Below are 57,671 nucleotides of genomic sequence, written 5' to 3'. Positions count from 1 at the left end.
GGGTATGCGTGTTCATGAGGTCCTCCATGTTTAATAGGTTGTATTAAACATGAAAGAAGTGGCTTATTTAGGGGAGAAAAAGGGCAATGTGATGAACAATTATGGCAAAAAAATGTAAAGGTATCGTTGCCGGCTTTTGTAGAGAGGCGCTTGTTTTATTTGATTAAAAATTTGCGCTGAGGCAGTTATCTACCTCAGCTTAACGTATTGGTGATTAGAATAAGTAGGTGACACTTGCGCGTATTGTTCGTGGTTCTATTGGATGAAAATGAACATCTTCTTCGCCTGTCTCGCTTTCTCCGGGTAAACGACTTTCATATAAATAATCAATATCATGATCATTACTGTCGAATAGATTTAATACTGAGACATTGAATTTCCAATCGGATAATAAGTATTGCGCATTCATATTCACAACACTGAATGTGTCTGATTGGTTGTGGTTGAAACTATCAAGTGTACGTTTACCAAAGTGTCTTAAACGCACGCTTGTGTTGAAGCTGTCATTGATGTGCCAACTTATACCTACACTTGCAACAAAAGGGAGTGAACCGTCAATGTAATTTCCTTCGCCAACGTCGTCTTCGGTAAAGCGTGATTTTGTCCATGCAAGTTCAACATCAGCGACAATTTCTGACGAAAGCCAATATAGCCCAGAAAATTCAGCACCATAACGCTTAGAAGCACGACTAGCTTCTGTATTACCGGCATCGCCAACAAACACTAGTTCAGAATCATTCTCTAACCACCAAAGTGAAAGAGAGGCGTTGTAGTTTTCATATTCTGCCACTCTTACTCCTACTTCTGCGCCTTGACCTTGCACCAGTAAATCTACGGTTTCTGCCGCTTCATTCGTTACAGGGTCAATACTTATTGTTGCCCCGCGAGCATCATTAGAGTGAAATGATTGTCCCCAGTTAGCGTAGGTTTGCCATTGTTCGTTAAATTGGTAACTCAGACCCGCTTTGAAATTGGTAATGCTGTCGCTGTTATCGCCACTATTTATCGTTAAGTCGCTGTTTACGTCTACATTCATGTAATCATGACGCACGCCTGCATTAACTGACAAGTTGTCGTTGATATCAGCATTGACTTGATAAAAGCCACTAACGGAATATTGTTCGACGGAATCAGTTCGTACAGTGGATAACCTTTTTCTGGCATTGGTTTTGTAAAGACCGACTTCGTTAATGTCATCAAATCTTACATCAAGACCTACACTATGGTGTATGTGAGTATTACCTTGTTGCTGATTAAAGAGTTTGACTACACTAGCACCAAATATTTTTCTATCGTCAACTTGCTCAAATTGGTCGCCATTGTTTTGATCGTCTAGAAAATACGTAAAATTGGAATAGAGGTTTAATGAGCTTTCAATAGCATATGCAGAAAGAGCCCATTGCTGGTTACGCCAATTCATTGAGAAACTATAGCGATCAGACTCACCACCTAAAGTATCGTCAATTGAGCCTAACTCATCAATTAACTGATTTTTGACAGCTCGAGTGGGGATTTGATCCGCAGCATTCCAGCTATTTTGGTAACCTAAAAATGTCAGGCTTAACGTACCATCAAGTATGTTTTGATGGTAACGAAGCATGACATTCTTTTTATTTATGTTTTCATCGATATCAGTCCAAGGGCCATCATACTGTTGCCATTCTGCACCAATAGCAAGGTTACCGTCGGTTGTTTTGATGTTTTGACCAATAACGCCTCGACGGTAGCTATCTTGGCCTAATTCTACTGTAACGAATGGGTTAATAAAGTCAGACTTTAACGCGAAATATGCTGATCCTGCGGTAGAAAAGTCGCCTTGTGCTGTTTGATATGGTCCTTTTTGGTAATGAATACTTTCAATGAATTCAGGGGTGATAAAATTTAAATCCGCATAACCTTGGCCATGACCATGTGTGCGCATATTAATGGGCATACCATCAATATAGGTACTGAAATCGGTACCGTGATCAAGGTTAAAACCTCGTAAGAAGTATTGATTGGCTTTACCAGAACCACTATGTTGAGTAACAACCATGCCGGGTACAAATTCTAATATTTCACCTGAGCGTAAAATAGGACGCCGTTCAATATCACCATAGCCAACCAAACCTTCTGAAGCTGACATGGTTTCGCCAATTAAGTTGGCTCGCTTACCCAAGACCACAAAGTGTTCGAGCCCTGAAACGTCTGCTAACACGTGAGTTGAAAGTGCCATTATAGAAATAGCAGAGAGTTGTTTTTTCATTTGAGATTACCGTGCAAAAAAAGGAGAATAGGAGACTGAAATGTTAGTGTGATAACATATCAAAACCCCACTAAGAAATTAACTCTTTGACGACAAGCCGTATGGTTTTTGTGTTATTTAGCAGGTCAACGCATAAAATGATTACTGACAGCTGTATATATGACTGTAAAGGAGAGGGCTTAAGTTACTTAGCCAAACAAAATCGCTTTCGTATGGTTGTGCCGCACCTCTCGTTGTTTAAACTGCCTCTTAAGGATAATATCATGAGGCCTTTTGTTGGTGTATTAGCGCCCCTAGACGGAGTTTCTCAGAACATTATTCAAATTGACCAACCTGATAACTACCAACATCTGCACCAAATGCTAAGGTAATTCTATTCCAGTTATTGATACTGCAGACCACAATACAGAGATCAACGATGGTTTTATCGTCAAAATTATTTCGCATCGTTTCAAGTAATGTTGAGCAATGTTCGTGAGAGTCTATTGTTGTTATTGCTTCACTCCACGCTAAGGCTGCACGCTCTTTTGCGGTGTAAAACGGTGAGTCTTTCCACGCAGTCAAACCAAAAATACGTTGTTCACTTTCTCCGTTAGCTCGTGCATCTTTAGTGTGCATATCAATACAGTAAGCACAGCGATTAAGTTGAGATACACGTATTTTTATTAGCTCTATCACTGTCTTACTAATATGCGGACTGGCATCTTTTGACGTTAAATATTGCTCTAGCCCAAGTTGTGCGGCTATTGCTTTTGGCGCGATTTGATAATAATGTAATTGTACTGGCATTGCCTTTTCCTTTATGTTGTAAAGATGAAAATCATAAGGCATGCGTGAGAATTAAGATTGTAAATTTTCGACATGTTTAGCAGTTTGTCGTTGAATTTGTGTCAATGTTTATCTTTGTTATACTGCTATGACTTAATTCACTTCACCTAATGTTATGACAACATTTAACAGGTCTCATTTTCAACGTTTTGCACCAACCTCTCAGTTAGCAAATTTAGTGCAATGCTATTGGCATGTAACATATGGGGAAGGGCAGTTAGCTATTGCCGATGAATATATGCACCCAGAAGGTGGCAGTGGTATTATTTTTAATTGTGCCGATCCAATCAAGATTGGCAATTTTTTGTTAAAGCAAGGCTGTACTATTGTTGGTCCTAACCGTAAATCTGTGCATTTTACCGGGCTGGGTAGAGTAGAAGCATTTGGTATTCGTTTTCACCCTGGAGCCGGACATCAGTTCTTTGGTTTACCGTTGACGGAGATTGAAAATACAACAATTGTACCTGATGATATTTCATTAACGAGATTATGTGATCACTTAATGAATGAGCTTATGATGAGTGCTTCGGTTGAGCAATGGATCACTGCTATTGAATATCATTTGTTTTCTCACCTTCTAACCATACAAAAACAAAATAAGTCATTGTCAGGTAAATTAGATAATCGGTTAGCGTTTGCGATAAACTGGATTGATGTGAATAATGGCTTGAAACCCATTTCTGCCTTAAATGATGAATTATGTTTAGGTCAACGTCAGCTTGATCGATTGTTTAAACAACACATGGGATTGGCGCCAAAGCAGTATAGCCGGCTTAGACAAAATCATTACGCGAGATATTTATTAAAAACGCAGCTGTTTGATCTGAGCCTTACTGATATTGGGTACTTGGCAGGATTCTATGATCAAGCACACTTTAATCATCAATTTAGAGAGGTTATTGGCATAACCCCTGGTCAATACAGAGATAAAATAATTGCTAAAAGCCGTCTTTACGCGACTAGAGCGTGTTGATCTTTCATGTTTACTTTTGCCGCAATTTGTTTGGTATTTATACAAGGCAACACTTTCGCTGTGTAGTTATTCTACTCCAGTCAAGCGTTAACACAATAGAAATGCCAAACAGATACAGCCCGAAGGGTTCAACTAAACACCTCCTGCTCTTTGTTACTTGAATTAACCATAGAATGACTATGCAATAATCCAAGTGCCGCGATCAGAAGGCGTTTAATTTGAACAAAACTTAAACAGCAAAGATCAACACGCTCTAATATCAATTGAAATAAATAATGGGTTACTTAGCGAGAGTTAATAGGGTTAGAAGCAAGGCATTGATTGCAAAGAATGGTCGCTCAGGAGAACGTGCTCCTGCGTTCTCTAATAAGCTAGATTACTGTAGCGTTCTTGTTAAAATCAATAACACAGCCTATTAGCCTTTTAAACTCGCCCTTGGGAACTCAGTTCCCTGATAATTTCTCTAAATAATCAAACCATAGAGTGACTGTGTTTACATTATTTAGCGTGTTTTAAGCGTGCTAATGAAGTGCTAAGTTGATCAAATCTTTAATTCAATTGGTATAATTATTGATGATGTAAGAAATCAATGAAATAAAAATGACTCAAGTGTTAGAAGATTACGCTATTTACTGTATTCAAATACTCAGGGCTGCTACGCTAATGTAGTACTTGTGTAGTTGCTGAACGTTTAAAAGTAATCATTCTAATCTTTTTAGGAGTGTTAATGTTGTTAAAATACCGTGCTGCCATCGTTGCTGTTGCTACATTATTTCTGTGTATATTGATTGTGTTTTTTTATTATAGCCAACAAAAAGATGAGCCATTACCGCCGATGACGGTAAAAGAAAAAAAAGCGAGATTTATTGCTCTCATTTTGCCTGCTGTTGATACCGTTTACGCTAAGCTACAGATGCGCTATGAAGATATTAAAACGATGATTGATAATGGGCAAAGTCATGATCGCATCGAAAAGCTCAAAGAAGAATACAAGGTTACTTCCGATGAAGCATTACTTACCGCGTTAAAGCCGCATCCAAAAAGTATTGCCATTGCGCAGGCGGCAATGGAAAGTTCATGGGCTACCTCCCGTTTTTTTCGCAAAGCGAACAATGTATTTGGAGTATGGTCGTTTAATGAAGACGAACCTCGTATAGCTGCATTGCAAAAACGCGGAGATAAAACCATCTGGGTAAAGAAATATTCAACCATTGAAGAGGCCGTTTTTGATTATTATCGCACGCTTGGCAGAGGTCGTGCATTTAGTGAATTTAGACAGTTAAATGCGACTACCGATGATCCACTTGCCTTAGTGACTAAGTTAGATCAATATTCAGAAAAAGGCAGCGAATATGGTGAAGAACTCGCCGACATTATTGAATATAATAACTTTGATCGTTTCGATGAACATTAATGATGATTTACTGTTGATCATATTTTAGCTGTTTTGGCTTTAACACTATAGGCAGCGAGCTAAGCTTCCACTATTTCTTTATCGCAACACACCGTGTCAATGAAGCCCACGTTGATAACAATTTCTCGTGAAAATGATCTTTAAACAGTTTTACCGCGTATGTTGGGTATAACTTGTTGTATAAGCTGAAAATGAAAAATAACGTTTTAACGATATTCTATGATGGCTATTGTCCGCTTTGCTGCGCTGAAATGAACCAATTAAAGCAATGTGATAAAAACAATGTGATTGAGTTAGTGAATTTACGCCATGACAACTTTTCATTAAATTACCCGCACATTAACACAAAGGTTGCTTTACGGGTTTTACACGGTGAATACCAAGGTAAAGTTTTGCAGGCATTAGACGTAACTTATCAAGCATGGAGGATGGTTGGAAAAGGGATTTATGTTGCACCACTTAAGTTCCCAGCGATAAAACAAATCGCTAATGTTAGTTATTTGGTTATAGCAAAATATCGACAACCTATCTCTTCATTTCTGCATCGTTACTTAGGAATAGGAAAAGCACATTGTGAAAATGGAACCTGTTACCCCACAAGCCGTATTAATTGTTGGCGCGAATAGTGAAATTGCTAAAGCAATAGCAAAGCTGTATATAAAGCAATCACCGCACCAGTTGATATTGATATCGAGAAATTTACAGTACTATCAAAGCGACCTTTATTATGATGCTAAATTAATTGAAGTAGAACAGTATAGAGAGAGTGATATACAAGCTGTAGTGGCGACACTAGGAAATTATGCGATCAAGCGTATATTTATTTGTCATGGCTTTTTACACAACGATCAATACACACCTGAAAAAAGGCTTGAAGATTTTTCATCTGAAAGCTTTGCCCAAGTGAGCTTAGTCAATACAATTACGCCCATGTTATGGCTTAAACATTTAACCGTTATTCTCAGCGGAAACATAGACTGTAAAATTGTTTTTTTTAGTGCTAGGGTAGGTAGTATAGGTGATAATAAACGAGGTGGTTGGTATAGCTATCGCAGCGCTAAAGCCGCGCTAAATATGCTTTTAAAATCAGCAGCGATCGAGTTAAAACGCCGAGCAAAAAATATAAAAATTATAGCCTTTCACCCTGGAACAACCGATTCTCCTTTGTCTAAACCTTTTCAAAAAAATGTGCCAAAAGGGAAGTTGTTTACGAGTATGTTTGTCGCACAACAATTGCTAACCATTATTGATGACTTAGCAATTGATGGCGAGTTAAGTTATCTGGATTGGCAAGGTGAGACTATTATCTGGTAGCTTATTGTTTGTGAATAACTGTTTAGTTAGTGATTGTAGTCTGATAATCGCCAACTCACTATTTCCAACCAATTTTCCATTGCGAGCTGTCTTTTAGTTCACGCCAATCAATCATATATTCATTGTGATTAATCACTGCTTGTATCACGCATTCAACCACGCGTTGATCTTCATCAAAACTGATGCTGACTACGCTAAAGTGTTTCTCTTTATTGTTAATATGTGTTTTAGTCCACTTGCTATGCAGTAACGATTTCGGTGCAATTTTATTCATGGGCGTCTAACTCGTAACGTTCGATTATACGATGAAATTTTTCGAGGGTTTGTTTGTCTTGATAATCAAAATTAAATCGATTGTGAAAGTATATGGTCATGACTAAATCTTTGTAACCCAAAAAACATGTATAGCCGTCAAGATCATGCCATGCGGATAAATTTTCAAGCCAATACTTGCCATCTTTATGCTCACCATGACTAATAATGTGATTAAAAACAAGTAGGTGTTTATTTAGTTTCATAGAGCCTCGTATTTACGTGCATAGAAGTAAAGCGTTAACGTTGTTTTATCATCAAACAACGTTAAAGGTAAGCCGTTTGATTAATGATAATTTATACCTGTTGAATAATACGGTTTTATACTCTTTTTGGATTATTAAAAAGAAAGTATTTATTTTTTTAAGGTTAACGATGTGTTTACTTACCACCAGAGGGCAGTAAATCGAGGAAAGGTTAGGGGAAGCCCCCTAACCTAAAAGAGATATCTAGGGTTTTAAAGTGTACTTAGCGGCTTTATCTTTAGCTGGAATGCTATTGATAATGAATTCTCGTACATCTTGATTTGATTGTTTTAAATCCTCATAACGTAGGTACATCATATGACCACTGCGATATCCTTTAAAAGACAGTCTATCTTTCATCTGACCGCTAGGGTCTAGCTGCCACATGGTGTACTTTGCGTCAAAATAATTTGTTGCGCCATCATAATAGCCTGATTGCACCATAACGTTTAAGTATGGATTTTGAGCCATTGCTTGACGTAAATTTTCACCGGAATTGTTGTTTGTTCTATCCCATGGGTGTACGTCGCCAAACATCGCGTATTTTAAATCTGTTTTATAGCCTAGCTCTTCTCGCAAATAATAATTTATTGCTGGCGTAAAGCTGTGTAACCATGAGGTTAATTCAGCACTATAGTCGGGGCGACTACCGCTGGCTTTTTTATCAATACCCAAGTAGCGTGAGTCTAAACGGCCAATCGTTTGCTTTTTATCTCGTAATAATGCTTTCCAGAAATAAGATGGGTTGATGTCCATATTATTATTAAGCACTTCTTCTACCGTTAAGCCTGAATATTTGGCAACTTGTTGCGCGATGTTTTGTTTCTCATTTGCGTCGATAAAGCCACCTTTGGCGAGTGCTGGAATATAATGGTTAATGGTAAATTGTTCAACTTCTGGCAAAAGTTCAAGTAAGTCTTTTTGTTGTAGCTCATTTGGTAATGCTTTGTGATACCAAGCAGCAGCGGCAAAGTATGGTAATCGATTTGCTGCTTTAACGGGACCGTCACGCTTGATACCAATGCCAGTCGGAGACACTAGAATTACGCCATTTAAATACATCCATTGGCGATTTTGTAATTCAAGCGCTAAACCTGAAACTCGGGTTGTACCGTAACTTTCACCAATGAGATATTTAGGTGAGCGCCAACGATTATTGCGACTAACAAACGTTTCAACCCATTGTGCTAAATATTTAATGTCTGCATTGACGCCAAAAAAAATTGATTTTTGTTTGTCGCGACTAGGTAACTTACCTTCATCGTTTGGTAAAACGCGAGAGAAGCCTGTATTTACAGGGTTAACAAACACAATATCCGCAACATCGAGTACCGAATAAGGGTTAGTTTTAACACCATAAGGCTGCAACGGATAACCTTCGTTATCAACATTTAATACTTTTGGGCCAGTATAAGCGACATGCATCCACACAGAAGCTGAGCCAGGGCCACCATTAAAAGAAATTAATAATGGGCGTGATGCCTGATCTTTTATATCACTGCGTTGATAGTAAGTATAAAACAGACTAGCCGTTGGATTGCCGTCTTTATCCCACACAGGCTGAGTGCCTGTTGTTGCAGTATAAGCGACTTTCTTACCGTTAATCTTTGTGCTGTGCTTGGTGACAACTACGTTGTCAGCCTCAAGTTGATTTTTTGAGGTGTTTTTTGCTTGTACAGGTTGTACTAAAAATAGTATCAACGATAAAACAGTTAATAAACGAACGTTCACAATGTGTCCTTATTGTTTTGATATGATATCAGCATACACAATCACTCATTTTTAACTATATTAATTAGTCAAATTGCGCAGTAATTGAGGCGAATAACAGAATGGCCATATGCTATTGTATGTATTGATCATTTATTCGTTAAGTAAGGCTTTAGCTTATCAATGGTAAGATGTTAATCTAGTAGGAACATCACTGGTACAATTGCCCTATGCGTAAAACAGATAAAAAAATTGAAAACCAACTTCGTATCGGTTTAACCGATGTTTGTAATAAAGCGTTAATAGATATTCATGGTTTTATGTGGTTAACGCATACCGTGAACTATGCTAATTTTCCACACAGCTTACAGATTGTTTGTGTGTTTGATACCAATGATAACTTGCAGAGTTATCAAGGTTCAGCGCAAAGTAAGTCACTAGAATCGCGTATTGAGATTGAGCTTATTAATCTTGGTATTAAGGTAAAAAACATCACTAAACATATATCATTCGATACAGAACAATCGTGTGAAGCTCAACATGGCGGCAATTGGGCGATTAGGTTAGCAAAACAATAACAAGTTAGGTGAGTTGATAATGAAGGAAGGCTAATGATGGAACAAAAGGTAAAAGATAAATTTGATTGGTACCCTGACGATATTTATACATTACTTATTGAAGTTCGCACAATGATTTTACAATTGGCATCAACGTTAGATTTAGAGGAAGTGACCGAGTCACTTAAATGGGGAGAGCCTAGTTATTCAGTGAAGTCAGGTAGCCCAATTCGAATGGATTGGAAAGAAAAAATACCAGAAAATTATTTCCTTTTTTTTAATTGCAATACTACATTAGTTGCAACTTTTCGTGAGCTATATCCTGATGAACTTGAGTTTCAAGGTAACCGGGCGATTGTTCTAAGTCGTTCATCACCTTTACCTAAAAACGTTATTTCTCATTGTCTTACATTAGCTTTAACTTATCAGCAGATAAAGCACCTTCCGTTATTGGGTCAATAGTAATTTTTACCTTTTAGTTAGCGTTAAGCGCGTTTTCCATACGTGACTAGCGCTGCACCGCCCAATACTAATAGTGAGGCGATAAACAGTTTTATCGTAATAGCGTCATTAACAAAAATAACGCCACCGATAGCTGCAACAATAGGCACAAGCAGTTGTACCACACCCGCTTGAATAGAAGTAAAGGAAGGTAATATGTTATACCAAAGTGCATAACCTATTGCTGAGGTAACAGCCCCCGAAATAATGGCTAAAATAATACCTTGAAAACTTAATGAAACTTCGGTGGTGATCAGGAACATAGAAACCAAAATAAGTGGAATAGTACAAGTAAAGTTTGCTGTTGTATTTTGAATAGGTGCTAGACCATCTAAGCCAGATTGCGTATATATTCCCCAAGTTATCCCTGAAATTGTCATCAATATTAAGCCGATTAATGACGGTTGTCCTAATTCGTCTGCCATTAAATAAACAAAGCCAATGAAGGCAATTAACAACCCTAACCATTCTAATAAACTAATTTTATGTCCTTTAATAAAAGAAAATAACACTAAAGTCACTTGAACAGCGCCAAAAAGTACAACAGCACCAATGCCTGTTTCTACCGTTAAGTAACCGTAAGAAAGGGTGATTGCGTATAAATATAAACTGATGCCACCTAACCAATTGTTTTTATTTACTGTTAATTTTGCTGGTTTATGGGTGAAAAGAAAAATTAACCACAGGGCGAATACGCCAGCAACAAGTCTAATATTGGTGTAGCTTGCTGGGTCAATATAGCCTTCTTTTACTGCGAGTCGGCATAACACTGAGTTTCCAGCAAAAGCTATTAAGGTTAATAATGTTAATGATACTAACGATAACAGAGATTTTTGCGATGAGTGTTTATGTCTTCTTTGTTTACCGTGGTTGCTATTCATGTATGAGGCTTTTGAGTAGAGCATATTATCAGCAGGCTATGTTAACGCATTTCGTCGCTTGTGTGTAACCCAAAACAATTACGTTACAAGGCTATATGTAACGTAATTGCTATCTTGGCTGCGGTAATATGATTGAGGTATTGATGATGTTAATTTTTTTTCAATTTAGAAATTTCGTCAGACAACTCGTTAACGAGTTGTTGATTCTTAGCGACCACTTGGTTTATTTCATCTGCACTGGTGCTGGCTTTTTGTGCTAAGTTTCTGACTTCATCTGCAACAACTGAAAACCCTCGTCCAGCATCGCCAGCTCGAGCCGCTTCAATTGCAGCATTTAACGCAAGTAGGTTCGTTTGTTCAGCAATGGCGTTAATAGTCTCTACCATTTTTGAAATGCTATTGCCTGAACTAATCAAACCATTTGTGACATCTTCACTTTTATTGACAACTTGCCGTCTATTGCTCACATCGTTTGCAAACATCACATATTTTCGAATATCGCCGTGTACGTCTTTAATAACGGCAAAAGTGGCGGCTAGGCCTATCATTTGGTTACTGCCTGATATCGCTAAATCAAATTCTTTAATTATTGTGTTGTCATCAGCAAGCTTTGTTAATTCATCAAGGTTGATTAAGGTATCTAAATTGGCTAGGCTTGCTCGCTCGTTTTCTTTACTGATGTTGGCAAATTTTTGTAGTAGATGATTGCTACTGAGCAGGCTTTTGCTTGCATCCCACTCAACAAAGAGAAGTGACTGACAAATAACATTGAACCGTGTTTCAAACTCTAATGCGGTTGTTTTTACTTTATCAATGTTGGCTAAAATGGCCATAAAACCGGTATGAGTATTATTTTCGTCTAAAATAGGGTTGCTGGTTACCGAAACCCAACTAGGATTGTCGTATTTGTCATGTACCTGAATTTCATCATAAAAGGCATTAGGTGCCTCGAGTTCCGCTGTTATTCTGGCCAATGTTGATTCGTCAGTGTAGTTGCCTGTAATTAATTCTCTAACCGTATGACCCAGTGCTTCTTTTTCTGAATAGCCTAACATTTGTGTAAAGCCTTCATTTGCATATTTTATTCGTCTGTCTTTATCCGTAATGAGTACAGCGTTACTGGTTTGATTCGCGACAACAGACAACATTGAGAATTCTTTTCGCTGTTCAACTTGTGCTGAAATATCACTAGCAAATTTTACTATTTTAATCACATTGCCAGAAGGATCTAATATTGGATTATAGGTTGCATGGATCCATACGGGGTCATTATGTTTGGTAAACCGTTGGTATTCTGCCGTTTGTATATTGCCATTACGTAATGAGTCCCAAAATTGGGTGTAACTTGATGAATTTGCTTCATTCGGATCAACAAAAATACGGTGATGCTTACCTTTGATTTCGGATAACTGGTATCCCATTAATGATAAGAAGTTTTCATTGGCATCAACAATTTCGCCGGTTAACGTAAATTCAATGACGGCTTGGGCTTTATGGATTGCATTAATTTGTGATTGGTTACTCGCATTCCTCATGACTTGCTCGGTAATATCTGAAGCAAATTTAATGATACGTTGTACTTTATTTTGATGGACGATTGGTGTGTAAGATGCTTGGATCCATACTTCTTTTTTAGATTTAGTAATACGTTTGAATTGATCTGTTTGCGATTTTCCTTGTCGCAGTTGTTGCCAAAACTGTTGATACTCACTACTCTGCGCGGTTTCTTGATCAATAAACATTGAATGGTGTTTATTAATTACTTCTTGTTTTTGATAGCCCATTAGTGTGAGAAAGTTATTATTTGCGTTTTTAATCTTTCCTTGTAAATCAAATTCAATGACTGCTTGGCATTTGTTTATGGCGGTAACAACATCATCATTTTGGTTTTTTAAAAAACTTAACACGTTTCGTATCTCAATCGGTCCCTGGTAAATATTAGTATAATAAACTTTTTAAAATCTGCTACTTAGCAGGTAAATTAGTTTCTAACTCCTTTGAACCCTGCTGTTTACACTACTGTTATTGTATTTTGCATGGATGGAATAATTTTAAAATAGTACCTTGTACTACAAAGTAAGTGTGTTATAGTTGTTTACTATGTAGTACAAGGTGTCGTGCTGTGCATAATACCTTGTACTCGGCGTGTGAATAGGAATATTAACAGTGAAAGATATAGTAGAACAAAAGAATGAAAAGTGGGATGTGCAGCTACGCAAAGGTACGCTCGAGCTAGTGATACTTGCGGCACTTAAGGCGCGAGAATTGTATGGGTTAGAGCTACTTAAACTATTGCATGGCTATGAAACGATGCAAATAACAGAAGGGACGCTTTATCCATTACTCGATCGTTTAAAACGCGATGGTGTAATACAAGCTACATGGCACCAAGAGGGAGATACGCGCCCGAGAAAATATTATCACTTAACGACTCAAGGCGAAGAAAAGCTAACTGCTTTAGCCAGTCGATGGCGTCAGTCAGTACAAGATATTGAGTCATTAATTGCACAACCTACTTTTGTAAATAAAGCGCAAGGAAAATAATATGTCTGAACGAGAATTGATTAACCAATATTTAAAGTCGTTATCTATTTATTTATCGCGGTTAGATAAAAGTGACGCAAACGATGTGATCCGCGAAATTGAAAGCCACCTTTATGATGCACTTGAATTACAACAGCAACAAGGTAAGCCTTCAAATGCACAAGTGATCCTTGACGGTTTTGGTGAACCCAGGCTTTTAGCTCAGCAATATGTTGAACACGTAGTAAATGGGGCACCACCACCAGAAGGTTTTAACGCGATACAAAAAGTAAAGCGGGGTGTGACAAAAAGCTTATTTTATACAATGGCCTTTGTTGGCTATGGTATTTCATTATTTTTAATCGTTGTTGGCTTGTGCAAATTAGTGATGCCTGAAGCGGTTGGCGTTTGGTCAGCTTCACAAGGTAATAGTATTACGATTACTATTTCAGAGCATAACTTTCCGCAGTCGCAAGAGGTGTTTGGTTATTGGCTTATTCCCATCGCGTTATTATCTGGTGGTTTTATCGCGGGTTTAACCACGAAAATTTTAGCAGCGTTAAAACGAATAATCACCTAACTACTGCTCTTAAGAAAAATATTTACGGGTCTGTTGATCACAGAGTAATGACTCTGTGATGCGGGTAAGTCGTGTCTGAAATTTACAATTTGGGGATTAAAAATAATCTTCGAACAAAGGAGTTTATATGTTCAATGTACTAAAAACGAATCTTAAACATTTTTTTATCACCTTCATTCTTGTGTTTTCACTGGTTGTAGCGATTGGTATATATCACGGAGCTGAAGCACATTTTAACGAAAATCGTCTGGCTTATACGCTGGATAAGGAAGGGCCTCATATTTTTATTGATGAGCAAACTCTGACGGTAAATTATGTTAGAGGAAGCAAAGAATCTGGCGGTTTTTATCGTGATAGCCAACAATATTCTGTCAATGAGGATATTAAAGCAATGGCATATTTCCCTTTAGAACAGCAGGAAATTCCAATTACGATAAACTCTCGTATTGAAGTACCACCAACTACCTATCAAGATAACAAACCAATGTTAGCAATTTCAGATATAGAAGGGGGTTATAAGGCGTTTCGTGATTTTTTGATTATTCACGGTGTTATTGATAGCTCTTTAACATGGACATTTGGCCAAGGGCATTTAGTGTTGGTAGGTGATTTCGTTGATCGCGGAAACTCGGTAACACAAGTTTTGTGGCTAATTTATAAATTAGAGCAAGAAGCGAAAAAGCAGGGTGGGCATGTACATTATATTCTAGGTAATCATGAAATAAAAAATTTACAGGCTAACTTCTATAGCGCATCACAAAAATATCTTTATATTGCTGCAATGTTAGGCAAAACACAGGCAGAGCTTTATGATGAAAGTTCGTTTATTGGTAAATGGCTTGCTAGTAAAAATAGCATAGAAAAAATTAATGGTTATTTGTTTGTTCATGGTGGCATACATCCTAAGTTGAGTGAATTTGATTATGATTTAGACCAGATAAATCAAATAGTCAGATCACATTATCGAAAACCTTTTCTTACGCGTTTAAATGCAGACGATGATGACTTTTTAGTGTCTAATAAAACGGGACCTTCTTGGTATCGAGGGTATTTTAAAGATGATTTAACGCAGCAAGAGGTGCAGCAAGGGTTAGATAAGTTTTCAGCAACAGCGGTGATCGTTGGCCACACGATTCAATGGCAAGTTCAAAAACTATATCGAGGTAAAGTTGTGGCAATTGATGTAAGGCATCCAAGCGATTATGAAACACACTTTCCATCTAGAAGTTCAGAAGGTCTGTTAATCAAAGATAGTTTATTTTATCGTTTATTAGCTGATGGTAGTAAAAAAGAACTTTAATACAAATGGTTAGTAGGGTTGTATTTTGAACATGGTCATTTACAATCCTATTAATTGATAACATTTATCGTTTTGAATAAATCGGTCAATGGGCATAATAGTCTTTCGTTATAAAGGTTTGGTCGTGTGATGGTAAGTACGATGCAAAAAAAGCATCAATGGGCGAATGCGTTTCTATGCATAGCAACATTTGTCGCATTGCAATTAATAAAGCCTATGACATTGATGACTATTTATCGAGAAGTGTATCAATTTAACCCTACACTTTATAGCGACTGGGCCTTGTATAAATTGGTATGGTCAACCATTCAGTCTGGCGCCATGAATGCACAAGTGACGATAGGAATATTGCTAGGTGAGCTAATGATGTTATTACCCGTTTACTTATTATACCGCTTTCTTTTTTCTGCTAACAAGCAACAGTCAACACCTTAATTTAGCCATTGATATACTTCGATGGCATTCCAACCAATTAAAAATGCAATGGCATAACTTAATAACGTACCCAATAACATATATTCTGTGAGCTTCATATCATGGTTTTTCGTGAGGTCGCCAAAGCGAAATATGGTTTTCGTAGCCACTAAAAAGCCAATACCAATAAATTGCCCGGTAAACATAAATGAAATCGCCAAACAGCGTTCAAGATAACCTATCCAAGCACCAGCTGAAATAAGTCCTGTGTTATTACTCTGAGCATTTTTATTGGTTTCTAATAATGTTTCCGTATGTCTTTTTAGCGCTAAAGAAATAATGATGGAAGCGGGTTTACATGCTACTAAATAGGCCATAACAATAATAATATTGGCTGCGGTTAATTGCTCTGTCGCAAATTGTAGCAACTGTAATAAAGTTATCTCATTTAAATAAGCTGAAATTAAACCAATAATGGCGAGGTGAATACCTTGGTCAAGTAAGAAATACCCGAGTGTATTTGGTCGGTATGACTTCCACAGATCAACGATAGCATGAGAAAGCGTAATGACGATGATGGCTATAATCGCTGGCATGAACGCTATGTTAAGGATGAAAAGAGCAAGCGTGTTTAATAGCGTATGTACTAAGCAATGCTTTTTAAGCCCGTTAGAGGCATAATGGTGCTGATTACGACAAGAAATCCAGTGTGTGGGTTGTAAATAAAAATCACCAATGAAGTGTGCCGTAAGTAATAAAAGCAATATTTCCATTATGTAAATTCCTTGTATTGTAAAACCTCTCGATGAATAAACTGCATGTAATCTCTGACAAGGTGCCCGCCAATATTCGCTAATCTGTTACTGATGTTTTGTCGTGAGGTGTTTGTTATTTTGGCTAGTTTCCTATGTTCAGTAAAGTCACTTTCAATGTATTGATACAATAGAACCGCTTGGGTTTTTGTTAATTTATTGAGCAAGTGGCTCAAAAATGTTGTGAGTAACTTTAATTGAGCTGTTGATGTAGTTTGTTCAACACTTAGCGATAAATCACCTTTAGGTGTTTTTGCTAACATTCTTCCAGATGCAATATAAACAGGGCCTGAAGAAGTATTGGGCTTGTCTTTATAGTTTTCATAACTGCCGTATGCCAAAGACAGTGTACATTGTATTGGTTTATCTACGTATTGAGCGATATGCAATGCAAGTTTGATTAATAGGGTACTTTTTAATGCATAAATAGGCTCAGGGTAATGTATTTGGAACTCATCGCCACGATATATTTCACCACTAGCTTGATAGGTTTTTTGTGACTCTATCAGTAAATCGTTTAAATGGTCTACAACTTGAGTATAAATCGACGTAGACATTTTACTTGAATTTACTAGGTCACCGGTCAGTACTGCGATCATTTACTACCTCACTTTGCCTATAAGGCAACTATATTGAGTTGCATGGTTGTTTGCAACTATATTTGATTGCCTATTGGTTTGCAACCAAATATAGTTGCTATTTAAAGCGTTATAATGACAAAACTAAACATTTAAAAGCATGGGAAGTGTTTTTATTTTTAAGATTTTGGTTTAGAATGATCGTTCATTCTAAGTTTAAGGTAAAACCATGCAACGAATTAGAACTCTTTTTTATGTTTTTTCGGTTGTTGTAACAACAGCCCTCTTTACAGGTTGTGGGCAAGAAGAACAGGCCCAATCAAATGCCGGCACAGTACAAGCAATACCTGTTGGTGTTGTTACCTTGAACAGTAAAACTGTCACGCTTACCAAAGAATTGCCTGGTCGTGTTGTGGCTTCGCAAATCGCTGAAATACGTCCGCAAGTAAACGGTATTATACAAAATAGGCTCTTTATCGAAGGTGCAGAAGTTGAAAAAGGGCAAGCACTCTATCAAATTGAATCTGCACTTTTTGAAGCACAAGTTGCCACAAGTGAAGCGGCAATTAAAAAAGCTGAGGCTAATATCGCGAATACTAAAGCAAGATTGCAGCGTTATAAAAACTTGCTGAATACTAAAGCGGTAAGTCAGCAAGAATACGACGAAGCCGATGCAGCTTTCAAAAGCGCTAATGCTGATTTATTAACCACAAAAGCACAGCTTAAAACGGCGCAAATTAATTTAAATTATAGCAAGGTGCTATCGCCCATCCGTGGCCAAATTGGCAAGTCTACTGTAACGGCAGGTGCTTTAGTAAATGCAAATCAATCTGTCGCATTAGCGACGGTTACTCAACTTGACCCTATTTATGTTGATTTAACACAATCAAGTAATGAATTGACACGGTTAAAGCAAGCGATTGCTAGCGGAAAATTATCCCGTGATGCTGATTTACACTCTTCAGTCGAGTTGTTATTAGAAGATGGTAGTACTTATGCGCATACGGGTACGTTAAAATTTTCAGAAGTCACCGTAGATCCTAGCACTGGCTCTGTCTCTTTACGTGCGGAATTCCCAAACCCAGATAAATTATTATTGCCGGGTATGTACGTGCGAGCTGTTATTGTTGAAGGAGTAAAGCAAAATGCGATATTGGCACCACAACGTGGTATTAGCCGAAATGCAAAAGGTCAACCTACCGCGCTCGTTGTGAGTAAAGAAAATACCGTTGAGCCACGTGTGTTAGTAGTAGATAGAACAATGGGGTCGAAATGGTTAGTCAGTGAAGGCTTGTCAGACGGTGATAAAGTTATTGTAGAAGGTTTACAGAAAGTACGTAGTGGTGCCCCTGTCAAACCTGTTCCAGCACAATCATCAAACAGCGCACCTTAGCGGAGAAGTAATATGTCACGCTTTTTTATCGACAGACCTATTTTTGCATGGGTACTTGCTATTGTGGTTATGCTTGCAGGTATTTTAGCCATTAAAAGTCTACCCATTGCACAATATCCATCGATTGCACCCCCAGCGATTAGCATACAAGCTATTTACCCAGGTGCATCAGCACGTACTCTAGAAGATACAGTAACGCAAGTTATTGAACAAAAGATGAAGGGCTTAGATGGTTTGCTATATATGTCATCAACGTCAGAGTCTAATGGTGCAGCAACACTTACCTTAACGTTTGATGCAGATACTGATCCAGATATTGCACAAGTTCAAGTGCAAAATAAGTTGTCGTTAGCAACACCTTTATTACCTGAGGAAGTACAACGGCAAGGTGTGACGGTTGCAAAATCAGCACGAAATTTCTTAATGGTGTTAGGTTTTGTATCTAAAGACGGCAGTATGAATAATATCGACATAGGCGACTATGTTGCATCCAATGTACAAGATATTATTTCACGCGTTAATGGTGTGGGTGAAGTTCAATTATTTGGCTCTCAGTATGCAATGCGTATTTGGCTTAAACCTGAAATGCTGCATAAATATCAATTGACACCAGGGGATATTAGCGCTGCAATTCAAGCGCAAAATGCGCAAGTATCGGCAGGGCAGTTAGGCGCGTTGCCTGCGGTTTCTGGACAACAGCTAAATGCAACTGTTACGGCGCAAAGCCGGTTACAAACCCCAGAACAGTTTCGTGATATTTTTGTTAAAACCAACACAGATGGTTCAGTGGTTCGTTTATCAGATGTAGCAACCGTGGAGCTTGGCGGTGAAAACTACGGTGTAGTGGCTCGTTTTAACGGTAACCCTGCTACAGGTTTAGGTATAAAACTTGCCAGTGGTGCCAATGCACTTGATACCGCCCAAGGGGTTAAAGATGCGTTGAACGAGTTAGCACCTTTTTTCCCAGAAGGGTTAGAAAGTGTCATTCCATATGACACCACGCCTTTTGTGTCATTATCGATCGAAAAAGTTGTGAGTACGCTGATTGAAGCGGTGGTCTTAGTTTTTCTAGTCATGTATCTTTTTCTACAAAACTTTCGTGCGACATTGATCCCGACAATTGCGGTGCCCGTGGTATTGTTAGGTACCTTTGCTATCTTGCAAGTCTTTGGCTATTCCATAAATACGCTAACCATGTTTGCCATGGTGCTTGCTATTGGTTTATTAGTTGATGATGCAATTGTTGTGGTAGAAAACGTAGAACGAGTGATGACAGAAGAAAAATTGTCACCTCTTGAAGCTACACGAAAGTCAATGGATGAAATTAAAGGGGCATTGGTTGGCATTGCCATGGTCCTATCTGCGGTGTTCATTCCTATGGCCTTTTTTGCTGGTTCAACTGGGGTAATTTATCGACAGTTTTCTATTACATTAGTCACTGCTATGAGTTTGTCTGTGCTAGTGGCGTTAATTTTAACCCCTGCATTATGTGCAACTATGTTAAAACCTAGTCATGTGCATAATAACTCCTCTTTAATTGGTCGATTTTTTACTGGGTTTAATAGAGGTTTTGATAAAACAAATCACGGTGCGCAAGGTTTTGTAAGCCGAATGATCAAACAAAGTAAACGTTACCTATTATGCTACGGTTTAATTGTTGGTGGCATGATTTATATATTCTCGCAATTACCTTCAGCATTTTTACCGAATGAAGATCAAGGTATTTTGTTTAATCAAGTTAGTTTACCTGCTGGTGCAACGACCGAACAAACGCTAGCCGTGGTAGAAAAAATGGAGCGCCATTTCTTAGAAGATCAATCTGAAGCGGTTAATTCAATTTTTAGTGTTGCAGGGTTTAGTTTTGCTGGTTCAGGCCAAAATGCTGCTATTGGTTTTGTAAACCTTAAACACTGGGATGAACGTCAACGCCCTGACTTGTCTGTAGGTGCGGTGGCTGGAAAAGCCATGGGGTATTTTTCTACAATCAAAGAAGCATTTGTTTTTGCATTCCCCCCCCCTGCGGTTGTTGAATTAGGGACAGCTAATGGTTTTACTTTGTTTTTGCAAGATCGTGTTGGGTTAGGCCATGAAAAATTGCTAGACGCAAGAAATATGCTTTTAGGTATGGCAGCAAAAAGTCCAATTTTAGCTGGTGTTCGTCCGAATGGGTTAGAAGACAAACCTGAGTTACAACTTGATATTGATTTAGCGAAAGCTGAAGCGTTAGGCGTTAAGCAAGCTGATATTAATAATACCTTATCTACTGCGTGGGGTGGTCGTTATGTTAATGACTTTATTGATCGCGGACGTGTAAAAAAAGTGTATTTACAAGGTGTTGCTGAAGCGCGAATGGTGCCAGAAGATATCAATCAATGGTATGTGCGTAACGATGAAGGTAAAATGGTACCTTTCACTGCGATTGCACGCTCATATTGGACCTACGGCTCACCACGATTAGAGCGATATAACGGGCTTTCAGCGATGGAAATACAAGGCTCTGCAGCTCCTGGTTATAGTACTGGGCAAGCAATGGATGAAATGGAACGATTAGTTGAACAACTACCGCCTGGTATCGCTTTTGAGTGGACAGGTATTTCATATGAAGAACGTTTGAGCGGTGGGCAAGCTCCATTGTTATATGCATTATCATTATTAGTGGTGTTTTTATGTTTAGCGGCACTATATGAAAGTTGGTCTGTGCCGGCTGCGGTTATGTTAATTGTACCATTAGGTGTGTTTGGTGCAGCAGTAGCTGCGTTCACAGCTAATTTATCAAACGATATTTATTTGCAAGTAGGTTTATTGACAACTATTGGGTTAGCATCCAAAAATGCGATTCTCATTGTTGAATTTGCTATTCATAAAATGGATGAAGGTATGCCTCTTGTGGAGGCCGCTATTAATGCGGTTCGATTGCGTTTAAGGCCTATTTTGATGACATCTATGGCATTTATATGCGGTGTTTTACCATTAGCAATAGCTTCTAGTGCCGGGTCTGGAGCGCAAAATGCTTTAGGTATTTCTGTCATTGGAGGAACCTTAGCATCTTCAATTTTAGTCGTTATTTTTGTACCGATGTTCTTTGTATTGGTAAGAAGAGTATTTCCAGGAAAGCATGTTGCGTAGGCTGCATTGCAAAATTTAACTATAGGTTTGTGATTTAAGTGATGCAGAACAATATGCATCACTTAAGCACTTAAAAGTGTGGAGTGGTTATGACCGCAAAAACTAAAAAGCATGCTGATCCTGCGTTAGCTGAAACCAGACGAAATCAAGTGTTATGTGCGGCAGCTGAATGTTTTAAACGAAAGGGGTATCATGGCGCAGGTATGGCTGAAATTTCAAAAACAGCCGGTATGAGCGCGGGTCATATTTATAATTATTTCGCGAGTAAAGAAGCGATTATTGAGTCAATTATTCAACGAGATATGGAAGAAATGATCTCATTGTTTCAAGAATTTGGCGATAAGCCAGGCGATCTCATCGCGATCTTGGTTGACAGTTTAGATGAAGCCGTTGAACGTCATACTAATGCTGAGAAGAGTAAGGCTTTACATTTAGAAATGTTATCGGAAGCGGCGCGCAATGATAAAATTGCAAGTTTATTACAACAGTCAGATACACATGCAAGACACGAAATGCGTAAGCTACTCGTTGGAAGTAGAGGTGCGTTAAAAAAGGCAACTGAGCGTGAAGTAGATGCACGCATAGAGGTAATGTTTTCTATGATTGGTGGGTTATTGTTGCGCAGAGTACTAAATCCTTCAATTGATAAAAAAGGTATTTTGCTTGCGTTACGTCCTGCGATGAAAACGCTGTTATTGCCATTTGAGGAAAAATAACCGACAGGTTGCGGGTAAAGCTGAAAAAGCGTTAATTTACTATTTTATTGCGGGTTATCATCCATGCGGCACATTTGGCAAAACTGCTGTAAACAGGCTTTTATTTCTGTCACGTCAAAACTATCAACCGCTTGTTGAAGATCAGCATTAAAATGACGTAAAGCTTCGCTTTGGTAATGTTCGGCTGTTTGTTGCAGTTTTTGAGAAAATTGTGAAATTTCATTCAAATTATTATTCTGCATCAATTGCTGGCAACTAGTTAAATAGGTTACTTGTAAGTGCTGTAATAATGATTTGCTAAATACATTATCACTTGATTTTTCTTTATCGGCTGATAACTCTTGATAAGGTAAATGTGTCTTTAACTCATTGATTAACTCTTGCTTTAGTACTGGTTTTCTTAAATATCCGGTAAAGTTTTCTCGGCGCTGACGCTCATAATCATCACGCATGACGGAAGCCGTTAGAGCAATAATTGGCAGTTTAGGGTGTGATTTATTAATAATATTTGCTGCTTGATAGCCATCCATTTCAGGCATTCTGATATCCATAATAATCAAATCAAATGTTTGATGTTTTACAGCGTTGACCGCTTCTAAACCATTACAAGCTTCATGTGTTTCAATTGCTAATGTTTTGCATATTTCGATTAATAGATGACGATTGTCAGGAATATCATCTACGAGTAATATTTTTGCTTTATCGAATACAATAGATTTATCAGCGGCTTTAACCGATGTTGATTGTTGATTATTATCAATCGCGCAAATATCGACTTTCCTTAAATAAACTGAAAAACACGACCCTTTATTTACTTGGCTTTGCACAGATATTTTGCCATTCATTAGCTCAGTTAATCTTTTGCTAATGGTTAGTCCTAAACCGGTTCCGCCATATTTTCTAACGCTTTGTCCTTCTTGCTGTTGAAAACTTTCAAAAATATGCTCGACTGTATCGGCAGGTATGCCAATGCCTGTGTCTATAACGTCAATTCTTAAATCAACCGTGCTATGAATGCTGTTTTCATTCTCAGCTGTGGCGCGCAATGTAATGCTGCCTGTATCGGTGAATTTTACAGCATTGCCTACGAGGTTAAATAAAATTTGCCGAATGCGAGTGGCATCAAGTAACAACGAATGCGGAATTTTTTCATCAACCTCAAGCATAAAGTCTAAGCCTTTTTGGCGCACATTCATGGTAAACACTTGGCTGATGTCTTCAAAAATATTATGTGGGTTGCATACGTCTTTTGAGATGCTTAGTTTACCTGCTTCAATTTTTGAAAGGTCTAAAATATCGTTGATTAACAGTAACAATGAGCTGCCAGCAGACTTGATGGTTTTAACAAAGCCTTTTAATTTATTGTCTTGAATTTGCTCATAGAGAAGCTCAGTAAAGCCAATGATAGCGTTCATTGGGGTGCGAATTTCATGGCTCATATTAGCAAGGAACTCTGATTTAGCTTTATTGGCATTTTCGGCGTTAGTTTTTGCTTGTTCTAACTCTCGCTCCATAACAACACGTTCGTTCAGATTTACAATAATATATAACAGGGCGTGTTTGTGTTGATACCGAATGGGAATAACAGAAAGTAACCCCTCGATAGTGTTGTTTTTTAACGTTGATATTGTCACTTGCTCATCATGGACATTCTCAATGTCACCTTGATAAAATTGATGACTAGAGAAGGCTCCAAGGTTATCTTCATCAATATTTAATTCATCAATCGCATGGTTATTTGCCATTAATAAAACGTTACTTTGCCTGTCTGCAACAAAAACAATGACGGGAATATTATCGATGACAACAGATAAGTTTCTTTCACTTTGTTTTAGTGATTGCTGTGTTTTTGTGCGCAACAGTACTTCTTGTTGTAATCGTCTGTTCCAAAGAAAAATAATGATAACTATTAGGCTCGCAATAATGAGAACAAGAAAAATAAGTTGGTAATTAGTGCGAATAATTGGTTCTTTGTTTCCCCAGTTATCAACTATTTGTTGTTTTTTTGCCGTGCTGATGCTTTTTAATGCTTTATTAATAATAGGCACCAGTGGTGCTAATTCTTCTTGAATGGTAAAACGTAATGGTAAGTTGTAAGTAGTTTTGCCGACAACACGTAAGCCACTGTAACCTTGCTCTGCGATTAAATAGTTTACTTGGGCTAGCGATGCAATAAAAACATCTGTTTTACCTGATGACAAATCATCAAGCCCTTGTGCCGCGTTATCCACTAATTGAAAGTTTTTATCAGGAAATCGGTCGATTAAATCTTGTGTACTGAAGTAGTCATTAATCAGGGTGATGTGCTTATTTAATATTTGGGTGATGTTATCAATATATTTTTCTTCATTTTGCATCACGATGACAAAAGGACTACTGATAATACTGTCTGTAAAAAGTAAATGTTCAAGCGGCTTGTAAGTATTAGCGGCGGTACCAATATCTGCCTTTTTTGTTAAGAGGAAGGTTTTACTTTCTTGCCAGCTTTCGGAGGGCAGCCGTTTAAATTTGATATTAAGTAATTCTTCGATAATTGAAAGGTAATCAGGCACTATACCGATATGTTGCTGGTGTTCATTGATAGATTCAAACGGCATCCAGTTAGGATCTATCGCTAGACTTAATGTTTTATGATCACGCAACCATTGTTTTTCTTCAAGCGTAAGTGTTAATGAAGATAGCTTTTGTAATCTTGAGTTATTTGTAGTACTTAATGACCACTTATTAAGAAGCTTATTTTGTTCATCATTTGTTATTGAGGCTAGGGCTTTGTTGATTATGGAAATTAACGGACCGTTTTGTTTTGTTGTTGCCATTTTTAACGGCGTAGATTGCGTGCCCGCGATTGGTCTTTGTGCAATAAAGTTAACAATGCCATTGTTGGTAATATGATATTGAATCGCGCTATAACCATCATAAACTAAGTCTGCTTTATTTTCTTGAACGTCTTGTATTGCTTCTCGTAATGTCTCTTTATGAACGATCGTTAATTTTGGGTATTGTTTTTTGATTATCGAACTCGCTGCATGATCTTTCACTATTGCGACTGTCAGGCCTGCTAACGTGTTATTTTTCCGTATGTCTAACGATTTTTTTGAGAAAAAGTAATCGAGAGATTTGTAATACTCATCTGAAAAAATGAAATCTTCATCACGCTTGGGGGTTTGATAAATGGCTGGTAGTAAGTGTGCGTTGCCCTGTTTTGTATTACGTAATGCCTCTGTCCATGGGTAACTTATTGTTGAAAATTGCAAGCCAGTACGTTGAGTGATCAGGGTTAATAAATCATGGGCAAAGCCAACAGGTTTACCTTGTTCTGTGTAATCAATAGGAGGAAAACTGAAATTACCTGCAACATTTACCGTTGGATTTTCAGCCAACCATTGTTGCTCTTCAGTGGTTAACGGTATTTTTAGAACAGTATCCGTAGGCGGTGAAAACCAAGTAAGCTGTATTTGCCGATGTTGCTCAACGGTAATGGCATCTAGCCCTTTTTGAATGATGCTAGCAAGCTCAGGGTGGTCTTTATGTGAGACAATATGGATCGGATTTTTTCCTATATGCCGTGTAGACTTAAATGGCACAATAGTATTTATTCCTTCTTTTTCTAAGGTGTAAATTAAAGCGCCGTATGTGTCATATAACATATCCGCTTCATTTTCTAAAACCGCGTCAATGGCATCACCGAAGGTGTTTACTTCAACAATCTTAATGTGAGGGAAGTGTGTTTTTATTATTTTTTGATGTGCATAACCTTTAGGTAGTGCTACACGTTTACCGTTGAGGTCTGATAAGTCATATACTTCTAAATCTTTTCTAATAAAAAAATAATCTAATGCAAAAAAATAAGGCTTTGAAAAATTTAGAAATAACTCTCTTTCTTTGGTTTTATAAACAGACCCTAAAATATGAACATCACCCGATTGAATTAGAGCTAAGTTGGTATGCCACGGGTTTATTTCTACGTTAAAATTAAGCCCTGTGTATTGAGCAACGAGATCAAGGTAGTCTTTGGCAATACCATGCCATTGTCCTTGAACATCACTAAAGTTGAACGGGGTCCAATCTGGAGTTCCACCAACAACGACTACTGGGTTGTTGATTAACCATTGTTTTTCAGCCTCGGATAAAGAAACCTTAGTCGTGATCTGTTGATTACTTTCAGCACTTACTTGAGTGAGTGAAACTGAAAAAAATACAACGATAATCAGCAGTTTTATAGCGCGAAATAGCATAATGTTAGTGCATTATTTCAAGAAATTCAGGTAAGTGTTCAACAAAAATATCCACTAACATGGGGTCAAAATGCACCCCTTTATTGTCTTTTATATAGTTTACGGCATCCTCAACGGTCCAGGCATTCTTGTATTGACGTTTATGCGTTAAAGCATCAAATACATCAGCAAGTGCGACTATGCGACCATAAATATGAATTTGCTCTCCTGATAATCCTCTTGGGTAGCCAGAACCATCCCATTTTTCATGGTGATCACGAGCAATGATTGCGGCGGCTGTTGTTAAACGTCGTTTTGAGTTTTTCAATAATTCATACCCTTTTTCAGCATGGGTTTTCATTATCGTCATTTCATCAGTGGTTAACTTACCTGGTTTATGTAAAATGTCTTTAGGAATGGCTATTTTACCAATATCATGCATTGGTGATGCAAGAAATACTGTATTTACGTCTGTGTCACTAAGGTAGCTCACATGTTGAGCGAGCAATCGACAAGTTTCAGCAACGCGGCGAATATGTTGTCCGGTTTCATCAGAAGTTGACTCCATGACTTCCATTAAAATGTAAATCATTTCACACTGGTGTTCTTCAATTTCAAGTACGAGTCGTTCCGCTTGTAATTTAGCTTTGTTGGCAACCTCTTCTGAGTGTTTCTGTAATGCTTTTCGCGCAGTGGACAGTTCTACATGTGTTTTTACCCGTGAAAGTAGTTCATTTGCATGAAACGGCTTAGTTATATAATCAACACCACCAACTTCAAAACCTGTTGAGATGGCATCAACATCAGCTTTAGCTGTTAAGAATATCACCGGTATATCTTTTTTATTTGGTTGGCTTTTGATTGCTTTACAAACATCAAAGCCATTAACATGTGGCATCATAATGTCTAAAAGAACCAAATCAAAATCGGTGTGTTGTATTAAGTTAAGTGCTTCTTGCCCGTCCAGGGCGAAAGAGAAAGTGTAGCTTTCCTCTTTGAGTACATTCATGGCAACTTGAATGTTGTCTGATACATCATCAACGATCAGAATGTGTATATCGCGTCCACTTTTCACCAACAACTCCTTTACTACGATTGTCCATGTACAATATCAAGCCGCAAGGTGCCATAACATTGGGCTGGTGGTCATTCCATCACAACCAAGCACTTTAAAGACTGTTAACAGATTACTTTTTTTTGAGTAAAAGTCTAGTATTGATTTAACGATAAGTTAATTGCACTATTTTGGTGAAAAATTATGTTGTTAATAACCAGATAGTATTGTGATAGGTTGACTCTATAAGGGAGGATACCGCAAAACTGTCATTCAGGTAGAGAGTTTCGCGGTGTTTTAAATTAAGCTAGTTTGAGCATTAAGCAAATTCTAAATCATTATTTTGCGTATAAGTACTTTTTGCGCTGCTTTTAGCAAAACCGTGATGCATCTTACTTTTCATGACAGAGGCTGTGTATTTTTGCCATAGCGTTGCTAAATATAATGTCGCAGGTTCTGAAGATGATATTTGTTCGATAAACAGTTGTTCGTCTGCGTTTTCCGGCGTTAAAGTGCCATTAGCTAATGCGGAAAGCGTATGTCCGTAAATGAGTAATTCTTCTGATTCTCGTTTGTTAAAAAATCCACTGCGAGAAATACCATGTGTAAACACATGATCGCCATAAAATGGTACTTTACCTTTTCTAATCGTGGTATTCATAAATACTCCTTCATTGTCACAATGACAAAGAGTTATTGTGACTCAATTAGTGGTGTTTCTAGTGATATTAACGAAAGTTAAGTGCCTTAAGTTATATAACACTGCTATACGTTGATACGGTGATTACTGGTTAGGTGAAATGTATGTAAAAAAGTGATTATTTAAAAACAAAAAATATTTGTCGTGAAGACAAGATTTATTTACATTGCAATAGTACCGCTAACATTGGACGCATTCATGGACATTCGTGTATTTAAAACCTTCATTTCAGTGGCTGAAAATAAACATTTTGGCCGAGCAGCAGAAAACTTATATATTACACAAGCCGCGGTAAGTGCGAGAATTAAACAATTAGAGGAGTTTTATGGCACAAGGCTGTTGATCAGAGATAAAAATAATTTAAGGCTTACACAATCTGGCGAAGTGCTTTTGTCTCACGCGCAATTAATGGTACAGCAAATGGCGCAATCAAAGGTGGCACTATCAATTGCTGATCAGCAAAAAGTTGCATTTAATGTTGCGGCAACACCTAATGTGTGGGATGCGTTTTTTAGTTCACGAATCCTTGATGCATTAGCACTATTTGAGCATGTTTCGCTGAGTACCGAAATTTCTGTCCGAGAAGCGATACAACGTAAGATTGACGAACATACAGTAGATGTAGGTTTGCTGACAGATCCAATTAAAGATGATGATTTCATCAATGAACTAATTGGTTATTTTGACTTATCCTTTGTGGGAAGCAGCAGTAGTTTTGATCCAGAAGCTGATGATTATATTTACGTGGACTGGGGCATTACTTTCAATAAAGAACATGCATTACATCATAAGTTTATTCCTAAATTTAAAACATCAACGGCGATGATGGCATTGGAAGTAATGTTATCTAAAGGGGGATTTGGTTATTTACCAACAGAGTTAACCGTTGAGTTTGTAAAAGACGAGCGTTTATTTGAAATACCGTCGCCTCTTCAGATAACAAGACCGATTTACATGGTGTATAAAAAAAACCATTACCACCAACAGCTTATTGATGACTGGAAAACATTGTTTACCCAAACAAGAACAGATGCTTTACGTAATCGGTCGTGCTAGAAGAACATTATCTTCAGCATTATAGCCTGTGGTTATTTTCTTGTTGTACCAATAAAAACAAGCTAAAGCGTTTAGGCTCGCATCTAGCAAGTGCCAGAAAAATAAACACGAAAAATCAACAGACCCTAATATGCGGTGCGATAGCCTTCGATATTGCTGCGGTAAAATCACGTGTATGATGAATACCTAATGCATGTAAACGCGTGTCTTTTAGCGCACAATTAAACGGCCTGCTTGCTGTTTCTGATGGCGCAGATAAAGGGGTTAATGTTTTATCATCTAGAGAAAACTGTGTTTTGATTATTTCAGCAATATTAAATTTGGTTAATTTTGTGGTATCACTAACATGAAATATTCCATGACATTGCGATGAAGCTAGGGCAATTAAATCGCTAATCGTAAGTGCAATATCTTGAACGTGCGTTGGATAACGAATGGCCCAGTGGTCATGTTCAGTTTCTGATGATGCTATAACTTGCTCGGCAATCACTGTAATAGCTGACTCGGCTAACGTTTGCACTTCGCCGTATAAAACAGGTACGCGAATAATTGTGTGTTGTTCACTTACTGATAAAACGGCTTTTTCTGCTTGGTGTTTACTTTGGCCATAAAAGTTAAGTGGACGAGGCGTGGCATTTTCTTGGTAAGGGGCATGATCACCATCAAAGACATAATCAGTACTGATAAAAATAAAGCGAATATTATGCTGTAAACAACACTCGGCTAAATGTTGAGATACTGCAACGTTTAAGTTTAAGGTTGCCTCATGATTTGTTTCGCATACATCAGGCTTACGTTCTGCCGCCGCATGAATAATAACGTTTGGTTGGTGAGTTTCGATAAAGTTGGCAACCGCTTGTTGATCTTGTAAATCGAGTGAAGCTATTGGCGGTTTAGCACGAGAAAACCCAGTAGCGATAATGTCGTGATGTTCAGATAAAGTATTAACAAGTTCTCGGCCCAGTAAGCCTGTTGCACCTGTGATCATAATTTTCGTCATAACAAGAGTTTACCTTGATGATTTAAGGTGTTTCATTATAACAATGATATGAGATTAAACCACCCTAACCAAATACTGCTACCACTTGTTTTGATATGGCGAGTAATTGACCGTTTTCATGCCAAAATTTTGCTTGTTCATGTCCATAACCATTTCGAATATGGTGCGCTTCTGTTTGACTAGCCACCCATTGATTACCCTGAAGTATTAACTCTGGATTTATAAATTCTACATTCCAACTCATGGTGCTTGCAGGAACAGGTAAACGGATCATTTGTAACATAGTGGGTGGAAGGGCATCCATTAATGCAATCAAATGTGCAATTTTCATTTGCTTGGGTGCTGTCGAAAACTTTGTCCAGCCATGTAAAACAGGATCTTGGCTTTTGGTTACCGATAAATCACCTTTATGAAAGGTATAATCAAAGTGTTGAACAAATTTAGGCACAACTTTGGGAATAAGAGGAATAAATTTAGGCTTTTTCGGTGCTGGCATGTTGTGGCGATCGGTCGCCACTTGCAGTATCGCAGAGTCACGGTCGACTCCGAAGCATACCTGAGACATTACACCGACCTGGCCATTTTGGCTTACTTTTGCAACGATTTGAGTGACATTTTTCCCTGAGCGTAAAATTTCTGCGCTAATGTGAACGGGTTGTTCAGGCATTAATGGACCAATAAAATTACAATGGAAAGAGCGGACTAATCTATCATCGTCAATAAGGTTCTCAGCTGCTTGGTAGCTCAATGCGGCTGAAAGGCCGCCATAAATGGTACGTCCTTGAGACCAATTTTTAGGAACGGTGATTTCATATTGTGCCTGTTGTGTGTCAAAAGGTTTAAACAGCTGTTCAATTAACATATGTATGGATTATACTCTTCTGGTCAGATGAGTTGAGTGTAATGCAAAAGTTGATGCTTTTAAAGCTGAATGACGTTGAAACTAGTCAGCAATTACATCAGGAAAGAAGTGATCATACACCAAAGACCAAAATGTTGTTGAAAGTTTATTAATGCTGTTACTTTCAGCATTCATTAACATCGCAAAGCCAAGGTCGAGCTCAGGAGAGTATGCGATGTCAGCCCTGAAGCCAGACACCCAACCTGAATGATATATAAGCTTTATATGATCAAATTGGTATATGCGCCAACCATAACCATAGTGAGCATCTTCAAGGTGCTCTCGCCAATAAAGGCGTCGTAAATCTTTCTTTGTTTTGATTCGTGGGGTAGTCACTTTAGTGATAATCGAATCAGGTAGTACGTCAGGCGCATGGCCTAAATTGGCTATTAACCATTGCGACATATCAGAAATACTGGCGTTAACACCCGCTGCTGTAGCAACTTTGTAATAATCGGGTGTTACTTTTACTGTGCGCCAAATGTTTCGTTTTATTCTTTTGCCACGACGGTCATATTTATTGGTGTTTACACGCTTTCTTAAAACATGTGGTTTTGCCGTATTCGATTCTGTACGGTAGACATCAATACCCACAGAAGCATTTTCCATCGCTAGTGGTTCGAAAATACGCTGACTTAATAACTTTTTATAAGAAGTGTTAGTGGTAGATTCGATCACTGGTTGCAGCATGCCATAAGCAATATTTTGATAACCGTAACACTTCTCTGGCTCACAGATAGGAGTTACGCGATCGAAGCGACCGATAATTTTTTCGATACTCCAATTTTCATGAAGTAGGTTGTCATAAGCGTTAGGCATTAGACCGGTTGAATGGCTAAGTATATGATGCAGAGTGATTTTATCAGCAGCTTCTGGCGTCGCTAAGCTAAAGTGCGGAACATACTTGGTTACTGGGTCAGTTAAGCTTAGCTTTTGTTCGTCGGCAAGCATATTAACCAATGTAGCGGCAAAAGGTTTTGACACAGATGCAAGGCGAAAGACTGTGTTAGGCGTTATTTTTTGTGATTTTTTTTTGTCTGTAAAGCCAAAGGTTTCAGTAACAATAACGTTGTTACCTTTTACAACAGTATAAGCAGCACCAGGCACACTCTGTTGCGTTAACTCTTTTTTTACTATGCTATAAAAATGTTGATTCAGTGACTGTAACCCACTCGCGAATAGGTCGGGCGATGAAAAAATAAGTAAAATGACCGTGAACGTTTTAAACCACATAGCACTATTTTTTAGTTGAAAAGCGCTGCATGATACCGAAAGTTATTCAAAATAAAAAGGCGACTTGTATATTTGGTGTTGCAATATGTTTCAAAATTGTTAAATGTATTTTTCAGTGTTAATGGCAGGTGAGGTGGTAAGTCATTGATGATGCTGATATAGGTCGAAATGTCAGTTTATTGTGAAAGAGCGTTATTGAAAATGTATTCAATAACGCTCAAGTCTAGTTAAATACCTTGAGTATAATAATGATTAACCCGTATTTCGTAAGCCCGTAGCAATACCTGCCATGGTCACGGTTAACACTTGTTCATTTTTTATTTTGTCAGGTGATTGTCGTAAGCGTGATAACACTTCAATTTGCATCAAATGAAGCGGTAATAAATATGGCTGACGGAGTTTGAATGAATTCAAATTCCATGGGTCAGATTCCATGATGTGTTCTTGCGACAATAATGATAAAACTGTTTGTTTATCTTTGGCTAACTGAGATCTTAACGTTTCACCAATATTTTGCAATTCAGGTTCGACAAGTGCTTTATCATATAACGCTGAAATTTGAGGCTCGGATTTTAAATACACCATTTCAATCAGTGATAACCGAGCTCTGAAATAACGCCATTCGGTTAACATGGTTTGAATGGTTTTTGCGTCTTTTTCATTTGCATTGGCGAGTGTTTGACCTAAACCTAGCCAACTTGGCAACACTAGTCGGTTTTGGCTCCAGGCAAAGATCCAGGGGATCGCTCTGAGTGAGTCAATGCCGCCGTCGACCTTTCTTTTGCTTGGCCGAGAGCCTAATGGCAGTGATGCAAGTTCTTGCTCAGGAGTCGCTTGTCGAAAATAACGTACAAAATCAGGTTCTTCTTGTACATAGTGACGATAAATATCACAACTTTCAGTAGCAAGTTTTCCCATCAATTCGCGCCATTCATCACTTGGTGTTAATGGAGGAGTGATTAAACTATCAAGTATTGCGCTGGCATATAAATGAAGGCTTCTGACAGCGAGACTAGGTAAGCCAAATTTATAGCGAATTGTTTCACCTTGTTCGGTAACTCGTAAGCCACCATCTAAGGTGCCAGGTGGTTGTGATGCAATAGCGGCATGTGCTGGACCACCACCGCGACCGATGGTACCACCACGACCATGAAATAACTTAAGCACAGTATCATGGCTCTTGAATACATTTACCAACGCTTCTTGAGAGTGGTATTGACCCCATGCAGCTGCCAATACACCAGCATCTTTAGCTGAATCACTATAACCTATCATAACAAAGTGTTTGTTATCACAGCGACTTTTGTATGCATCTATTGTTAATAATTCATCCATAACTTTAGGCGCATTATTCAAATCATCCAACGTTTCAAATAAAGGAGCAATCGGCATTTGCCAAGAAACATTCGCTGTTTTTAAAAAGAGGTTCACTAATAAAACGTCGCTGACTTTACTTGCCATTGAAATGATATAAATACCCATCACTTCTCGTGGTTGTTTGGCAATAAAGTCAAAGGTGTCGAGTACTTCCTGTGTTTCTTGGCTCCACGCCTTATTGGGGATCAAAGGTCTTGGGTTATTAATTTCAGTCAACAAAAAGTGAATTTTTTCTTCTTCAGACCATTGAAGATAATCACCCAAACCTAATGACGTTAGAATTTCTGCTAATGCCGTATCATGACGCTCACTGTGTTGTCTGACATCAAGTTTTACTAATGAAATGCCAAAGCATTGTACTTTTCGCATTAAATCGATGATATGTGAGTTAGCAATTCGTGTTAAGCCAACAGCTAATAGGCTGTCTCGGCATTGCTTTAACGGCAAATATAATTCATTAGAACTTGCGATTGCACCATCAGTGTTGTTTGCCTCTAATAACGACACTGTGTGTTGTAATTTCTCAATAACAGGCTTTAAAGCTTGTCGATATGGACCCAAGTCGTTGACATCATTTTCAACTAAGTCAGGGGTTGCTTTACCCATCGACAGTTCTAAATACAAGGTTTCGAAATCTTGTAGGTATAATTGAGCAGCCATTAACCTTGCTTGTAAAATAGCTTGTTCACTTAATTTGGCAGTGACAAAAGGGTTGCCGTCTCGATCGCCTGCCATCCAACTAGCCATCGTTAATGGTACGCATGTTTCAGGAAGTGGCTTGCCTATTTTTTCTTGGCTAAATTGATCAAGCTCTCGAACAAAATCAGGCACTGCATGCCATAAGCTATCACTAATAGTGTTTAGCCCCCAACGAGATTCATCTAAAGGAGAAGGGCGATTGTTGCGTATTTCTTGGGTATGCCAAGCTTGTTCTATCAGCTCATTAATGCGATCACCGAGTTCACTATCATTATTATCGAGTGCTTGGGCAATTTCATGATATTTATGGATGAAAGTACGGCGATTAACTTCGGTTGGATGAGCTGTTAACACCAACTCAATTTCTAATTGTGAAATTGCTTTTTCGATAATATGTGCCGGTTTATCGTTTAACTTTTCTTTTAAATCATCGAGTGGGTGGGGTAAATCGAGTTCAGCCAACCCTTTTTCACTTGCTGTATATTGCTGTTCTGCAATGTTGGCTAAATTTAAAAATTGACTAAATGCTCTGGCGTGGACAATAAGTTCATCAGCATCATAAGCTCTGATTTTATCTTGAAGTGCTGTTAAGGCTTCTTCATTGCCGTTAGAGACTTCTTTTGATAAATGACGAATGGCTTCTATGTCATCGACCCATTTTTGACCTTTGTCGTTGGCGATGGTTTGGCCAAGAGCTTCGCCTAATTTTCGAACGTTGTTGGAAATTGTTTCTAGCATAATAGCACCTAAATGTAATTTTATTACGACAAATTGTTTTTGTCTACTTTACGCAAAAATCCTGATTATTCCAATAAAATAATGAGAGGTGTCGATTTATTTAATACTTTTATATAAAAGAAAATACTAAAAATGGTGTTTAATTACGTCATTTTTCGCTATGAACGGTTAACTAGCCTGTTATTAGTTGCTCAAAGTATAAACAAGGTTGATCTAACAATAGACTATTTTTTAAGTGGTATTGTATGAAGCGTCAGTAAAAAACGATTTTTTACTAGGTAACGAAGGGAGGATTTGTGGCTTTATTGTATTGAGAAAGAAGCCATTGGTTGCGTAACTAAATAATCACGTGGTTAATGAACGAGATTAACCACGTGAACACTGCAATAGTCAGGCAGACTATCGTTTAACTCTATGCAGCAATAGTAACGCAATACTAAATAAGGCAATGCTTGCAGGTGTTGGTACTGATGTTACATCAAAGGTAACTGCCATGCCTTGGAGTTGTTCTAACATTGTATTATCAAAGCTAAGCACTTCAACCCCGTTAAGTAATGATAAGGTTTGTTGACCAGCACCCATCGCTGTAAATGCGATAGTAGCAAGTACGAATTCATTACCTTGGTTTGCTATGATGGTTGGTTCATCAGCAAATATATAAGCGTAGTCTTCAAGATAAAGTGAACCTGAAATACTATCATCGGCATAAGAGAAACTACCGAAACCGTCATCAAAACCTTGACCAAACTGCCAGCTAGTTAACGCTAACCCATTGTCATCAAAACTTACTTCACCTGCGAAACCACCTAAGGTATAGGGAAAGTTTTTAGCGACAATAGTTGCTGTTACCGTGTCACCTTCTTGATACGATGCTTGATCTACTTTGAGTTCTAGCAGTGTCGCTTGGCAATTTAACGTGAAAAACGTAAGTAAACTGATAAATAATGATTTCATAATATATTCCTTGGATTATTGGGTAATTGCACAGCGGGCTTGATCACATAATGCCATCATGCTGCGGATGTCTCGTCTATCAACGATACCGTCTTGATTAAAGTCGTAATCTAGCGATAAATTATTTTGTTGGCGCAGCATTAAATTAAAGGCTGCAATGTCACGGCTATCAACGTATTGGTTACCGTCAATATCAGCAGGATTATGTACTATAGCTACGCATTCACCATTGCCTGCGATAATACAATCTAACCATTCGTTAAATTGTGCATCAAAGTTGACGCCCCATGCCGTTATAATATCTTGGTAAGGTGTATAACTTGGTAGCTCTGGTTGTTCAACATTCGGTTGGCCACATGTCCAAACCCAGCTGCCACTTGCCCACTCACTATCGTCATATGCCCAGTACCAATTATTTTCGATGGCTTCTGTTTTTGTTTTCCAACTCCAATCGAATGAGCACTCTGCTTCAGAAACCACATATTTTGCTGCACGAAGCGTAGGTAATAATGTGTTATCGATTTCGGTACGGTTTTTCTCCATCATAAAGCGTGTTGCTAAATAGCCCCAATGATAAATTCTCTCTGTATTACCATTAGCATAAGTGGTTTGAAATAGTTCACTTAACGCATAAGTTTTATTAGCCGCAGCAGCTAATGCATTACTGTTATTATTTGGTTGAGAAAGATATTCAGCTAACCCTTCACTCCACCAAACACTGTTATCTGGTTGATCTGAAAAGCTACCCCATAGGTTGAACCGCCCATCTAGATAATGTACATATTCATGTTGTAAATTCCACACTTGGAACGTCGGCAACCAAGTCGCTTGGTGTGCAATAAAGCGGGCTTGATTACCTGGTGTAGCAGGATTACCTTCTAAATACATGCCACCATTGTCGGTATCAATGCCGAAGAAATTTCCTGCGTAGTTGTCATAATCAGTGTACGAACTAAAAATAACGACTTCTAGGTCAGTATTATGATCGTTAGCTACTGGCGTATCTTTAGCTGTTTGAAACATTTGATGAAAAGCGGTTTCTTGTTCAGCAAGCTGTAAACAAATTTGATCACGATTACTTTCATTGATGGGTTCTTGATAGCGTAATTTTAACGTTGTACTGCAGGTATGGCTGCCCGATAAAACGGCTGCTTCTAAATCGAAACTACAAGCGTCACCATATAGATCACAATTTTCTGAATCATAAGCCATCACAGCTGTTTGAGCTTTTAACCAGCCTGTACTGCCATCACCCTGGTAATCGTAATTATTCAGTATAGTAATAATGGTTGGTCTAATAGTGTCAGCAATTATGCCACCAAACTTTAAAAAGCGAGCGAGTTCATTAACACTATCACCCCATTGATATTCTCGTGTGTGACCAACGAGCCATTGGCCTTCATTTAATACAAATGAAGATAAATTTGTCAGTAATTCTGGTTGATCTTTTACCAATTGTTCCAATGCACTAGCATCTTCACTTGAGGCATTAAATAAGTGTGTCAAGATCTGGGTAACGCCATTTTCTTCATAGTATACTCCCCAATCATCAGCCCGATTAACAGTTGAAGCATACCCAAGTAGACTTTCTGTTAATCGCACTAAGTACGGGAGGTTATTTGTGCCAGAGCTACGTAATAAAATAAGCATTTCATATCTAACCATGAAATCTCTGGTTGCTAAGCCATTGTAATTAAAAAAATTTTGCCCCGAAAAATATTGGTTAAATACGTTTGCTAATGAACTGGTAAATTGACCATCGAACACTCTATTAGTGCCCGATTCAGCCCAAAACATTGCACGTAAATAAATCACTAATTTTTCCAATTGTGCGGCTTTGGTTACATCTGTACCATCGTAACCATAAGACAGTAAATCTGACATCGCATCAGCAATTGTCTGTAAACTTTGATCTGAAAAGACTGAGGTGCCAACAAGGTTTGCGTCGAATAATCCATAAAGACACGAATTTAAATCACCGTTAATGACTGCATTTACTAATGCATCACCTGTTAAGGATTGTAATTCGTTTACACTGCTACAGCCGGTATTTAGTTTAGCTTTAATAGGCGTTTGCATAGAGCGTACTTGTGTGCTTGGCTTAGCTCGATAATGATCATTTAACGTCTGTTTTGACTGTAATAACTGTTCAAATTGCTTAGGCGATACTTGCCTTGGTGGGCTAATGTCTAGTTGTTTTCTTGCATGTGACTGTTTTGCTGCATGTGATGTTAGCAAAGGCTTTGCAGAAGCTTTCGAAAGTGATTTTGGTGTGATTTGGTCGCTAGCAAATGCTGTATAACCTAAACAGGTGCTAACAGCTAAACCAGCACAGAGTATCTGTTGTGGAATTTTCACGTTATTTCCTTCTTATTTCATCGTTATTATTATTTGTATATAAAATACACTCGTAAGTATATTGTATAAAATATAAATATCAATGATTTGTTAATAGCGTTAATTTATTGTTATGAGATATAGATATTAAAGGCAGGCATTATTTGTTACTCACTCAATTAAATGGGTAATCATAATTTGAATTTAAATTTTAGTTCTTGGCATGATTGATGCTTTTTCAAACAAAGTGATCGTTTTATTGACGCAAAACGTATTACACATTACTATTTAACTGATATTTGTAAAAGGCAAGTATGGTGAAACCCATATACGCAAAGCTTCCGACCTAAGGTAAAGACTATGGTAGCGGGGCTGCAGAGAATTGAGCTTACCCAATCCTTGTCTGTTGTAACCATTACATATTGACGTTAATAGTTTATGTAAATTATATACAAACGAGGATCATATCGTGAAAGACCAACTTTTTAATCTACAAAAAACGTTTAGCTTTGTGCTGTTCTTGGGTTTTAGCGGTATATCAACGGCTAATATCTACGACTTTTCAAATAAAGTAACGGGTTTTAATAGTGATAATGCACATTTTTCATTGTTAGGGCTTGCTAACAATAGTGTACTTGCACATGAAAATACTATGTTTACTATTCCCATTGATGACTTTAATCAGCATGGGAGAACATTTGAAGTGGTAAGTGATAATAATGCTGTTTCAGGTGTTGTTAATCAAAATGAATTGTTTGTATACGTCAATGAAGTTGATGAAGATGTAGCTGTTACTGTTCGTGTAGTTAATACGATGAATATAAGAGCGACCGAATTTTCGTTAACCATTAATGTAGTGAATAAACCGACGTTAGCAATTGATACTTATGCTGCACCGCAGTTTGTTTCTGCTGATCTTGGTGGTGTAATTGTTGGTGAAACCCAACAATGGCTGACGGGTTTTGTCGGCAATAGTTATATTGGAAGTTTTGAGCGTCGTACAGCGACAGTAAGCCCAATTAGCCCACAAGTTTCAACAGCGTATACGCGAAGAAATATGACAACTGGCTCATTTGCTAATAGAACCTCTTTTGAGCAATTGACGCCAATTCTGAATCAAACGAATTCATCGACACAAATGTTTTTTGCTAGTAATAATATTGCTGAATCATTTACTGAACAACTTGTAGGCTCCTCTGTACCTATGGATTTACTTTCTTTAGGTAAAGAAAGAGCAACCTTATTGGCTCAACAGTCTGTTGAGCGGTTATTTCGTCAAGGCAACTCTGACACTCAAGGTGGGGCAGGCGAAGGTGGCGATAATGTTGATGATATAGCGAACAATAATTTGTTCGAAGATATAACCGAAGGTGAAGAACATCAAGATACAACTCTAGATGATATGAACACAGGAAGTTCAAATCCTGTTCAAGGTGGCAATGGTGGTTCAACGTCTGATGATAACTTACCAAACGGTGATGAAATACCGTTAGACCAACAAAGTAACTTTACTAAAGCACCGCAGTTTTCAGATGATAGTAATCGTAAAATTTCACCATCATTGGTGCAAAACATTGAGCCGGTGAAAATACCAGAACCTAGTTCCTTTGTGTTGATGTTACTTGCTTTGGTTACCGGATTATTTATCTGGAATCGAAAAAGATTACATTAATTTTTATATTTAAACCTTTAAAGTGCCTCATGACTTACGCATGAGGCATTTTTGTATCTATTCCGCTCTTGCTAATTACGCCCTAGTAAGGGAAAGGATGAGTTTTTAGCCATTGCTCAATGCTTTTCATTATTTCTTCATCAAGCGTTAGTTCGAACGCAGCAATATTTTCCTCTAATTGTGCCATATTTGTAGCGCCAATAATCGTGGAAGTTACCCCTTTAACTTGGCTAACCCAGGCAAGCGCTAGTTGAGTTGGCGAAAGGTTTATTTGCTTAGCAATATCGCTGAGGCTTTGAACTGCGCTTTCAACGGCCGCAGTATCTCTAAACAATCCATGTCTTTGCATTAAGGTCCATCTACTACCTTTTGGTCTACTTCCGTTTAAGTATTTACCTGTTAGCGCGCCAGAAGCTAATGGTGACCAAGGTAAATAGGCAATATCTTCGTGGATACAGTTTTCGATTACATACGGCCAATCTTTGGTATGAAGTAAATTAAATTCATTTTGTACTGAAACAACTCGCGGTAAATTGTGCTGCTCGCTTAGTTTGACATATTGATTTATTCCCCAAGGTGTATCATTTGATAAACCGCAATAGCGAATTTTTCCTGCGGCAACACAGTCGGCTAACCCTTGCAGAATGTCATGCATTTTCTCAATTTCTTCAGTCGCGTTCACGTCAGTGTAATCAACCATATTTGGCCAATGTTTAGCAAAGTGAGGAGAGGTGTAATTCGGCCAATGTAACTGATATAGATCAATATGATCGGTGCTTAAGCGCTTAAGTGAATCATCAACTGCTTGAATAACCGTTTTCCGTGTTATCTCTGAGCCACCCCGTATGTATGAAAGTCCAGGGCCAGCGGCTTTTGTAGCAATGACTAAATTTTCTCGGCGTGAAGGATTAGCTTGTAAATAATGACCAATAATACGTTCAGTTTTACCATAAGTGTCAGCGGTAGGTGGTACTGCGTACATTTCGGCGGTGTCGATAAAATTCACTCCGTGATATTGCGCGTAGTCTAGTTGTTCATTGGCGTCTTGTTGTATATTTTGTTTACCCCATGTCATGGTACCTAAACAAACATTTGATACTTCTAATGAACTACTACCTAACCGAACATACTTCATAAAAACTCCTAAAACAATAATCTACATGATTAATCAAGGGTGGATAAATCACCACGAGTGACAGGGAAGCCAAGGTGCATCCAACCAAAAATACCTTCCCACAAAACGGCTGTTTTTGTAAAACCTTTATGTCGTAATTTATTGACTACATGATCAGCGGCAGCACGCGGGCATGAACAATAAGCAACAATTTGAACGTCTGTAGGGATGTCTGCAATCATAGCATCAAGATCTGCATAATAAGGTAATGGCACGGAACCTTTAATATGAGCCGTTTGCCATACCGAGGTTACACGAGTATCAAATAATACCATTTTCTGTTTTTTTTCTAAGGCTTTATATAGGTCTTCAGCCATCACATATTGATCATCTTTAAGCGTGAAATTTGGGTGTTCACCCTCAGGGTTTACCACATATTCTGCAGGCGTTGGTAGTTGTTTTAATACTGGCTTATTATCTTGCCAGCCACTGGCTTTGCTGCGTAAAAAAGCGGTAATATCGTTAATTGATTGCTCTGGTAAAATCCCTTGATAAGCTTTCATTGGGGTATTTTGCCTACCATGTCGAATAGCATAACGAATGAATTCATCGGTGTTGTGTGCTAGCGCTGAAGGATTTCCTAAAGCTGGAGCTGTTATACCTTCGCCGTTGATGCCATGACAAGTTGAACATTCTTTTTGATAGACTCGTTCGCCTTTTTTAATATCACCTTGCACAGGGTTCGTTGACAATTTAACCCGATCAACGCCTGATTTTTCGAATAACCAATAGGTTAAGTTCCATGTTTCTTCTAATGTCATAGGGCCACCAACCTCATCTAAATAGCCGCCCATTGGAGTGCCAGTTCGACCATATGACATTGGCCTTAAAATGGCATGAGGCACACCAGACTGAAATAGACTGGCGCTTTTTAATGAAGGTGCATGGTCGTTCACATGGCCTTGTCTGTCTTTACCGTGACATAAAGCACAATATTGAAGATAGTTTTTCTCTGCTATTTCAGCTTGTTTTTCTGTTAATTTTCTTGGTGGTTCAATGGTCTCATACTCTTGAGCAATAATAACCTTACTCAACATTGTAGAGAGGGTGAGAAGAAACAGTATTTGCTTATACATAACGTAGAAATCCTTTCGAGAGATAGCTTTAGTGTAACGCTCTATCCAATACAATATAAGTATAATTTATCGTAAACTCTCGGCGTTTAATCGAGAATAGATGTAACAAAACATAGTGAAAATTTCGATTAACATAAACTGAGGGATGAATAATACATGGCTTTCGGTATAATCTTGCCAACGCACGAATAATACAGATTAACCTATGCAAAACGAAACTCTCTACCCCATTGGCAAGCCCGGTATTAAATGGGGGCCAGCAGAAAAAGCCCAATGGCGTGAAAAACAACAAATAAAACGAAGTTATCAACAAGAAGTGGTCAGTAAAATAAACCAATTAACCGATCATTTTACCGTTAAACAGTACGGTGCCTTACCTTATAACGAAGAAGCTTATCCTTTGTTAGCGTTAGTTTCTAAAGCCTATACTAACAACAAACCAACGGTGCTGGTGACTGGTGGTGTTCACGGCTACGAAACAAGTGGTGTGCATGGTGCTTTATTGTTTGCAGAACAATTTGCCGAAAACTTTCATGAACAGGTCAACTTTATCATTGCGCCTTGTGTTAGTCCGTGGGGGTATGAAACGATTAATCGCTGGAACCCTTTAGCGATTGATCCAAACCGTTCTTTTTATCAACCAAGCCCTGCGCCAGAATCTGAAAAGTTAATGTCGTTCATTGATGAGTTAGGCGTTGAGCTACTAGCGCATTTTGATTTACACGAAACCACTGATACCGATAACTCAGAATTTAGACCTGCGCTTGCCGCGAGAGATGCAACGGTACATGATAATTGGAATATCCCTGACGGCTTTTACCTTGTTGCTAACACAGCTAAACCACAACCTGCTTTTCAAAAAGCGATAATAGATGCCGTTGCTAAAATAACGCATATTGCTCCCGCTGATGATGAAAATAGATTAATTGGCGAAACGATAGAACAGTTCGGAGTAATCAATTATGACGCTAGACCACTTGGTTTATGTATGGGCTTTAGTGACGCAAAATATGTAACCACAACAGAAGTTTACCCAGACAGCCCTAAGGTTGATACTGATAATTGTAATTTAGCACAAGCAACGGTGATTAATGCTGGTTTGGCATATATTCTCGCTAACAATAGTTATAATGATTAATAAAAGTTTGTTTAACATTTAAGGAAATAACATGCCAAAGGCAAGTGATGTAAAGAAAAACCAAGCTATTGAGCACAATGGCGGTGTATTTATTATAAAAGATATTGAACGTTCAGTGCCACAGGGCAGAGCAGGTGGAAGTTTGTATCGCATGCGTATGTACGATGTGGTGACAGGCGGTAAAGTCGATGAAACGTTTAAAGATTCAGATATGCTGAACTATGCGGACTTAATTCGACGACCTGTCATGTTTTCTTATATTGATGGTGAAGAGTATGTGTTTATGGATAACGAAGATTACACACCATACAACCTAAATAAAGCATCTATTAGCGACGAAGTACTGTTTATCAATGAATCTACTCAAGGTGTTCAGGTAATTTTAGTGGATGGTTCTCCAGTAGGTATCGACTTACCCTCAAGCGTTGAGTTAGCCGTATTAGAAACTGATCCTTCCATTAAAGGGGCGTCTGCGACATCAAGAACGAAGCCCGCTACACTTTCAACGGGGTTAATTATTCAAGTGCCTGAACATATTTCAACGGGTGATATCGTAAAAATTAACACCGATGAGAAAAAGTTTATGGGGCGTGGTGATAAGTAAGATTCTGTTTTAACGTGAACGTTACTATACAACGCAATTGATGAAAAAGCCCTGTTAATTAACAGGGCTTTTTTATGATGAAACCTTGATTAAGCGTTATGGTACTTTTTACGGAACAAAGCAAAGAGGCTTAGGAATAGTAAAAGGCCCGTTGCAGGTTCATTAATCGCACTGACAATCTCGTCACCGTTGATATCAAATTGTCTAACTGCTGCAATGTCAAACGATGCGGTAAAGTAAGCAAGCGCTGTAAATTCTGCAATACCTAAATTAAAGGAAGTTGAGGGCACTTCTGTGGCATCAAACCACCAAACGGCTACTGAAAGTAAACCCGGTTGGCTTAACGTAACGTCAGTAAATAACGGGCCAAATGCAGGTGAAGGTGGTGACATCATCATAGAATCAAAAACAAAATCTTCAAATGATAACAAGGTATTATCAAAAGCTATGTCAACTTCAAGCGTAGCCATTTCTGCTGCGACTTGTTCAACGGCAATGTTTAATAGTACGTTGTCGTTTGTATTGTAGCTCGCTTGATCGCTGTTTAACGAGATGAGGTTAGCGTTCGCGTTTGTCGCAACAAACAAGCAAAGTAGTATAAATAAATTTTTCATGTTTTTCCCTTAATTAATGATTATTCAGTAGCGCATCGAGCACGAGTACACAGTTGCATGTAACCGCGAACATCTCGGCGGTTGAGTTGTTTGTCGTTATTAAAGTCGTAAGCTAAATCGGTTAATTCATTTGATGCTGATAATGTTAAAAACAGCGTGATGTCTTGGGTATCTACATCAGAATCTTGATCTAAATCTCCAAACATACTGTCTTGTGTTAACGAAATTTCGACAATAATAGGGTCGTGGTCTGATGAACGGAATGCATCAGGGGCGTAGTATTTTGCGTGATGTGTCGCGTTTTGATATTGCATGCTGTAATCAAGTACGCGAGGTTCATCGGCGTTTATAGGCCAAGTGACAACATCTACCACATGCTGTGCTAAAGCTTGATTAGCTAACGCGTGATCTAATTGGCCGAGTTGTCCATCAAAGATATAACTATAGGCATCCACTTTATTTAAGGTAGTAAATAAGTCATCAAAGCCGGCATTTGCTAACGCAACAATAGGATCTTCTTTTAAATAGGCGTTTAAATCGCCAATAACGAGGGTGGGCAGCTCGACATATTCTTTATTTAAGAACAAGCCAAGTGCTTTAGCGGCTCGTGTACGCGTTAAGTTACAGTTACCTTGCCCATCATTGTTATCATAGTCGTTAAGGCTGTTGCAGTGACTACCTTTCGATTTTAAATGATTAACCGCAATCACAATTTCTTGTTCAGACGCTTGATGTTTAAATAACTGTGTTACAACAGGGCGGTTCTTGTTTGATAAGAATAGTACTTGGCCATTTTCATCTTTAGCAGAGTTTTGGCTATTTAATACTTTAGCAGCCTCAACAGGTGTCACTGAATTCGCTTTATAAAGTATGCCAACGGCTATTGCATCACTTCCCATTTGACTTTCCGCAGGAGCAACAAACTGATAAACGTTATCATTAAAGTAAGCGTTTATCCCTTGAGTAAGATCGGCAATGGCTGATTGTGCGCCGTATCCGTCGTTTTCTATTTCCATTAAACCGATAATATCAGCGTTAATGGTTGCAATGGCAGCAATAATTTTATCACGCTGACGCACAAACTCCGCTTCGGTTTTAGCACCTCTAGCGGTTGGAAAACCACCTCCTAAGCCATTGCCATTAAAGTAATTAAGCACGTTAAAGCTTGCAACTCGTAAATTACCCACGTTAGTAATGGTAGGCGTTTGCTGGCGAGCATTGGTGGTTTGGGTAGCAAGAGGTGTTGTTGGTAGGATTTGATAATTAGTAAAGTGAAATGACAAGATACCAGTCAATGTTGGTATTGTATCACCACTTCGTAATGAATTAATGGCACTTAGCTCTGGCGTTGGCGCGGGCAACATTTCAGGGTTTTGTGCTGTTTCACCGTCATCAACAAGAATCGATTTTTCAGCGTTTTCTATTGCTAACTGATTGGCCGAAGCGCCAGGTTCAGATACTTGCGTTGGTGTATATAAACGTTCAGAGGCAACTTCGAACTGACCATAGCGGCCATAGTTATAGGTATCTGTGATCACTGCATCTTTTATGGTAACCCTCATACCTTCAAGTGCTTCTCGTTGGGTTGCATCAAGGGGTAAAGTAACTAATTGTGCAGCAGGCAAACTGACCGCAGTTTGACACACCTGTAGCTCAGTCACCGTAGAAAGTTGCGTTAAATTGTTATATTCACTAACTTTCGCGTGTAAACGAATGTTATCGCCGACGGCAACTGTATCAGCTTGGTGATAAACAAATACACCTTCTGAAGTCATGGCGTTATTGTCTGCTTCAAGATCAGCGCTTTGAATGAAAAAACCTTTATAACCAGTATGCTGAAGAGTATGAGTGACAATACCTTCTGTCCACACTGTATGCCCTGATAATGGGGTACTGTTACTACTTCCTTGAATATTTGCTATGCTAGTATATGTATCACCACAGTTGCTGGTTGCTGGAGAATCTCCACCATCACCATCACCACCATCACCTGAACCATTGTCACCGTCACCAGGGTCTCCATTATCCGTTGAACCGTCAAACTGATGAGAGCCTAATGAATCAAGGGTATTCTTTGCAAAGCCTATCCATTGGCCTGCGGGGTTAAAGTCATCATTTGGGTTTGTATCGCCACTGCTGATAGAAGATTTACGCACTAAGGTATTGTCTTTTGTACTTGTTAATGCGCTACCCCATTGGCTACCAGGGTCTTGGCCGATTTTTCCTATTGAATCAATAATCGTATTTGCTTTCTTTAACACGATAGCATCATCACCGTTAAACAGTAAACTGCCTGTTGTTAACTGGGTTGCAACACTGCTATCAATGTCACGATGTGCAATCACGAAAGTACTATTAGCGGCTATGGTGCCGCTTAAGTTAATGGTGTTTCCTGCTGTCGTTTTACCATTAAAGTATAAGGCAAGTTGATATTGAGAGAGATCGACGCTTTGAGCGCTGGTATTAAATAGCTCAATCGCTTTGTTGTAACTACTTCCCTCAACGTATTCTGAAATTATGATATCTGCCGATGCTGTACTGGTGAGCAATGCAGATAAGACTAATAAAGGTATTTTTTTCATGTTTTTTGGCCGTTATCAAGTAAGTAAAAGTGAATAGCTTATAAAAGCTGACCAAATGGTAAGTGTTTTACGTTAAGGATTTGTTAATAATGTGTGTAGCCTTTATGAAGTCTACATGTCATTTTTATGAATGATATGGTTTAGTTATTAACGACTTGAATGCATGACATTGTTTATCTGAATGTTTACGATACTAAACGTTTGCAACGTTTAAATTCATGATACAGTTAACGATTATCAATTGAATATAGGAATAAAAGTGCCAGGGGTAAACTTACTCGCGTTAATCGATGATATCGCCACTGTATTAGACGATGTTGCTGTACTTTCAAAGGTTGCAGCTAAGAAAACAGCTGGTGTTTTGGGGGATGATCTTGCGTTAAATGCTCAACAAGTCTCTGGTGTAAAAGCACAGCGGGAATTACCTGTGGTGTGGGCGGTTACGAAAGGCTCTTTTGTTAATAAATTAATTTTAGTACCTGCCGCGTTGCTAATTAGCGCTATTTATCCACCTTTAATTACTATTTTAATGGTACTGGGCGGTTTGTATTTGTGCTTTGAGGGGGCAGAAAAAGTTACCCATAAATTTCTACAAAGCAAAGAAGAAAAAGCAAAATATCATCAAGAAGTACTGGATAAGTTAACGCAAAATAACGTTGATTTAGTGCAATTAGAAAAAGATAAAATTAAAGGTGCCATTAGAACAGACTTTATTCTATCAGCTGAAATTGTGGTTATTGTGTTGGGGTCAGTCAAAGAAGCAAGCTTTGAAACACAAATTGCGGTGCTCAGTAGTTTAGCTATCGCATTTACTGTTGGTGTTTATGGTTTAGTAGCAGGCATTGTTAAGCTAGATGACCTAGGATTATATTTATTGAAGAAATCTAAGTCAGGTGGTTTCAATCAATTGCAGCGAACTTGCGGGCGGGGGTTATTAATATTTGCGCCTTTATTGATGAAATTGTTATCGGTGGTAGGCACATTAGCGATGTTCTTAGTTGGCGGCGGCATACTTGTTCATAGCATCGCGTTTTTACATGATATTTCAATCAGTATCACTCACTACGTAGCGGCTTTATTGGGTAATAGTTGGGCAACAATAATCAGTGTGGTGCATGATGGTGTTGTTGGTTTAATTGCAGGGTTAATGATTTTGGTGCTAATGATAGTATTTGCCAAAGTCAACAGTAAACTTAAGCACTATTAGCGTTTATTCTTTTGTATTATAAGGGGAAATCATGAGAACTAGTGTTGATCAATATGTGGCACAAGCACAAGAGTTATGTGTGTTACCAGATGTTTACATGACGCTTAAAAGGCTGATTGCGGATGAAAGCTCAACATTAGACGATATTGCTCAAGTATTGTCTCTTGAACCGGCCATTGCTTCAAAATTATTAAAAATAGCAAATAGCCCCATGTTCGGTTTTCCCCGTGAAGTGGTTTCAATCGATCGTGCCTTAATGATATTAGGGATTAAAGAAGTAGAAAACTTAGTTGATGCTTATGGGGTAACGGCTGCATTTTCTGGTATTGATTCCAACATCGCAGACATGGATAGGTTTTGGGAGATCAGCGTTGATTGTGCGTTATTAACCCAGTTTTTTGCTAAACAACTTAAAATGCCTAGCGAAAAAAGTTTATTTCTATCAGGGCTATTTCATAATATAGGCGCATTAGTATTAGTACATTTAGCGCCAAAGCAAGTTAAATACAGCGAAGGTTACCACCAAGGAGAAACGCCTTGGGAGCGACAAAAAGATGTATTGGGCTTTACGTATTCACAATTAAGTGCCGCGTTGTTAACCTCGTGGCAGTTACCGTCAGTTATCGTTGAGCCTATCGCACAGTATGCTGATGCTTATCAGAATGAATTATCTAATGAAGCAAGTTTGTTGTTTATTACCACACGTTTAGCGTTAATTAATTCGCATCCTGGCATGTATGCAAAGAAAACATTTTTAGGAAATCATCTTTTGCAGGAACTTGGTTTGACGGCCCAAGATGTCGATTCTGGATTACAATATTGTAATCAACAAGGTGTGGAAATTTTATCGGTGTTAGGTCACATTTAATTAAGGTCTGTTGATCTTTCGAGAGTAAATGTAGTTGAATGAACCCAAAGGGCAGCGTTTTTTGTCATTTATACGTCGTTTTTGCTTTTTCATGTGGAATAACCACACATTAAACGCAATGCCTTGTCTAAATACCCATAAACTGCTGCAAAAATAAACACGAAAGATCAACATATCCTAAGTTTTATCGTCATGTAACTGTCACGTTTCTTTCAAAAAATGATCATAAAACCTGTTTACATTGAAGCCAGTTATTACAATGTGGATAAACAAAATGAATACATCAGATTATAGAAATTTTGACTATGTTGAATTCGACGAATTAGACGTTCATGAGGTGAAAGCAAAAGTAAAAACCCGCAAACGTAAATGGCGAGAAATTGAAAATATTAAAGAAGTTCGCAGGTTACGTAAGGAATTAGCACAATATGATAGCTATGAACTTTAATCATATGTGCGCTTAAAAATTATTTTTGCATTTTACTGTTGTTTTTTATTTTATTGCCCAGAGGTATATAAATAGAGAACGTAATCTCTGTTTCTATTTTTCAATGAAGAGGGTGTAAAATGAAAATAACAATTTCAGGTCATCATGTAAAAATTACCCAAGCAATCAAACAAGCAATTGAGAATAAATTAACTAAAGTCGCGAATCACTTCCCAGATATTATGGCGATTGAATCGGTAGTGAAAGTTGAACCGAATCAACAACAAATCGAAGTGATCACCCAGTATGAAGGGCAGAAAATATCAGTTCGCGCTGCCAGTAAAGAATTGTACAAAGCTATTGCAGAAGCAGCTAAAAAGCTTGAAGCAGTATTGAAGCACAGAAAGGGAACATTGCAGAAGAAACAACATAAGAAGTATCGAGTACCTCAATCGGATATGTTTCAACCAAGTTAATTTAAAATGCCGCATTTAATGCGGCATTTTACGTTTAAGCGGGTTAATTTCCAATTAAGCCATTAATATGGGCAACAGCACACCTACCTAAAGCGTTTAGCGCGTAGCCACCTTCAAGGGCAGAAACAATACGGCCTTGAGCGTATTGGTCAGCAATATTTTTTATCTCGTCAGTCACCCAGCGATAATCATCTTCCGTTAAGCTTATTTGTGACATTTCATCTTCAATATGCGCATCAAACCCTGCAGAAATAAAAATAAATTCTGGTTTAAATTCATGTAAATGCGTTAACCATTTATCTTTGATGGCTTGCCTAAATTCAGGCCCTTTTGTGGTTGCTTTGAGGGGGGTGTTAATAATGGGCGGACTGTCGCTTGCTTGCATTTCAAACGGGTAAAAAGGGTACTGATAACTCGAGCAAAATAATATCCCTGTTTTATCTTTTACAATATTTTCAGTGCCGTTACCGTGATGAACATCAAAATCTACAATAGCAACACGCGAAACACCATATTGCTGCTTCACATACTCCGCCGCTATGGCGATATTATTGAAAAGACAAAAGCCCATGGCTTTGTCACGCTCAGCATGATGGCCAGGAGGGCGGGTAAGACAAAATGCCGAAGACAAGGCCTCGCTCATCACTAAATCAACGGCATCTTTTACCGCCCCAGCGGAATATCGCGCAGCCGTTAATGTTTCAGCATTCATCGCGGTATCATCATCGAGACGAAAAAGTCCTTCGCTTGGGGCATTGCTGTAAATATAGTCGATGTATTGTTTGTCATGGGCAAGCAATAATAGTGATTTATCAATGGGCGAAGCGTCAAATTGTTTGATCACATATTCAAGCCCACTTCTGATTAACTGGTCTTGAATAGCGCCAATACGCGCAGGAGATTCAGGATGATGCTCTCCCATCATATGACCATTACAGCGATGGTGGCCTATAATTCCTACGGTCATTCGATTTCCTTTGCATTCGTGATTGTTTCTTCTAGGGTTAAGCATAATGAAATTTCGTCGAAATCTTCTGAGTAACCTCTGACAAAACCTGCATTTTCGAACACTTTAAGCATGGCAGCATTGTCTCTTCTCACGCAGGCAATTAATGAAGATAACTTCCGTTTCTTTGCAATTTTGATCATTTGCAATAACAAGGTGGTTGCCATGCCTTTACTACGTTGGGTTTCACGAATAACAAAAGCTACTTCAGCCGAATTCGATGCCTCAATAAAATAGTATCGTCCAACGGCTTGAATAATTTCACCTAAGTGGTCGCGTTGTGTAAAGCACAATGCTAAATCTTTATGTTGATCAACACTGACCAGTTGACAGGAGTTTTCACGTGTCATTTGTGTTAAATGGTGGTTATAGCGCATCATTAACGTTTCTTTGGTATGCGAGTAAAAAAACTCTTGTAAGCGTCGTTCATCTGCAGGGCTTAACGGGCGAAGTATAAAGCGTTCACCGCCAAGGGTGAATTTTTTCAATTCAACAGCGCCAAGTTCAGGTACAGAAGTGGGGGTATTATCTTGGTAGGTGGGCACCCAATAATGTTTGCGAACCTGTTGGAGTAAATCATCTCTAAACTTAGGATGCGCGATACGAATTAGTTCTAAAGCACGTTCGCGAATACTTTTACCGATTAAATTGGCGATACCAAACTCAGTGACCACATAGCCAACATGGCCTCTAGAAGTCACAACACCACCGCCTTCGGTAATATGTGGCACGATACGAGAAATACAGCCATCTTTAGTGGTAGAAGGTAGCACAATAACCGGTTTACCGCCTTTACTCAGCCATGCACCACGAACAAAGTCTACTTGCCCACCTATACCGCTATAAAATTGGTGTCCAATAGAGTCTGAGACAACTTGTCCGGTAAGATCAACTTCAATGGCACTATTAATTGATACCATGTTGTCGTTCTTTGCAATATTTACTGGCGAGTTGACATGCTCAGATGGGTAAAATTCAACATGCTGATTTTTATCTACAAAATCGTATAATCGCTGTGTACCTATACAGAAGGTAGTAACGGTTTTACCTTTATGAAACGTTTTTCGGCGGTTATTGATCACGCCACTTTTCATCAGATCAATAATACCGTCAGAAATCATTTCACTGTGAACGCCTAAGTCTTTATGATTCATTAAATATTTCAACACTGCGCTTGGAATTTTACCTATTCCTATTTGTATGGTTGCACCATTTTCTACGAGCATTGCGGCATATTGGCCAATACGTTCACTCACCGGATCAATTTGTTGATCAGGTATTTCTGGTAAACGCTGCTCTGCTGTCAACCAAGCGTGAATTTGATTGACGTGAATAAAGCTATGGCCGTTGGTGCAAGGCATATGTGGGTTCACTTGCGCAATAACAACTTTTGCGGATTTCACCGCTGACGCGACTACATCAACGCTAACACCTAACGAGCAGTAGCCGTATTCGTCTGGTGGACTAACCATCACTAATGCTGCGTCTAACGGTAAAATATTTTGCTTAAATAGCGTGGGTATTTCTGAAATAAAGCAAGGTGTATAATCTGCTCTTCCTTCGGCTACTGCTTCTCTTACATTCTTTCCGCCGATAAACAGTGTGTTGACTTTAAATAAATCTTTATGTTCAGGTTTGGCCCAAACATTGTCTGAAAAGGTGAGAATATGGACTGTTTCTATATCGTGAAGTTGCGCGCTATTTTCAATTAAATTATCAATTAACGCGTTTGGAACAGCGGCGTTAGAGCCTATGAAAATACGATGGCCAGATTTTAAGTAATCTTGCCATTGAACAGGAGTGCCAGCTTTGTTCGTTAACTGCATGATAGTGCGTCTTATTGGTTATTGATTGGTCGAAACCTAGTTTGAGAGATGTTAACTTATTGAAGATAGCCACAACATTATCCAACTAGGTTTCATTAGTGTAGTGCTTACTTGTTTATATTAAAACAATATTGTGGCTAATACTTTGATGTTGAACAATAATTTTTATTGTTTTTTTAGACTTTTAACCATTAACGAAAGTAAAGCTATTGGTTAACTGTTTTCAATTCTAAAGCCTATTTTTAAGGTGACTTGAAAGTGACCAACTTTTCCATCAACAATATGGCCGCGTGTTTCAACAACCTCAAACCAATCCATATGGTTAACTGATTGGCTGCATTCCGTAATCGCGTTATGAATGGCGTCTTCTATACTTGTTGTAGATGATCCCACAAGTTCTAGTTTTTTATACGTGTGATGATTTGACATAATACTCTCCTAAGTTTCAGATGGTTTATGGTTAATATAGTACAAGAAACAGAGGTTTTGTTTGTCGTGAGTAATTTCTCGTAGACTTGCGATGTATCACGCTATAGGATGATGTTAATAACTGGTACGAACAGTTAACCATTTTAGAATGTATTGGGTGAATTATGACATATGCTGCAATTAAGGGTTGGGGAAAATGCCTACCGCCTGCCACACTTACCAACGACGACTTAGCTACTTTTTTAGATACAAATGATCAGTGGATTACAACGCGTACAGGGATGAAAGAGCGGAGAATTTCACATGTAACGGTAAGTGAACTTGCTTATGTAGCTTGTGAACAAGCATTAGCGTCAGCAGGAAAAACCGCTGATGATGTTGATTTAATTGTATTTGGAAGTACTACATTTGATGAGTTATGTCCAAATGCTGCTTCTAATGTACAGCGTTTATTAGGTGCTGAACGTGCAGCATGTATGGATGTTAACACCGCTTGTACGAGCGGCATGTATAGTTTAACCACAGCAACTGCAATGATAAAAAGCGGTGTGGTTCGATCTGCGCTAGTGATTGGTGCTGAAGTAATTTCACCAATTATGGAGTGGGATAATCGTGATGTCGCTGTACTTTTTGGTGACGGGGCCGCTGCGCTCTATTTAGAGGCTACAGAAGAAAAATCAGGCGTATTGGCTGAGTCATTAGGCTGTTTTGGTGAATCTCGAGATATACTAGCTGTGCAAGGTTGGGGCATGAAGTATGCAAACAAAGCACGGCAACTTGGTGATGCACATTGGAATTTTATCGGCCAAGAAATCTTTAAAAAAGCGGTTGCGGGTATGGCACATGGTTGTGAAGCAACCTTAAATAAACTTAATTTAACTGCACAAGACATGTCACTAGTTGTGCCTCACCAAGCAAATTTGCGTATTATTGACGCATTAGCCAAAAAGCTTGCACTGCCAACAGAAAAAGTTTTCGTTAATATTGAAAAATACGGCAATATGTCTGCGGCAACGGTATTGGTTGCCTTTGTTGAAGCCCTAGAAGAAGGCTTAGTTACTGACAATAGCCATGTGCTTTTACCTGCATTTGGTGGTGGGTTAACCTGGAGTGCTCATGTGCTGTACTTTTCAAAAGCCCCTAAATCTAAAGGAAAGTCAGCGGTAACACTTCCTGCAACAACACTAAGTGGCCTGGAATTAGTACAAAACCTTATGCGTGCAAAAGCGAGTGGAATTACCAACAAAACGTAATGTAGAAAATTTGCATATTTGATTTATCTTTTAATTTACTGCTATTGTTTAGAAAAACAACAATAAGAGGTTCGTAAATGTCCCAAGTAGTCACTAACGCAACAAAAGACGATATCAGAGCAGCATATTTAACTGCTGAAGAACTGAAATTAGCAGTCTCTTTGTTGTATCAGTCTTATCATGATGATCCGGTATTTTTAGAAATATTCAATGCTGAAAAAAGTGATTATGAACAACGGCTACGTTCTTCAATTCGCGAAGAGTTAAATGCTTTTTGGCAAGCTAAACAACCTATTGTTGGCCTTTATTTAGGTGAAACCTTGGTAGGTGTTGCTTGTTTAAATAGTCGACAAGATGGTGTTACAGCCGAAAGGTTTTGGCACTGGCGACTAAAAATGCTGTTAGGCGCAGGTTATTTCAGCACAAAGCAAATGATTGAAAAAGAAGAAACCGTTATGGCTGCAGTACCCATGACAAATTTTCATGTATTGTCATTTATTGCTATTCACCCATTACATCAACACCATGGTTTTGGTCATTATTTAATGGCTGCGGTTAATACGCTGTTAGAAGATTATCCAGAAAGTGAAGGTGTGGCTGTTTATGCGACAAATGAGAAATATAAAGTATTTTTCAACGATGTAGATTACGAGTTTATCAAAGAGGTTGCCGTAGGTAATGTTAGCGGTTCGCTGATGGTGCATTACCGTAAATAACTTTACATAGTCCATAAATATTAAAGGGTTGATGACAGGTATGCATTATTTGTATTTGTTGTCAGCCATTTTATAACTCAAAGCGCTTTGTTTATACAATCACTTCAACTCTTTAATAGGGTACTTATTTCCTTCCTTGGCGTATTGATTAACGATTTAACACCGATTTAGCTATATCATTCGCTTTAAATAAAAGTTGTAGTAATTAATTCAAGATGCTGTTTTTATATACAATAACCCTTTATTCTTGTTTTTAACAAAAAATCGAGAACCATTCTCGTATCTAACGGGGAAAACGAGAATAGGAAATACTATCTCGTTGATATAGTTGGGAAGAAGTGATAATTTAAATTTTCGTTTTTATGAATAAAAGGGCTGTTCGTAGCGTTACTTGCGAGAATGGTTCTTATGAATAAGCTGTTATAGCGCAAGGAAGCCTCATTGAATTGTAGTAAATTAAATCTAGAAAGCTTTGTTGAGTTAACTAAACAGAAGCAAGAACAAAATCTACAACAAATTGAAATTAGCTCTCAATCTATCAATCGATGGTTGAAATATTGCGAATATCATTATTTTACATTAGTAAACTCAACATCGAAGGATGATTTGCACGACGATCGACTTTTACAGATCAGACGTGAAGGTGAAAATGTGCAACTTCGTTTTGTTTATGAAGCAAATATTTCGGCATTTCTAAGTAGCTTGCACTCATTACTAGACTCATTTCCATATTTGTTAAATCTGTTTATTCCTGTTTTTGATAATCCAAATAACACTCGTATTAAATGGCATAGTGAATTTTTATGTAAATATGAAAAATACAGGTTTTTTAACACTCTTATTGACTTCATGCTTGATGAAAACTTTCATAAAGTGAAAGGCTACGCAAACACGATTAAACACAAGCATCTGATTCGTGTTGCAAATAGACTCGACTACTTGGAGTTTGAAAGTTTTGATATTAAGGTGCCAGTTAGAACAGCTAACTGTGATATTAATTTTGTACTTAAACGAATAGAAAACCAAAATGTTTTGGAGTTTATTGAAGAATGCCACAATCACCTTATTCCCAAGTTTTTCGCCTTGTGTAATGAAATATTAGATTTTAAGAGTTGCAATTAAGCGATGCGCTATAACAAGGCGTTTAAAAAGTCGGACACCGTAATGCTTGCTCGGTTTCGCTTCGCTACACATTTTAGCAAGCATTACTTAGCCGTTTAACGCGGCGTTATATGCCTAAAATAGTCATTAGTATAATATCTAACATGGTGCACCTTTTGCATTAATATCAAATATCTATTAATACATGAGGAATTAATATGAATATTTTAAATGTAGGGCAAAACTATTCCATTACGACAGCAGCTAGCGGCAATAAAATGCCGACTGAATCTATTGCTGTAGAAAAAAACATAAACCAAAATAATTCACAACCTACAAAGATTGATATGAGAAACATATCAATTGATGAAATTAATACATTAATTAAATCAGGGGAAAGTGCTTTACTTGATGTAGTGCCATTTATACCATTAAATGTACTTGAACAATATAATAATGATCCCGAAAAAATAGGTAAAATCAAAGTAGACTTAATTGGGCAAGTTGAAAAATCTATAGATTTTAAAAAAAGCATTGGTGAGAATACTGACTTTTTATCAGGTGTTTTAAGTAAATTTAAAGATCTTGACGGTAAACAGTTAAATGGGAAGGTTGATATCTTAGCATAATACGGCATATAACAAGACCTTCAAACGGACAAAAAACAGTTTGCTGTTTTCACTTCGTTCAACATTTTAGCAAACAATTTTTTGCCGCTTAAGGTGGCGTTGGTATGACTCTCCACGTCAAGTTAAACCATAAAGATCTCTGCTTTTTTTCGAGCCATAATCTCTCTCTTATCAAGTTGAGTGAGTTA

51 protein-coding genes, 1 pseudogene and 1 riboswitch (1 of these 53 running past the window's edge) are annotated in these 57,671 nt (G+C 38.2%); of the genes and pseudogenes, 25 read left to right on the top strand and 27 right to left on the bottom strand.

The features are described 5' to 3' along the window. The 3 genes from BI291_RS01400 to BI291_RS01390 all read right to left on the bottom strand — a co-directional run. On the bottom strand, positions 1-16 hold the 5' portion of the coding sequence (locus tag BI291_RS01400) for a marine proteobacterial sortase target protein (RefSeq protein ID WP_074495705.1). The gene continues 2,075 nt to the left of window position 1, outside the view; only the first 16 of its 2,091 coding nucleotides appear in the window; it begins with the start codon at positions 14-16; its stop codon lies off the left edge, out of view. 198 nt (positions 17-214) lie between these two features. Continuing rightward, entirely contained in the window at positions 215-2,245 is a 2,031-nt protein-coding gene (locus BI291_RS01395; RefSeq protein WP_074495703.1) for a TonB-dependent receptor, read from the bottom strand. Positions 2,246-2,560: 315 nt separating this feature from the next. Further along, complete coding sequence (locus tag BI291_RS01390) at positions 2,561-3,034, bottom strand: carboxymuconolactone decarboxylase family protein (protein ID WP_074495700.1); 474 nt, start codon at positions 3,032-3,034, stop codon at positions 2,561-2,563. Between the two features lie 154 nt (positions 3,035-3,188). Here BI291_RS01390 and BI291_RS01385 point away from each other — a divergent pair, with 154 nt between their 5' ends. From BI291_RS01385 to BI291_RS01370, 4 genes are all read left to right on the top strand, one after another. Then, positions 3,189-4,046 (top strand): helix-turn-helix domain-containing protein, encoded by an 858-nt coding sequence (locus BI291_RS01385; RefSeq protein ID WP_074495697.1) that lies wholly within the window; start codon positions 3,189-3,191, stop codon positions 4,044-4,046. Between the two features lie 727 nt (positions 4,047-4,773). Further along, positions 4,774-5,460 carry a glucosaminidase domain-containing protein gene (locus tag BI291_RS01380; protein WP_074495695.1) on the top strand — a complete coding sequence of 229 codons (687 nt, stop codon included), beginning with the start codon at positions 4,774-4,776 and terminating at the stop codon, positions 5,458-5,460. Between the two features lie 191 nt (positions 5,461-5,651). Continuing rightward, positions 5,652-6,086: a thiol-disulfide oxidoreductase DCC family protein gene (locus BI291_RS01375; RefSeq protein WP_074495693.1), complete on the top strand. Its 435-nt coding sequence runs from the start codon at positions 5,652-5,654 to the stop codon at positions 6,084-6,086. After that, positions 6,040-6,774 carry an SDR family NAD(P)-dependent oxidoreductase gene (locus BI291_RS01370; protein WP_074495690.1) on the top strand — a complete coding sequence of 245 codons (735 nt, stop codon included), beginning with the start codon at positions 6,040-6,042 and terminating at the stop codon, positions 6,772-6,774. Before BI291_RS01375 ends, BI291_RS01370 begins: the two co-directional genes overlap by 47 nt. A gap of 58 nt (positions 6,775-6,832) precedes the next feature. On the opposite strand, the gene BI291_RS01365 is transcribed toward BI291_RS01370, so the two are convergent. From BI291_RS01365 to BI291_RS01355, 3 genes are all read right to left on the bottom strand, one after another. Further along, a complete protein-coding gene (locus BI291_RS01365; protein WP_074495687.1) occupies positions 6,833-7,048 on the bottom strand; it encodes a TIGR02450 family Trp-rich protein in 216 nt (71 codons plus the stop codon). Continuing rightward, entirely contained in the window at positions 7,041-7,292 is a 252-nt protein-coding gene (locus tag BI291_RS01360; RefSeq protein WP_074495685.1) for a DUF3081 family protein, read from the bottom strand. The genes BI291_RS01365 and BI291_RS01360 overlap by 8 nt, the downstream gene beginning before the upstream one ends. 243 nt (positions 7,293-7,535) lie before the next feature. Beyond that, positions 7,536-9,032, bottom strand: coding sequence for a S10 family peptidase (locus tag BI291_RS01355; protein ID WP_074495735.1), 1,497 nt, complete (start codon positions 9,030-9,032; stop codon positions 7,536-7,538). A 239-nt stretch (positions 9,033-9,271) separates the two neighbouring features. On the opposite strand from BI291_RS01355, the gene BI291_RS01350 reads away from it, so the two are divergent. Together BI291_RS01350 and BI291_RS01345 are read left to right on the top strand one after the other, a co-directional pair. After that, positions 9,272-9,619, top strand: a complete 348-nt coding sequence (locus tag BI291_RS01350) for a Fis family transcriptional regulator (RefSeq protein WP_074495682.1) — start codon at positions 9,272-9,274, stop codon at positions 9,617-9,619. A 36-nt stretch (positions 9,620-9,655) separates the two neighbouring features. After that, on the top strand, positions 9,656-10,060 hold the full coding sequence (locus BI291_RS01345; RefSeq protein WP_074495730.1) for a DUF1801 domain-containing protein: 405 nt from the start codon (positions 9,656-9,658) through the stop codon (positions 10,058-10,060). A gap of 23 nt (positions 10,061-10,083) precedes the next feature. Here the strand turns inward: BI291_RS01345 and BI291_RS01340 are convergent, their stop codons facing one another. The 3 genes and pseudogenes from BI291_RS01340 to BI291_RS18520 all read right to left on the bottom strand — a co-directional run. Then, positions 10,084-10,980 carry a DMT family transporter gene (locus tag BI291_RS01340; RefSeq protein WP_139302527.1) on the bottom strand — a complete coding sequence of 299 codons (897 nt, stop codon included), beginning with the start codon at positions 10,978-10,980 and terminating at the stop codon, positions 10,084-10,086. 149 nt (positions 10,981-11,129) lie between these two features. Continuing rightward, positions 11,130-11,462, bottom strand: coding sequence for a methyl-accepting chemotaxis protein (locus tag BI291_RS18660; RefSeq protein WP_286272977.1), 333 nt, complete (start codon positions 11,460-11,462; stop codon positions 11,130-11,132). 321 nt (positions 11,463-11,783) lie between these two features. After that, positions 11,784-12,887 (bottom strand): annotated as a pseudogene (locus BI291_RS18520) (PAS domain-containing protein); the annotation flags it as partial. A gap of 259 nt (positions 12,888-13,146) precedes the next feature. On the opposite strand from BI291_RS18520, the gene BI291_RS01330 reads away from it, so the two are divergent. The 4 genes from BI291_RS01330 (at position 13,147) to BI291_RS01315 (ending at position 15,818) form a co-directional block, all read left to right on the top strand. Then, positions 13,147-13,524, top strand: a complete 378-nt coding sequence (locus BI291_RS01330) for a PadR family transcriptional regulator (RefSeq protein ID WP_254849498.1) — start codon at positions 13,147-13,149, stop codon at positions 13,522-13,524. Between the two features lies 1 nt (position 13,525). Next, positions 13,526-14,083 (top strand): hypothetical protein, encoded by a 558-nt coding sequence (locus tag BI291_RS01325; protein WP_074495677.1) that lies wholly within the window; start codon positions 13,526-13,528, stop codon positions 14,081-14,083. Positions 14,084-14,210: 127 nt separating this feature from the next. After that, on the top strand, positions 14,211-15,383 hold the full coding sequence (locus BI291_RS01320) for a metallophosphoesterase (protein WP_074495674.1): 1,173 nt from the start codon (positions 14,211-14,213) through the stop codon (positions 15,381-15,383). A 141-nt stretch (positions 15,384-15,524) separates the two neighbouring features. Continuing rightward, a complete protein-coding gene (locus BI291_RS01315) occupies positions 15,525-15,818 on the top strand; it encodes a hypothetical protein (protein WP_074495672.1) in 294 nt (97 codons plus the stop codon). Here the strand turns inward: BI291_RS01315 and BI291_RS01310 are convergent. Together BI291_RS01310 and BI291_RS01305 are read right to left on the bottom strand one after the other, a co-directional pair. Beyond that, positions 15,815-16,570 carry a DUF3307 domain-containing protein gene (locus BI291_RS01310; protein WP_074495671.1) on the bottom strand — a complete coding sequence of 252 codons (756 nt, stop codon included), beginning with the start codon at positions 16,568-16,570 and terminating at the stop codon, positions 15,815-15,817. The two genes, BI291_RS01315 and BI291_RS01310, sit on opposite strands and share 4 nt — an antisense overlap. After that, positions 16,570-17,208 (bottom strand): hypothetical protein, encoded by a 639-nt coding sequence (locus tag BI291_RS01305; protein ID WP_074495670.1) that lies wholly within the window; start codon positions 17,206-17,208, stop codon positions 16,570-16,572. The genes BI291_RS01310 and BI291_RS01305 overlap by 1 nt, the downstream gene beginning before the upstream one ends. A 208-nt stretch (positions 17,209-17,416) precedes the next feature. On the opposite strand from BI291_RS01305, the gene BI291_RS01300 reads away from it, so the two are divergent. From BI291_RS01300 to BI291_RS01290, 3 genes are all read left to right on the top strand, one after another. Continuing rightward, entirely contained in the window at positions 17,417-18,580 is a 1,164-nt protein-coding gene (locus BI291_RS01300; protein ID WP_074495668.1) for an efflux RND transporter periplasmic adaptor subunit, read from the top strand. 12 nt (positions 18,581-18,592) lie between these two features. Further along, positions 18,593-21,706: an efflux RND transporter permease subunit gene (locus tag BI291_RS01295; protein WP_074495667.1), complete on the top strand. Its 3,114-nt coding sequence runs from the start codon at positions 18,593-18,595 to the stop codon at positions 21,704-21,706. Positions 21,707-21,795: 89 nt separating this feature from the next. Next, on the top strand, positions 21,796-22,422 hold the full coding sequence (locus tag BI291_RS01290; RefSeq protein ID WP_074495666.1) for a TetR/AcrR family transcriptional regulator: 627 nt from the start codon (positions 21,796-21,798) through the stop codon (positions 22,420-22,422). A gap of 44 nt (positions 22,423-22,466) precedes the next feature. Here the strand turns inward: BI291_RS01290 and BI291_RS01285 are convergent, their stop codons facing one another. From BI291_RS01285 to maoP, 3 genes are all read right to left on the bottom strand, one after another. Next, the gene (locus BI291_RS01285; RefSeq protein WP_074495664.1) at positions 22,467-26,657 is read right to left on the bottom strand and encodes a transporter substrate-binding domain-containing protein; all 4,191 of its coding nucleotides are present in this window, start codon (positions 26,655-26,657) and stop codon (positions 22,467-22,469) included. A gap of 4 nt (positions 26,658-26,661) precedes the next feature. Then, on the bottom strand, positions 26,662-27,711 hold the full coding sequence (locus BI291_RS01280) for an HD domain-containing phosphohydrolase (protein WP_254849497.1): 1,050 nt from the start codon (positions 27,709-27,711) through the stop codon (positions 26,662-26,664). Positions 27,712-28,009: 298 nt separating this feature from the next. After that, positions 28,010-28,351, bottom strand: a complete 342-nt coding sequence (gene maoP / locus BI291_RS01275) for a DUF413 domain-containing protein (protein ID WP_074495659.1) — start codon at positions 28,349-28,351, stop codon at positions 28,010-28,012. A gap of 237 nt (positions 28,352-28,588) precedes the next feature. Between maoP and BI291_RS01270 the strand changes: the two genes are divergently transcribed. Further along, positions 28,589-29,446: a LysR family transcriptional regulator gene (locus BI291_RS01270; RefSeq protein WP_074495657.1), complete on the top strand. Its 858-nt coding sequence runs from the start codon at positions 28,589-28,591 to the stop codon at positions 29,444-29,446. 115 nt (positions 29,447-29,561) lie between these two features. On the opposite strand, the gene BI291_RS01265 is transcribed toward BI291_RS01270, so the two are convergent. The 6 genes from BI291_RS01265 to BI291_RS01240 form a co-directional block, all read right to left on the bottom strand. Next, positions 29,562-30,446, bottom strand: a complete 885-nt coding sequence (locus BI291_RS01265) for an SDR family oxidoreductase (protein WP_074495654.1) — start codon at positions 30,444-30,446, stop codon at positions 29,562-29,564. A 64-nt stretch (positions 30,447-30,510) separates the two neighbouring features. Beyond that, positions 30,511-31,308 carry an acyl-CoA thioesterase II gene (locus BI291_RS01260; RefSeq protein ID WP_074495652.1) on the bottom strand — a complete coding sequence of 266 codons (798 nt, stop codon included), beginning with the start codon at positions 31,306-31,308 and terminating at the stop codon, positions 30,511-30,513. 81 nt (positions 31,309-31,389) lie between these two features. Next, positions 31,390-32,580, bottom strand: a complete 1,191-nt coding sequence (locus tag BI291_RS01255; RefSeq protein ID WP_074495650.1) for a serine hydrolase — start codon at positions 32,578-32,580, stop codon at positions 31,390-31,392. A 252-nt stretch (positions 32,581-32,832) separates the two neighbouring features. Continuing rightward, positions 32,833-35,394, bottom strand: a complete 2,562-nt coding sequence (gene ppc / locus BI291_RS01250) for a phosphoenolpyruvate carboxylase (RefSeq protein ID WP_074495647.1) — start codon at positions 35,392-35,394, stop codon at positions 32,833-32,835. A 399-nt stretch (positions 35,395-35,793) separates the two neighbouring features. Beyond that, positions 35,794-36,348, bottom strand: coding sequence for a cohesin domain-containing protein (locus BI291_RS01245; protein WP_074495645.1), 555 nt, complete (start codon positions 36,346-36,348; stop codon positions 35,794-35,796). A gap of 15 nt (positions 36,349-36,363) precedes the next feature. Then, positions 36,364-38,706: a collagenase gene (locus BI291_RS01240; RefSeq protein WP_074495642.1), complete on the bottom strand. Its 2,343-nt coding sequence runs from the start codon at positions 38,704-38,706 to the stop codon at positions 36,364-36,366. 276 nt (positions 38,707-38,982) lie between these two features. After that, positions 38,983-39,065, top strand: a riboswitch (cyclic di-GMP riboswitch). 89 nt (positions 39,066-39,154) lie between these two features. On the opposite strand from BI291_RS01240, the gene BI291_RS01235 reads away from it, so the two are divergent. Continuing rightward, positions 39,155-40,357 carry a PEP-CTERM sorting domain-containing protein gene (locus tag BI291_RS01235; RefSeq protein ID WP_074495640.1) on the top strand — a complete coding sequence of 401 codons (1,203 nt, stop codon included), beginning with the start codon at positions 39,155-39,157 and terminating at the stop codon, positions 40,355-40,357. An 82-nt stretch (positions 40,358-40,439) separates the two neighbouring features. Here BI291_RS01235 and BI291_RS01230 read toward each other — a convergent pair whose 3' ends face one another. Continuing rightward, positions 40,440-41,492: an aldo/keto reductase gene (locus BI291_RS01230; protein WP_074495637.1), complete on the bottom strand. Its 1,053-nt coding sequence runs from the start codon at positions 41,490-41,492 to the stop codon at positions 40,440-40,442. Between the two features lie 29 nt (positions 41,493-41,521). Beyond that, positions 41,522-42,607: a c-type cytochrome gene (locus BI291_RS01225; protein ID WP_074495630.1), complete on the bottom strand. Its 1,086-nt coding sequence runs from the start codon at positions 42,605-42,607 to the stop codon at positions 41,522-41,524. A gap of 205 nt (positions 42,608-42,812) precedes the next feature. On the opposite strand from BI291_RS01225, the gene BI291_RS01220 reads away from it, so the two are divergent. Both BI291_RS01220 and yeiP read left to right on the top strand, forming a co-directional pair. Next, positions 42,813-43,745: a M14 family metallocarboxypeptidase gene (locus tag BI291_RS01220; RefSeq protein ID WP_074495629.1), complete on the top strand. Its 933-nt coding sequence runs from the start codon at positions 42,813-42,815 to the stop codon at positions 43,743-43,745. A 31-nt stretch (positions 43,746-43,776) separates the two neighbouring features. Then, positions 43,777-44,349: an elongation factor P-like protein YeiP gene (gene yeiP, locus BI291_RS01215; RefSeq protein WP_074495628.1), complete on the top strand. Its 573-nt coding sequence runs from the start codon at positions 43,777-43,779 to the stop codon at positions 44,347-44,349. Positions 44,350-44,438: 89 nt separating this feature from the next. Here the strand turns inward: yeiP and BI291_RS01210 are convergent, their stop codons facing one another. Together BI291_RS01210 and BI291_RS01205 are read right to left on the bottom strand one after the other, a co-directional pair. Continuing rightward, on the bottom strand, positions 44,439-44,963 hold the full coding sequence (locus BI291_RS01210; RefSeq protein WP_074495626.1) for a hypothetical protein: 525 nt from the start codon (positions 44,961-44,963) through the stop codon (positions 44,439-44,441). 20 nt (positions 44,964-44,983) lie between these two features. Next, on the bottom strand, positions 44,984-47,545 hold the full coding sequence (locus BI291_RS01205) for an ExeM/NucH family extracellular endonuclease (protein WP_074495624.1): 2,562 nt from the start codon (positions 47,543-47,545) through the stop codon (positions 44,984-44,986). A gap of 259 nt (positions 47,546-47,804) precedes the next feature. Between BI291_RS01205 and BI291_RS01200 the strand changes: the two genes are divergently transcribed. The 4 genes from BI291_RS01200 (at position 47,805) to raiA (ending at position 50,523) form a co-directional block, all read left to right on the top strand. Next, positions 47,805-48,752, top strand: a complete 948-nt coding sequence (locus BI291_RS01200) for a DUF808 domain-containing protein (protein WP_074495622.1) — start codon at positions 47,805-47,807, stop codon at positions 48,750-48,752. 31 nt (positions 48,753-48,783) lie between these two features. Beyond that, positions 48,784-49,620 (top strand): HDOD domain-containing protein, encoded by an 837-nt coding sequence (locus BI291_RS01195; RefSeq protein WP_074495620.1) that lies wholly within the window; start codon positions 48,784-48,786, stop codon positions 49,618-49,620. Between the two features lie 274 nt (positions 49,621-49,894). Continuing rightward, positions 49,895-50,068 carry a DUF3545 family protein gene (locus tag BI291_RS18195; protein WP_139302526.1) on the top strand — a complete coding sequence of 58 codons (174 nt, stop codon included), beginning with the start codon at positions 49,895-49,897 and terminating at the stop codon, positions 50,066-50,068. 119 nt (positions 50,069-50,187) lie between these two features. Next, complete coding sequence (raiA, locus tag BI291_RS01185; protein WP_074495619.1) at positions 50,188-50,523, top strand: ribosome-associated translation inhibitor RaiA; 336 nt, start codon at positions 50,188-50,190, stop codon at positions 50,521-50,523. Positions 50,524-50,566: 43 nt separating this feature from the next. Here raiA and BI291_RS01180 read toward each other — a convergent pair whose 3' ends face one another. The 3 genes from BI291_RS01180 to BI291_RS01170 all read right to left on the bottom strand — a co-directional run bounded on the left by BI291_RS01180 (position 50,567) and on the right by BI291_RS01170 (position 53,784). Then, entirely contained in the window at positions 50,567-51,490 is a 924-nt protein-coding gene (locus tag BI291_RS01180; protein ID WP_074495618.1) for a histone deacetylase family protein, read from the bottom strand. After that, on the bottom strand, positions 51,487-53,355 hold the full coding sequence (locus BI291_RS01175) for a GNAT family N-acetyltransferase (protein WP_074495617.1): 1,869 nt from the start codon (positions 53,353-53,355) through the stop codon (positions 51,487-51,489). The genes BI291_RS01180 and BI291_RS01175 overlap by 4 nt, the downstream gene beginning before the upstream one ends. A gap of 213 nt (positions 53,356-53,568) precedes the next feature. Then, positions 53,569-53,784 (bottom strand): dodecin, encoded by a 216-nt coding sequence (locus BI291_RS01170; RefSeq protein ID WP_074495616.1) that lies wholly within the window; start codon positions 53,782-53,784, stop codon positions 53,569-53,571. Between the two features lie 164 nt (positions 53,785-53,948). Here BI291_RS01170 and BI291_RS01165 point away from each other — a divergent pair, with 164 nt between their 5' ends. The 4 genes from BI291_RS01165 to BI291_RS01150 all read left to right on the top strand — a co-directional run bounded on the left by BI291_RS01165 (position 53,949) and on the right by BI291_RS01150 (position 57,483). Next, positions 53,949-55,037, top strand: a complete 1,089-nt coding sequence (locus BI291_RS01165) for a ketoacyl-ACP synthase III (protein ID WP_074495615.1) — start codon at positions 53,949-53,951, stop codon at positions 55,035-55,037. Positions 55,038-55,114: 77 nt separating this feature from the next. Further along, positions 55,115-55,753, top strand: coding sequence for a GNAT family N-acetyltransferase (locus tag BI291_RS01160; protein WP_074495614.1), 639 nt, complete (start codon positions 55,115-55,117; stop codon positions 55,751-55,753). Between the two features lie 441 nt (positions 55,754-56,194). Then, a complete protein-coding gene (locus tag BI291_RS01155) occupies positions 56,195-56,875 on the top strand; it encodes a hypothetical protein (RefSeq protein WP_074495612.1) in 681 nt (226 codons plus the stop codon). A 197-nt stretch (positions 56,876-57,072) separates the two neighbouring features. Further along, the gene (locus BI291_RS01150) at positions 57,073-57,483 is read left to right on the top strand and encodes a hypothetical protein (RefSeq protein ID WP_007991288.1); all 411 of its coding nucleotides are present in this window, start codon (positions 57,073-57,075) and stop codon (positions 57,481-57,483) included. Positions 57,484-57,671 lie beyond the last annotated feature (188 nt).

Origin of the sequence: Thalassotalea sp. PP2-459, from assembly GCF_001913705.1 — a bacterium.
Classification (GTDB): domain Bacteria; phylum Pseudomonadota; class Gammaproteobacteria; order Enterobacterales; family Alteromonadaceae; genus Thalassotalea_C; species Thalassotalea_C hakodatensis.
This window is presented reverse-complemented; position numbering and strand designations above follow the sequence as displayed.

Excerpts from the sequence above, each read along its gene's own strand:
- BI291_RS01170 (WP_074495616.1), bottom strand. The coding sequence starts at position 53,784 with ATGTCAAATCATCACACGTATAAAAAACTAGAACTTGTGGGATCATCT.
- BI291_RS01180 (WP_074495618.1), bottom strand. The coding sequence starts at position 51,490 with ATGACCGTAGGAATTATAGGCCACCATCGCTGTAATGGTCATATGATG.
- BI291_RS01375 (WP_074495693.1), top strand. The coding sequence starts at position 5,652 with ATGAAAAATAACGTTTTAACGATATTCTATGATGGCTATTGTCCGCTT.
- BI291_RS01150 (WP_007991288.1), top strand. The coding sequence starts at position 57,073 with ATGAATATTTTAAATGTAGGGCAAAACTATTCCATTACGACAGCAGCT.
- BI291_RS01380 (WP_074495695.1), top strand. The coding sequence starts at position 4,774 with ATGTTGTTAAAATACCGTGCTGCCATCGTTGCTGTTGCTACATTATTT.
- BI291_RS01160 (WP_074495614.1), top strand. The coding sequence starts at position 55,115 with ATGTCCCAAGTAGTCACTAACGCAACAAAAGACGATATCAGAGCAGCA.
- BI291_RS01320 (WP_074495674.1), top strand. The coding sequence starts at position 14,211 with ATGTTCAATGTACTAAAAACGAATCTTAAACATTTTTTTATCACCTTC.
- BI291_RS01260 (WP_074495652.1), bottom strand. The coding sequence starts at position 31,308 with ATGTTAATTGAACAGCTGTTTAAACCTTTTGACACACAACAGGCACAA.
- BI291_RS01230 (WP_074495637.1), bottom strand. The coding sequence starts at position 41,492 with ATGAAGTATGTTCGGTTAGGTAGTAGTTCATTAGAAGTATCAAATGTT.
- BI291_RS01290 (WP_074495666.1), top strand. The coding sequence starts at position 21,796 with ATGACCGCAAAAACTAAAAAGCATGCTGATCCTGCGTTAGCTGAAACC.
- BI291_RS01220 (WP_074495629.1), top strand. The coding sequence starts at position 42,813 with ATGCAAAACGAAACTCTCTACCCCATTGGCAAGCCCGGTATTAAATGG.
- BI291_RS01385 (WP_074495697.1), top strand. The coding sequence starts at position 3,189 with ATGACAACATTTAACAGGTCTCATTTTCAACGTTTTGCACCAACCTCT.
- BI291_RS18660 (WP_286272977.1), bottom strand. The coding sequence starts at position 11,462 with ATGTTTGCAAACGATGTGAGCAATAGACGGCAAGTTGTCAATAAAAGT.
- BI291_RS18195 (WP_139302526.1), top strand. The coding sequence starts at position 49,895 with ATGAATACATCAGATTATAGAAATTTTGACTATGTTGAATTCGACGAA.
- BI291_RS01360 (WP_074495685.1), bottom strand. The coding sequence starts at position 7,292 with ATGAAACTAAATAAACACCTACTTGTTTTTAATCACATTATTAGTCAT.
- BI291_RS01370 (WP_074495690.1), top strand. The coding sequence starts at position 6,040 with ATGGAACCTGTTACCCCACAAGCCGTATTAATTGTTGGCGCGAATAGT.
- BI291_RS01305 (WP_074495670.1), bottom strand. The coding sequence starts at position 17,208 with ATGATCGCAGTACTGACCGGTGACCTAGTAAATTCAAGTAAAATGTCT.
- BI291_RS01165 (WP_074495615.1), top strand. The coding sequence starts at position 53,949 with ATGACATATGCTGCAATTAAGGGTTGGGGAAAATGCCTACCGCCTGCC.
- raiA (WP_074495619.1), top strand. The coding sequence starts at position 50,188 with ATGAAAATAACAATTTCAGGTCATCATGTAAAAATTACCCAAGCAATC.
- BI291_RS01295 (WP_074495667.1), top strand. The coding sequence starts at position 18,593 with ATGTCACGCTTTTTTATCGACAGACCTATTTTTGCATGGGTACTTGCT.
- BI291_RS01225 (WP_074495630.1), bottom strand. The coding sequence starts at position 42,607 with ATGTATAAGCAAATACTGTTTCTTCTCACCCTCTCTACAATGTTGAGT.
- BI291_RS01270 (WP_074495657.1), top strand. The coding sequence starts at position 28,589 with ATGGACATTCGTGTATTTAAAACCTTCATTTCAGTGGCTGAAAATAAA.
- BI291_RS01205 (WP_074495624.1), bottom strand. The coding sequence starts at position 47,545 with ATGAAAAAAATACCTTTATTAGTCTTATCTGCATTGCTCACCAGTACA.
- BI291_RS01395 (WP_074495703.1), bottom strand. The coding sequence starts at position 2,245 with ATGAAAAAACAACTCTCTGCTATTTCTATAATGGCACTTTCAACTCAC.
- BI291_RS01255 (WP_074495650.1), bottom strand. The coding sequence starts at position 32,580 with ATGTGGTTTAAAACGTTCACGGTCATTTTACTTATTTTTTCATCGCCC.
- BI291_RS01315 (WP_074495672.1), top strand. The coding sequence starts at position 15,525 with ATGCAAAAAAAGCATCAATGGGCGAATGCGTTTCTATGCATAGCAACA.
- BI291_RS01350 (WP_074495682.1), top strand. The coding sequence starts at position 9,272 with ATGCGTAAAACAGATAAAAAAATTGAAAACCAACTTCGTATCGGTTTA.
- BI291_RS01210 (WP_074495626.1), bottom strand. The coding sequence starts at position 44,963 with ATGAAAAATTTATTTATACTACTTTGCTTGTTTGTTGCGACAAACGCG.
- BI291_RS01285 (WP_074495664.1), bottom strand. The coding sequence starts at position 26,657 with ATGCTATTTCGCGCTATAAAACTGCTGATTATCGTTGTATTTTTTTCA.
- BI291_RS01325 (WP_074495677.1), top strand. The coding sequence starts at position 13,526 with ATGTCTGAACGAGAATTGATTAACCAATATTTAAAGTCGTTATCTATT.
- BI291_RS01195 (WP_074495620.1), top strand. The coding sequence starts at position 48,784 with ATGAGAACTAGTGTTGATCAATATGTGGCACAAGCACAAGAGTTATGT.
- yeiP (WP_074495628.1), top strand. The coding sequence starts at position 43,777 with ATGCCAAAGGCAAGTGATGTAAAGAAAAACCAAGCTATTGAGCACAAT.
- BI291_RS01390 (WP_074495700.1), bottom strand. The coding sequence starts at position 3,034 with ATGCCAGTACAATTACATTATTATCAAATCGCGCCAAAAGCAATAGCC.
- ppc (WP_074495647.1), bottom strand. The coding sequence starts at position 35,394 with ATGCTAGAAACAATTTCCAACAACGTTCGAAAATTAGGCGAAGCTCTT.
- BI291_RS01175 (WP_074495617.1), bottom strand. The coding sequence starts at position 53,355 with ATGCAGTTAACGAACAAAGCTGGCACTCCTGTTCAATGGCAAGATTAC.
- BI291_RS01300 (WP_074495668.1), top strand. The coding sequence starts at position 17,417 with ATGCAACGAATTAGAACTCTTTTTTATGTTTTTTCGGTTGTTGTAACA.
- BI291_RS01245 (WP_074495645.1), bottom strand. The coding sequence starts at position 36,348 with ATGAAATCATTATTTATCAGTTTACTTACGTTTTTCACGTTAAATTGC.
- BI291_RS01265 (WP_074495654.1), bottom strand. The coding sequence starts at position 30,446 with ATGACGAAAATTATGATCACAGGTGCAACAGGCTTACTGGGCCGAGAA.
- BI291_RS01345 (WP_074495730.1), top strand. The coding sequence starts at position 9,656 with ATGGAACAAAAGGTAAAAGATAAATTTGATTGGTACCCTGACGATATT.
- BI291_RS01340 (WP_139302527.1), bottom strand. The coding sequence starts at position 10,980 with ATGAATAGCAACCACGGTAAACAAAGAAGACATAAACACTCATCGCAA.
- BI291_RS01365 (WP_074495687.1), bottom strand. The coding sequence starts at position 7,048 with ATGAATAAAATTGCACCGAAATCGTTACTGCATAGCAAGTGGACTAAA.
- BI291_RS01310 (WP_074495671.1), bottom strand. The coding sequence starts at position 16,570 with ATGGAAATATTGCTTTTATTACTTACGGCACACTTCATTGGTGATTTT.
- maoP (WP_074495659.1), bottom strand. The coding sequence starts at position 28,351 with ATGAATACCACGATTAGAAAAGGTAAAGTACCATTTTATGGCGATCAT.